This is a genomic window from Rivihabitans pingtungensis (assembly GCF_003201855.1).
Classification (GTDB): Bacteria; Pseudomonadota; Gammaproteobacteria; order Burkholderiales; family Aquaspirillaceae; genus Rivihabitans; species Rivihabitans pingtungensis.
Genome location: NZ_QJKI01000006.1, coordinates 1 through 55425, shown reverse-complemented (window position 1 = coordinate 55425; position 55425 = coordinate 1). Strand labels below are relative to the sequence as shown.

The window sequence follows — 55425 nt, the reverse complement described above, 5'->3', positions numbered from 1 at the left end:
ATGGGCTTTGGCCTGCCGGCCGCCATGGGCGCGCAGTTGGCCAACCCGGACGCCACCGTGGCCTGCATCACCGGCGAAGCGTCGATCCAGATGAATATTCAGGAACTCTCCACCTGCAAGCAGTACCATGTGCCGGTGAAGATCGTGAACCTGAACAACCGTTATCTGGGCATGGTGCGCCAGTGGCAGGAATTCTTCTACGGCAATCGTTATTCCGAATCCTACATGGACGCGCTGCCTGACTTCGTCAAGCTGGCCGAGGCCTATGGCCATGTCGGCATGCGCATCGAGCGCCCGGCCGACGTCGAGCCGGCGCTGCGCGAAGCCATGAAGCTGAAAGAACGCCTGGTGTTCCTCGACTTCCTCACCGACCAGAAGGCCAACGTCTTCCCGATGGTGGGCAATGGCAAGGGCCTGAACCAGATGGATCTGCCCCCGCACATGCGCGATCTGCAGCTGGGCGTTCCGCCCTACGACCGCGACTACGGCAACCTGAGCTAAAAAGAACACGGCACCATGCGACACATTCTTTCCATCCTGATTGAAAACGAAGCCGGGGCGCTGTCCCGCGTGGTCGGGCTGTTTTCCGCGCGCGCCTACAACATTGACTCGCTGACCGTCTCCACCACCGAAGACCCGACCCTGTCGCGGATGACCATCGTCACCCACGGCTCGGACGAGGTGATCGAGCAGATCACCAAGCAGCTGAACAAGCTGATCGAAGTGGTGAAGGTGATCGACCTGAACGAATCCGAGCACGTCGAGCGCGAAATGATGCTGATCAAGGTCCGCGCCGCCGGCAAGGACCGCGAAGAAATGAAGCGGATGACGGATATTTTCCGTGGCCGCATTATCGACGTGACCGAAAAGACCTACACTGTCGAGTTAACCGGCACGAGCGACAAGCTCAACGCCTTTATCGACGCCCTGGACCGCACAGTGATCCTGGAAACGGTCCGCACCGGCGCATCCGGCATTGGTCGCGGCGAACGCATCCTCAAGGTGTGACGCCGCTTAACAATCGCACCCCGCCGGGCAATCTTGCCCGGCATTGAACTTTATTTACAGAAACAGCAGGGGACACCCAACATGCAAGTGTTTTACGACAAGGACGCCGATCTCTCCATCATCAAGGGCAAGAAGGTCGCCATCATCGGTTACGGCTCGCAAGGCCACGCCCACGCCCAGAACCTGAAGGATTCCGGCGTGGACGTCGTGGTGGGCCTGCGCAAGGACGGCGCCTCCTGGAAAAAAGCCGAGAACGCTGGCCACAAGGTCAAAGAAGTCGCCGACGCCGTGAAAAAGGCCGACGTGGTGATGATTCTGCTGCCGGACGAATCCCAACCGGACGTCTACCGCAACGACATCGCCCCGAACCTGAAAAAAGGTTCCGCCCTGGCGTTTGCCCACGGCTTCAACATCCATTACAACCAGATCGTGCCGCCGGCTGATGTGGACGTGATCATGGTGGCCCCGAAAGGCCCGGGCCACACCGTGCGCTCCGAATACGTCAAGGGCGGCGGCGTGCCGACCCTGATCGCTGTCTACCAGGACAACTCCGGCAAGGCCCGCGACATCGCCCTGTCCTACGCTGCAGCCAATGGCGGCACCAAGGGCGGCGTGATCGAAACCAACTTCCGCGAAGAAACCGAAACCGACCTGTTCGGCGAACAAGCCGTGCTGTGCGGCGGCGCCGTGGAACTGGTCAAGGCTGGTTTTGAAACCCTGGTTGAAGCCGGCTACGCCCCGGAAATGGCCTACTTCGAGTGCCTGCACGAACTGAAGCTGATCGTGGACCTCATGTACGAAGGCGGCATCGCCAACATGAACTACTCGATCTCCAACAACGCCGAATATGGCGAATACGTGACCGGCCCGGAAGTGGTGACCGCCGCCACCAAGGAAGCGATGAAGAAAGCCCTGTATCGCATCCAGTCCGGCGAATACGCCAAGATGTTCATCCTGGAAGGCAAGACCAACTACCCGAGCATGACCGCTCGCCGCCGCCTGACCGCCGATCACCAGATCGAAAAGGTCGGCGCTCAGCTGCGCGCCATGATGCCGTGGATCGCCAAGAACAAGCTGGTGGATCAGGCCAAGAACTGATCTGTCTGCTGTCTGGCATCTGCCACAACCCCGCCACCCGGCGGGGTTTTTCATATGTGAACAAAATGCTGTGCTCGAAATCCCCCGGCTGACACAGTACACTGTTCATGACAAATTTCTGACTTGCTCCGCACTCACCCCCAGCTGGCATCATGGCAATTTTTTCTTCCGACCTTGCTCACTCAACACGCCGCCGCTGGACGCTGTACGCCGGCACGCTGGTGTTTCTGGGCCTGTTCGGCAGCTGGCTGGCGCTGGATTTTCTGCACGAACGGGCACGCACGCTGGATGAAATGGGCCGGCTGGCGCTGCATAAAAGCCAGTTGCTCAGCAGTGTGTTTGGCGATGCTTTTTTGTCGGCAGATTATGTCTTGCGCGATATTGCCGGCCGGATCGACCCCACGCAGGATTTAAACCCGTCCGCAGATCACGCCAAGGCCCGCCAGCGCCAACTGCACAAGCTGTTGCACGAAAAACTGACCACCGTATCCGGCCTGGAAGATCTGGTGTTGTTTGACCACAACTGCATCTTTACCGCCGTGGCATCGCGGCCGCAATTACTGGGCTTTCGCAGCCAGCAGCGCTTTTGCGACAGTGGGCAGGTGAATTTCAGCGAACCGCTGCACATTCAGTACATGCCCGCCGAACGCTCGGCCAGCGGTCAGCCGGTGGTGCTGATGTCGCGCACCCTCAGCGACGATCAAGGCCGCCTGCTGGGCGGGGTGATGGCAGTGATGGATCTGGGCCATGCCCAGCGCTGGATTGAATCTTTCTCGCTGGAACCCAATGATTTAATGGCCATTGTTGACAACGATGGCATCGTACTGGCACGCAACCCGCCGCTGCCCGCCGCCATGGGTAAACCCACCTCGCCGCCGCCCGGCTATCCGCCTTTTGTCCAGATGGAACGCACCACCATGTTCTGGGCCACGTCACCCCTTGACCATCGCGAGCGCATCTTTGGCCTGAGCCGACTGGAACGCTTTCCGTTCATTGCCATGGTGGGTTTCGACAAAAGCCGCATTCTGACCGGCTGGTGGCACCGTGGCTGGCAGTTTTTGATTGGCTTTGCCGTGCTGGGCGTCTTGGCCGTGCTGGTTCTGCGCGCCCACCTCACCGTACTGCGCCACAGCGAAGCCATGCGCCGGCTGGCCATCACCGACGAGCTCACCGGCGTGGCCAATCGCCGGCAACTGATGGAAACCGGCGCCGCTGAAGTGGCGCGCGCGCGGCGCTACCAGCGGCCCTTGTCGGTGCTGATGGTGGATATTGATCACTTCAAGCACATCAACGACCGCTGGGGCCACGCCACGGGTGACCGGGTGATTCAGGTGATGGCGCGGCTGCTGTGCGACACCATTCGCCAGCAAGATCACGGCGGCCGCCTGGGTGGCGAAGAATTTGCCGCCATCCTGCCGGAAACCGACCTGGCCGGCGCCCAAACCCTGGCCGAGCGCGTGCGCGTCCTGGCCGCCAGCTGCGTGCGCGCGCTCAACGATGGCGATGCGCCGGTATCATTCACTGTCAGCATTGGCGTGGCCATGCTGGACGCGAATGACGAAGGACTGGAAAGTCTGCTGCAACGTGCCGACCGCGCGCTCTATCAGGCCAAGGCCGATGGCCGTAATCGGGTAGCGGTCATGGCGGCAGAAGCTTCGTCCACAGCGCACAGCGGCACACCCTAAGAGTCGCTCACCCAACCCAGCGCAGCGCTCCTGGCCCGGTGTGGCCGCAGACAGGACAGGAAACAGCAACGTCAGGCAGATGTTGTGAACGACAGGAACGAGCCACCCCTTCAGCCGGTACTGCCGTCATGCGCGGCTGACACCCAGCGCATGCCATAATGCGGCCATTCCTCTGCCTGGATTTTCATCATGACGCTTTACGAGGCCGATTTGCAGTTGGCCGTAGCCAGGCATCTGCGCTGGATGCCGGATCGCATCACGCTGGACGCTGACAGTCTGCTGATGGAAGGCTGGGCGCTCGGGGTGTGGGATGCGCAGACGCAGTGCCGCTTTTTGGTCAATGGCGTGGATTTTGACGTACTGGAATGGCCGTTGCCCTCGCCCGACCTGCTGACGGTGTTTCCCGACGTGCCACAGGCAGCCCATTCACGCTTTCGTTGCCGGCATTATCTGACGGACGGCGGACTGAGCTTTCCTGGCGGCTGGGCACGCTTCAATGTCACCGGCCCCGCTGGCGAACATGCCTGGTCTTACCGCACCGCCTGGTTTCTGGCGGATCCCGCCCAGGAATCCCCCTTACCGCCGGCAGAACTGATTGCCCAGGTGATCGGCACGCCAGACCCTCAGGCCTTTTGCCTGGGCGGCGCCACCATGGTGGCGCGCTTTGCCCATCTGCTGAGCGAACGCTTTAGCCGCCCCTTGTCATCGTTTACCGCGATTCTGGATTGGGGCTGTGGCGTGGGCCGGCTGACCCGCTATCTGGTAGGGCAAGGCCCGGCCGTGACCGGCATGGGCAGCCAGCCGGCGCATATGCAGTATTGCCGCACCGCCCTGCCAGCGGCCCACTTTGTCGCCATGGGAGACACGCTGGCCAGCGGACAATTCGATCTGGTATTGGGCCTGTCGATGCTGCCGCACCTGAGCGAAGCCGAGCAGGATGCCTGGCTGGCCGAGCTGCAACGCCTCACCCGCCCCGGCGCACTGCTGTTGCTGTCAGTGCAGGGGCTGACCCATATGGCGCTCTATCGCACGCCCATGGTGCACAAGCTGGAAGCCCACCGCACCGGCTGGCATGATATGGCCGGCCATGCCGGACTGGACAGCCCCACGCCCAGCGGCCCGGATGTGCTGCATGCCCCGGATTACATCCTGGCGCACTGGGGGCGGTATTTTGACGTGCTGGACATCATCGAGGCGATGGCCGGCCATCAGGATGTGGTGGTGCTGCGCCGCCGCGCCTGAGCGCACCGCCAGAAGAGCATGGCGAGCACGGCTTACCAGGAGGTGTCGTAGTCGATATAGCGGGTGATGTACTCGGCAAAGGTCCAGCGCTGGTCAAACCAGCGAAAGCGCATGTCCGGCTGGTAGAATTTCAACCCCAGCTCTTGGGCGACCAGCGGGTCGATCGGCTCTTCCATGGTATCCATATCAGGCATGGCGTCGATGGCGGCGTTCAAGCGCCGCCAGGCAGCGTCGGCATCACCGCCCAGCAGCGGCTGCACGGCGCGCCACAGCCGCTGCGCCAACTCACCAATCGCTTCGGCGCGGACATGGGCGTACGCCAGAAACAGATGGCGCTCACGGAAATTGCTCCACACATAGTCGCCAATTTTGACGTCGCACTGCGCGTCACGGTGCCACAGCTTGCGCTCGGCCCGCGCCAGCAGGGCGGTCAAATCCGGCATCTGCGCCGCCGACTGTTGCTGATAGGCGGCCAGCCCCTGCGCGCCGCGCAAGCCGCTGGCCGCCACTTCCAGCGCCACCCGGTTGCCATAGGGATAACGCCCCCAGACATGCTTGGGCTCGGGCACATTGCGCGGGTCGCTGGTGACGGCAAACGGCCACATGCAGGTCATCACAAAACTGGGATAGATCAGAATGGGGCACGCGGGCGGACAATGCTCGCGCAGGTAGCGGCGCAAAGGCAGGCCATAGCGCTCAATCTCTGGCGGCACACCCCAGGCGGCCAGATCAAACTGGCTGTCGTATTGTTCCAGATACAGGCAGCAGCGCTGCATCTGCTCGGGGGTGGGGCGGTCGGCTTCTTCGCCGGGCAGTGCGTGGTTGAGCACACAAAGAAAGCCTTTGTCGCCATGGGCGGCGGCCAGCAAACTGGCCAAAAACGGGATTTGGCAGTTGCCATACATCACCACCAGCTCGGCGTCGGGCGCCGGATTGCCGTAAAACAACATGGGTGCAGCGTGCTCCAGAAAACGCCAGACGCCGCTTGCCGCCCCCTCGCGGCGGCAGCTCAGCAGCGCCAGTGGCAAGACAGATTTGAGGAATCATCATGCATGTCAGCGCATTGAAACACGGACAGCTGTTTTTTGACACCTATCTTGGCCGCGAGGCCGACGTCACCATCGTTGATATCGGCGCGCAAGACATCAATGGCAGCCTGCGCCATGGCGCGCCGGCCGGCTGCCGCTATATCGGCGTGGATTTTGTGCCTGGCCCCGGCGTGGATGTGGTGCTGGACGATCCGTATCGCCTGCCGTTTGCCGACGCCAGCGTGGATGTGGTGGTCAGCAGCTCGTGTTTTGAGCACATCGAATTTTTCTGGCTGATGTTCAACGAAGCGCTGCGCGTGCTGGCGCCGGGCGGATTGCTGTATCTGAATGCCCCGGCCAATGGCGATTTTCACCGCTACCCGGTGGACTGCTGGCGGTTTTACCCGGATGCCGGTATGGCCCTGGCGCGCTGGGGCGAGCGCAGTGGATTTGCCTGCGTGCTGCTGGAGTCATTCACCGCCTATCAGGACCAGGACATCTGGAACGACCAGGTGGCGGTGTTCCTCAAGGATCGCGCCGAGCTGGCCCGCCACCCTCAGCGCATGCTGGAGCGTGTCGGGCGCTATATGAATGGCCGGCTGCATGGCAGCGAGGCGGTGCTGGCCTGGCAGGCGGCCAGCGAAGACCGGATGAAACACCGCTGACCCCAGGTCACTTGCGACAAAACGCCGCAGCCAAGCCCCTTGGCATTACGCTATGCTGCGCACTTCCCACCCGCTTTCACCGCTGATTTTACGGATCCTGAATCATGCCGTTGCCTTTTGCCCGCCTGCTCACCCACGTTTGCATCGCAGCCGCGCTGGCCTGCCCCCTGCCTGCCTGCTCACCCACGCCGCCCAGCCCGCCGGCCGTGGCGTTTCAGGGGCGGGATATCAGCGGCTCGCTTACCCTTCAGGATTTCACCCTCACCGACCACAACGGCCAGCCACGCAAGCTGTCCGAGTTTCGCGGCAAACCGGTGGCGGTGTACTTTGGCTATACCCACTGCCCGGACGTGTGCCCGACCACGCTGGCCGAGTTGGCGCAAAGCATGCGTGAACTCGGCCCGCAAGCCGACCAGGTGCAGGTGCTGTTCATCACCATCGACCCGGCGCGCGACACCCAGGCGCTGCTGAAAAGTTATGCCCCGGCATTTGACCCCCGCTTTATCGGCCTGACCGGCTCGCCCGCGCAAATTGCCAGTGTAGCCGGGCAATTCCGCGCCTTGTATCGCCGTCAGGATGGCGCCAACGGCGACTACACCATGGACCACAGCGCCGGGGCTTACCTGCTGGACCGGGATGGAAAATTGCGTGTGGAAGTGCCTTATGGCAGTGGTGCAGCGACCTTCACCCACGATCTGCGTGCCTTGCTGCAATAGCCTGATAAAGCGCGCACCGGGTTTTGTGGGCGGCTTAAAAGCGTGTAAAATTTAGTCAGAGGCCGTAAGTAAAACCACGGTATGACCCATGTCGTCTGGCGGCCTTTTCGCCCTTTTCGTCCGCCCGGCATCGCTTGCGATCCGGGCCTGTCGTCACAGGGCACTCGTTTTGTTCACCGTCCAAGGCCATCACCGTGACTGCATCCACCCGTGGCGAAGCGCCCGCCGAAGGCGCCGAAGAGCTCACCCGGTTCACCACCATCTCGGCCACTGACATCATTCATCATTTGCGTGCGCTGGCCAGCAACGGCGAGCCGGTGACCATTTTTTCCAACCACGGCCGCAGCTTCATCATCTCGCGCGTGCTGGGCGTGGACCAAAAAAGCTTCTGTCTGTATTTCAGCCAGAGCGGCAACTCGGAAGCCAATCGCCAGTTGCTCAAGAGCGAGCGCACGGTGTTCACCTGCTCGCCCGGCGGAGTGAAAACCCAGTTCCTGCTGGAAGACGTCAGCACGGTGGATTACGACGGCCAGATGGCCTTCATGGCGCCGCTGCCCAATGAAGTGACCAAACTGCAACGGCGCGAATTCTTCCGCATCCAGTTGCCCAGCACGGCGCCAGTCAGCTGCACGCTGTACAACTACCAGGGCGGCGCAGCCATTACCTTGCAAGTGTACGACATCAGCCTGGGCGGGCTGTCGTTGGTGCTCAATGCCCGCATCCCCGGTTTTGACATCGGCACCATCTACAATAATTGCGAACTGGACCTGCGCGAATACGGCGTGATTCCACTGGTGCTGAAAGTGCGTAATCAGCTGGTGGCGCGCAGCACCAGCGGCGCCGAGCAACGTCGAGTGGGGGTGGAATTTGTCGAGCTGGATTCGCGTGCGCAGACCCTGGTGCAACGCTATATCGCCCAGCAAGAGCGCGAACGCCGCGCCATGGGCCGCGACGACTGAACACACCGTCTCTGCGCCTTGCCGGCCGCCATACCGGCAAAGCAGTCTGCCGCCCGTGGTGGAATGCTGGTCACCCATGTGCCCCATGGCTGTCATCCGTCATTGGTGATAAAGTGTCCGCCACCGCAACCATTCTGGCCGAGCCGGCGCACTGATCGTGTGCCGGGCAGCGCGCCGCGCCGCCCTGTGCTGGCCTGACGAGCCATTCATGCCGCAAGCCGATTCCCGCAATAAACTCACCCTCCGGCAGCAAAGCATTTACCTGCTGCCCAATCTGTTTACCCTGGCCGCCTTGTTTGCCGGCTTTTTTGCCGTGGTGCAAGCCATGAACCAGCGCTTTGAAACCGCCGCCGTGGCGGTGTTCATCGCCATGGTGCTGGACGGCATGGATGGCCGCGTGGCGCGCATGACCCACAGCCAAAGCGCCTTTGGCGCCGAATTCGACAGCCTCTCCGACATGGTCAGCTTTGGCGTGGCGCCGGCGCTGATCGCTTACGAATGGATGCTGCGCGGCCTGGGCAAGCTGGGCTGGATGGTGGCCTTTATCTACTGCGCTGGCGCCGCGCTGCGGCTGGCGCGCTTTAACACCATGATCGGCGTCACCGACAAGCGCTGGTTTATCGGCCTGCCCAGCCCGGCGGCAGCGGCGCTGGTGGCCGGCCTGGTGTGGATTTGCCACGCCTACCGCTACACCGACCTGCCCTACCTGAACTGGATCACCCTGGGCTTTACCGCCTTTGCCGGCTGCTCGATGGTGGTCAACACCCGCTTCTGGAGCTTTAAAGAGCTGCACATCCGCCGCAAAGTGCCGTTTGTGGCCTTGCTGCTGGTGGTGCTGGCCATTTTGCTGATTGTGTCCGAGCCGCCGCTGGTGCTGTTTGGCTTTTTCGTGCTGTATAGCCTGTCTGGCTATGTGATGGCTGCCCTGCGCTACCTGCGCCCCGGGCCGTCGCCCACGCAAACGCCCTGAGCGTGATAGGGATGGTAAAAAAGGTGGCTACGGCCACCTTTTTTACATTTCAGATGGGGGGCCATGTCCAGCCACCAGACAAAATCAAAAAACTTAGACATAATGTCCAAGAAAATTAGACTAAATCCGTCGAAAGGCGCATTTTCTGGCCGCAATCGACAGAAATTATTTGACTCCGTGTCCAATGATTCGCTATCCTGTGACACAGCAAGACAAGGAAACCGCCATGCAATTGGACATTGACCGCTTGATTGCCGATTTCGGAGGCCCGTCCGCCCTGGCTGACGCACTCACCCAGGCTTTTCCGCAAGAGCCGGTTTCCCGGGCGGCGATTTACAAGTGGCGCGAACGCGGCAGCCTGCCGCTGGCGCAACTGAACAAACTGGCCCAACTGGCCGCCCTGCGCGGCCAGACTTTCAGCTTCAACGATTATTTGACCGGCCTGAAGCCGCCGGCGACGACGGAGAATCGCATCATGACTGACCGCCTCATCATTTTCGACACCACCTTGCGCGATGGCGAACAAAGCCCCGGCGCGGCGATGACCAAGGAAGAAAAAATCCGCATCGCCCGCCAGCTGGAAAAGCTGGGTGTCGACGTGATCGAGGCCGGTTTTGCTGCTGCCAGCCCCGGCGACGCCGACGCCATCCGCGCCATTGCCGAAGTGGTCAAGCACTCCACCGTCTGTAGCCTGGCGCGCGCCAACGAGCGCGACGTGCGCACCGCTGGCGAGGCCATCCGCCCGGCTGCCAAGGGCCGCATCCACACCTTCATCGCCACCAGCCCGATCCACATGGAGAAAAAGCTGCGCATGACGCCGGACCAAGTGGTGGAAGCCGCCGTGGCCGCCGTGCGCATCGCCAAGGAATACACCGACGACGTGGAATTCTCCGCTGAAGACGCCGTGCGCTCGGACATGGATTTTCTGGTGCGCATCTTTGAAGCGGTGATCGACGCCGGCGCCAAGACCATCAATGTGCCGGACACCGTGGGCTACAGCATTCCGTCGGCCTGGCGCGAGCGCTTTGAAACGCTGATCAGCCGGGTGAAAAACAGCGACCAGGTGATCTGGTCCACCCACTGCCACAACGACCTGGGCATGGCGGTGGCCAACTCGCTGGCCGCCGTGCAGGGCGGCGCTCGTCAGGTGGAATGCACCATCAACGGCCTGGGCGAGCGCGCCGGCAATGCCTCGCTGGAAGAAGTGGTGATGGCGGTCAAAACCCGCCGTGATCTGTTCAATGTCGATACCGGCATCGAACCCACCCAGATTGTGCCGACCTCCAAGCTGGTGTCCACCATCACCGGCTACCCGGTGCAGCCGAACAAGGCGATTGTTGGCGCCAACGCCTTCTCGCACGAATCCGGCATCCACCAGGATGGCGTGCTCAAGCACCGCGAAACCTACGAAATCATGAGCGCCGAGTCGGTGGGCTGGAGCGCCAACCGCCTGACCCTGGGCAAATTGTCTGGCCGCAACGCCTTCAAGACCAAGCTGGCTGAACTGGGCATTGAATTGTCTGGCGAAGAAGCCATCAACGCCGCCTTTGCCCGCTTCAAGGACCTGGCCGACCGCAAGCGCGAAATCTTCGACGAAGACCTGCACGCCCTGCTGTCCGACGGCGACGCCGGCCACAGCAGTGACAGCTACAAGTTCATCTCGTTGAAGGTGGCGACCGAAACCGGGGAAACCCCGCTGGCCAATATCGTGTTTGCCGAACACGGCGTGGAAAAACGCGCCGAATCCGGCGGCTCGGGCCCGGTGGACGCAGCGTTCAAGGCCATTGAATCGCTGGTGAACAGCGGCGCCGAACTGGAGCTGTACTCGGTGAACGCCATCACCAAGGGCACCGAATCGCAAGGCGAAGTCACCGTGCGCCTGGCGCGCGACGGCCGCATCGCCAACGGCCAGGGTGCCGACACCGACATCATTGTCGCCAGCGCCAAGGCGTATCTGTCCGCGCTCAATCGCCTGAGCCAACGTGGCGAGCGCATGAATCCGCAAACCGAAGTCTGAGGCGCGATCCGCCCCTGACTCACGAAACCGCTTCGCCGGGTGATCCCCGGCCACGGCCCGGCGGGCAGGTGTGATCCACCTGCCCGCCTCAGCGCGTTTGAACCGCGCTAAGCAACGCACTTGGCAAGGCGTGCACAGACAGGTCAGCAGTACGGCGAGACCGTGCAACCACGCCATGAGGGTTATGTGAGCGGCGCTTAGCGGCCCAGTGCGTAAAACTCGGCATTTGGCCGCATGCTGGTCACATTGGCCAGCCGGTTGGACATGCCAAAAAACGCCGAAATTGCGGCGATGTCCCAGATGTCTTCTTCGTCAAAATCATGCGCCTTCAGCGCGGCAAAATCCGCCTCGCCCACCAGATGCGCGCTGGCCGACACCTTGACGGCAAAGTCCAGCATGGCTTTTTGCCGTTCGCTGATGTCCGCCTTGCGGTAGTTGATCGCCACTTGGTCGGCAATCAGCGGGTCTTTGGCGCGAATGCGCAAAATCGCCCCATGCGCCACCACGCAATACTGGCATTGGTTCAGATTGCTGGTGGCCACCACAATCATCTCGCGCTCGGCCTTGCTCAGCTTGCCGGGCTTGTCCATCAGCGCGTCGTGGTAGGCAAAAAAGGCGCGAAACTCATCCGGCCGGTGTGCCAGGGTGAGAAACACATTGGGGATAAAACCGGATTTTTCCTGCACGGCCAGGATGCGCGCGCGCAGGTCTTCGGGCAGGGCGTCCAGTTCCGGCACGGGAAAACGGCTGATGGCCGGGGTGAGGTCAGCACTCATGACAAACTCCTGAAAAATAAAAAATCTCTGCCCCCGCTGCGTGATGCGGAGACAGTGTGCGCCACACCACATGGCCAGAGGGGCATGTGGTGAGCGCGTGTTAGCCGCGCTTAACGGTTGACGTCCACCACCACGCGGCCGCGCACCTCACCCTTCAGCAGGCGCGCCGCCAGGCCAATCGCCTCGTCCAGGCCCACTTCCTGGCTGCCGATCAGCGCCAACTTGTCCAATGACAATTCCTGCGTCAGCCGCTGCCAGGCCACCAGCCGGTCGGCGCGCGGGCGCATCACGCTGTCCACCCCGGCCAGGGTGACGCCGCGCAAAATAAACGGCGCCACGGTGGCCGGCAGCGCCATGCCGGCAGCCAGGCCGCACGCCGTCACCACGCCCTGGTATTGCATGCTGGCGCAGACATTGGCCAGCACATGGCCGCCCGCCACGTCCACCGCGCCCGCCCAGCGCTCTTTGCCCAGCGGCTTGCCAGGCTCGACGTATGGTCCGCGCTCGATCACCTCCGCCGCGCCCAGCGCGCGCAGATAGTCGGCGTCTTGCAAGCGGCCGGTCATCGCCGTCACCCGATAGCCCAACTGGCTGAGCAAGGCCACCGCCACACTGCCCACGCCGCCCGCCGCGCCGGTCACCAGCACCTCACCATCTTTGGGCTGCACGCCATAGCGCTCCAGCGTCATCACACACAGCATGGCGGTGTAGCCGGCGGTGCCAATCGCCATCGCCTGCTGGGCGGTCAAGCCTGTCGGCAGCGGAATCAGCCAATCGCCATTCAAACGCGCTTGTTGCGCCAGACCGCCCCAATGGCTTTCGCCCACGCCCCAGCCATTCAGCAACACCGCATCACCCGGCTGATAATCCGGGTGCTGGCTGGTCTCCACCATGCCGACCAGATCAATACCGGGAACCATGGGAAATTTGCGCACCACCGGGCCTTGGCCGGTGATGGCCAGCGCGTCTTTGTAGTTGAGCGTGGAATGGCTGACGCGCACGCTGACATTGCCCTCAGGCAAGGCGTCGTCGTCCAGCGTCTGCACGCTGGCGCGGTAGCCAGCGTCGTCTTTTTCAATCAGCACTGCCTTGAACATGGTTTCTCCCTCTTATTTAGACTGACTGTCTACTTATTGGCAAAAAAAATTCAGCGCGGCAATCCTGCCAGAAAAAACCGGGCAAACACCGTCAGCGGCTCGGCGCTTTGCGCCAGCTTGGCGCGCAACACCGCGCCTTCCCAACCGATCCAGAAAAACGCTGCCAGTTGCTCGGCGTCCGCCGTGACCGACATTTCGTCCGCCTGCTGCGCCAGGCGCAGGCAGGCGGCCAGCCGCGCCTGCCAGTCGGCGAACACCGCCTGCAGCTGGGCGCGAAAGCTTTCTGGCAGCGCGCCCATCTCCTGGCCCAGATTGCCAATCAAACAGCCGCGCCGGTAGTCATACCGCGCCATGCCGGCCTGGGCGTCATCGACAAAGGCCTGCACCCGCGCCAGTGGCGTCAGCTCGGCGCACAGCAAGTGACGGTCAAGCTTGCGGGCAAAAAAGTGGGCGTAGCGCTCGATCAGCGCCAGGCCAAACGCCTCTTTGCTGGCAAAGTAGTGATAAAACGAGCCCTTGGGCACGCCGACACGGCCCAGGATTTCATCCAGCCCGGCGGTGGCGAAGCCTTTTTCGGTGAGGGTTTCCAGCCCGGCGCGCAGCAAGAGCTCGCGCGTGTCGGTCAGCGCGTCGCGCGACTTGGGCGGGCGGCCTCGGCGGCGGGGGGGCATCAGGGTAGGTGTGTGCATATACCAATATTAGACTGAGCGTCTCGAAAAAAGCAAGCGGGCCGCCCCACCGGGCAATGCATGTCACAGGCCATCCCACGCACTCACCCGCATGCGAAGAGCAGCTCACAAAGCCCCTGGTGGTGGTATATCACCTTGCCGTACCCCCTTGTCTGCGGTCATGTTCCAGGCCAGAGCCGCTGCGCTGAGTTTTGTGCGCAGCGCAAATTGGCCAGACCACCAAGCCAGCGCTTGCCGAGTTGGGCAATCCTTGGCACTCTAGGCTGATGACGACTTCTGCCCCCTCCCATCGCCTGGCCTATGTGCTACTGGTGCTCACCGCGCTGTTTTGGTCGGGTAATTTTGTCCTGGCCCGCGCCATGCACGCCGCTGTGCCGCCGATGACGCTTTCTTTCATGCGCTGGCTGATCGCCTTTGCCCTGCTGGCGCCGTTTTCGCTGCGCCACGCCTGGCGCGAACGCGCGCTGCTGTGGCAGTGTCGCGGCCGGATTCTGGCGCTGTCGCTCTTGGGCATCACTGCGTTTAATTCGCTGGTGTACACCGGCGTGCAAACCACCACCGCCACCAACGCCGTGCTGCTGAACTCGTTTATCCCCATTCTCACCGTGCTGTTTGGCGCGCTGTGGTTTGGCCAGCGTCTGGGCGGGCGACAAATGCTGGGCTTGGCGGTGTCGTTTGTTGGCGTGCTGGCGATTGTGTCGCACGGCGAATGGGCGCGGCTGGTCGGGCTGAATCTCAACCAGGGCGATTTGATCGTGTTTCTGGCCATGGTCAGCTGGGCGCTGTACACCCTGGCGCTGCGCGGCCTGCCCACCGGGCTTAACCGCTTTGGCCTGCTGATCACCATGGTAATGGTCGGCCTGCTGGCCATCCTGCCGTTTTTTGTCTGGGAAGTAACCAGCGGCCGCGTGGTCGAGCTGAACACCGCCACCCTGGCCACCTTTGCCTATGTGGGCGTGTTTCCGTCGGTGGTGGCTTATTTGTTCTTCAACTATGGCGTGGCTCGCCTGGGCCCAGCGCGCGCGGCGATGTTCATCCACCTGATGCCGGCGTTTGGCGCGCTATTGTCCACGGTGTTTCTGGGCGAAACCCTGGCTTGGTATCACCTGGCCGGCATCAGCGCGATTTTTCTGGGGCTGTCGCTATCCACGCGCGGGCAGTAAACAGTCGGAAGGGTTTTGTTAACCCCACTTCGCCGTTTTGAGTTAAAAAGCCCCAGCATGGCCATCGATCATGACAGCAGCTACAAGTTTCTTTTTTCCACGCCCGAACTGGTGCGTGACCTGATCATCGGTTTCGTCCCGGATGAATGGCTGCACAGCCTGGATTATTCCACGCTGGAAAAAGTCCCCGGCAGCTACGTCACCGAGGACTTTCGTCACCGCGCCGACGACATCGTCTGGCGGGTCAAAGTCGGGGGCGAGTGGGTATATCTGTATTTGCTGATTGAGTTTCAGAGCAGCGTCGATAAGTATATGGCGCTGCGCATGATGGTGTATCAAGGCCTGCTATATCAGGACTTGATCAAGCGCGGCGAAGTGCTGACCGATGGGCGTCTGCCGCCCATACTGCCCATCGTGCTCTACAACGGCAGCCAACGCTGGACATCGCCTACCGATGTCTTTGACTTGATTCCCCCCACGCCAGGCCTGGTAGAGCAGTTCAAACCCAAGGCCAAATACCTGCTGATCGACGAAAACGCCTACAGCGACAGCGAGTTGGCGTCCGTCAAAAACCTGGTGGCCGCCGTCTTCCGGATTGAGCACCCGGCTACGCCAGAAAAAATCAGCGGCCTGCTCAGCTTGCTGAACGATTGGCTCACCGACCGGCCTGATCTGCGCAGAATGTTTGCACTGTGGATACGCGCTACATTGATGCGTAAAGTGGAGTATCGTATTGTATTGCCTGAGATAGATGATTTGCAGGAGCTGAACATCATGCTGGCGGAACGACTGGAAGAATGGGCGCTGGGCTATGAGGCGCAGGGCGTGCAAAAAGGCATCTTGCAGGGAATACAGCAAGGGATGCAGCAAGGTGAGGCCTTGTTGTTGCAACGACAGCTGACCCGCCGTTTCGGCACGCTGCCGGCCGCGCAGCTGACCCGTATTGCCGCCGCCACCCCCGCCCAGCTGGAAACCTGGGGTGACCGAGTGCTGGATGCGAGCTCGCTGGATGAGGTGTTTGGCGACACTCGGCATTGAGCGATACACCGCTTCACCGTGCTGCTTGACTCATCCTGGCGCAGCGCCCAGCGCTCGGGATAACATCAAAACGCCCCACGTCGGCAAACCGGCGCGGGGCGTTTTTTATATGGCAAGACAACGATCAGCCAGGCTGACGGTTCAATGCCCGTGCGCCAATATCGCGGCGCAGCTGGCGGCCGTCAAACTGGATGGCGTCGGCCACGGCGTAGGCGGTTTCCCGCGCGCGTTGCACCGTGTCGCCCAGGCCCACTGCGCACAGCACCCGCCCGCCGCTGGTGACCAGTTGACCGTCAGCGTTGAAGGCGGTGCCGGCGTGGAAGGTGACGCTGTCGGCGGTGGCGGCCGGGATGCCGGTAATCACGTCGCCCTTGCGCGGGGCATCTGGGTAGCCGGCGGCGGCCAGCACCACGCCCATGGCCACGCGCGGATCCCAGTCGGCGCTGACCGTGTCCAGCTTGCCGTCGATGCCGGCTTCCAGCAGCACGGTGAAGTCGCTGGCCAGACGAGCCATGATCGGCTGGGTTTCCGGGTCGCCAAAGCGGCAGTTAAACTCGATGGTGTACGGGTCGCCGTGGGCGTCGATCATCAGGCCGGCGTACAAGAAGCCGGTGTAGGTGTGGCCATCGGCCTGCATGCCGCGCACGGTCGGCAGAATGATGCGCTCCATCACCTTCTGGTGCACGGCGTCGGTGACCACCGGGGCCGGGCTGTAGGCGCCCATGCCGCCGGTGTTCGGGCCTTGGTCGTCGTCCAGCAGGCGCTTGTGGTCCTGGCTGGTGGCCATGGCCAGCACATGCTCGCCATCCACCATGACGATGAAGCTGGCTTCTTCGCCTTGCAGGAAGTCTTCAATCACCACGCGCGCGCCGGCGGCGCCCATCTTGTTGCCCAGCAGCATGTCGTCGATGGCGGCGTGCGCTTCTGCCAGCGTCATCGCCACCACCACGCCCTTGCCGGCAGCCAGGCCGTCGGCCTTGATGACGATCGGCGCACCCTTGCCGTCCACATAAGCGCGGGCGGCGGCGGCGTCAGTGAAAGTCTGGTAGCCAGCGGTGGGGATGCCGTGGCGCTGCATAAAGGCCTTGGCGAAGTCTTTCGAGCTTTCCAGCTGGGCGGCGTACTGGGTAGGGCCAAAGATGCGCAGGCCGGCGGCGCGGAAAGCGTCCACCACGCCAGCGGCCAGCGGCGCTTCCGGGCCGACCACGGTAAAGGCGATGTTCTGTTCGCGGGCAAACACCACCAGTTCGGGGATGCTGTTGAGCGCGACATTGCTCAGGCGCGGGTCCTGGGCGGTGCCGGCGTTGCCGGGGGCGACAAACACCTGGCCGGCGCGCGGCGACTGGGCGATGCGCCAGGCCAGCGCGTGCTCGCGGCCGCCGGAGCCGATGACGAGAATATTCATGGTCTATCCTTGCGGTCGGGTCGAATCAATGGCGGAAGTGGCGCACGCCGGTCAGCACCATGGCGATGCCGTGCTCGTTGGCGGCGGCGAACACTTCTTCGTCGCGCATCGAGCCGCCCGGATGGATGATGGCCTTGATGCCTTGTTCGGCGATCACGTCGATGCCGTCGCGGAACGGGAAGAAGGCATCCGAAGCGGCCACGGCGCCCACCAGCGGCAGGCCGGCGTCAGCCGCCTTGCGCGCGGCGATGCGGGTGGAATCCACCCGGCTCATCTGACCGGCGCCAATGCCGGCGGTCTGGCCATCCTTGCAGAACACAATGGCGTTGGACTTGACGAACTTGGCCACGCGCCAGGCAAACAGCAGGTCGGACATTTCTTGTTCGCTGGGCGCGCGCTCGGTGACCACGCGCAGTTCCGGCAGGGTAACGTTGCGCACGTCCGGGGTTTGCACCAGCACGCCGCCGCCGACGCGCTTGAGCTCGAACGGGTTGGCGCCCGGCGCCAGCGGGATTTCCAGCACGCGCACGTTTTTCTTGGCGGCGATCAGCGCCTTGGCTTCGTCGGTGAACGACGGGGCGAGCAGCACTTCCAGGAACTGGGCACTGACCACTTCCACGGTGGCGGCGTCCACTTCACGGTTAAAGGCGATGATGCCGCCAAAGGCGCTGGTGGTGTCGGTGGCGAAGGCCAGTTTGTAGGCGCTGAGCGGATCGGCGGCCACCGCCACGCCACACGGGTTGGCGTGCTTGACGATGACGCAGGCCGGAGCGTCGAAGGTCTTGACGGCTTCCCAGGCGGCGTCGGCGTCGGCGATATTGTTGTACGACAGTTCCTTGCCTTGCAGCTGGCGGTAGTTGGCGATGCTGCCGGCGGCCGGGTCGAGGTCGCGGTAGAAAGCAGCGGCCTGATGCGGGTTTTCGCCGTAGCGCATGTCCTGCACCTTGACCAGTTGCAGGTTCAGGCGGTTGGGGAAGGCCACGCGCTGCGGCGCGCCGGTGACTTCGCCTTCGGCCAGGCTGGTCAGGTAGTTGGAAATCGCGCCATCATAGGCGGCGGTGTGGGTGAAGGCTTTCTTGGCCAGGGCAAAGCGGGTGGCCTTGGACAGCTTGCCGGCGTTGGCGCGCAGCTCTTCGCTCAGCGCGGCGTAGTCGGCGCTGTCGGTGACGATGGCCACGTGCGCCCAGTTTTTGGCCGCCGAGCGCACCATGGTCGGGCCGCCGATGTCGATGTTTTCGATGGCGTCTTCCAGCGTGCAGTCCGGGTTGGCGATGGTGGCTTCAAACGGGTACAGGTTGACGCACACCAGATCAATATTGCCGATGCCGTGCTCGGCCATCTTGGCCACATGCTCGGGCAGGTCGCGGCGACCCAGAATGCCGCCGTGCACCTTGGGGTGCAGGGTTTTCACCCGGCCATCGAGCATTTCCGGAAAGCCGGTGTAGTCGGCCACTTCGATCACCGGCAGGCCTTTTTCCGCCAGCAGTTTGGCGGTGCCGCCAGTGGAGAGGATTTCAACGCCGGCCTCGACCAGGGTCTGGGCAAATTCGACGATGCCGGTTTTGTCGGAAACGCTGATCAGCGCGCGGGTGATGGGAGTCATGGTCACGATTCGCCTTGGCAAAAGTATCGGAGTGTTCAACAGTCAACGGGGGAGCGCATCGGCCGCCGGAGGGCGGTCAGATGAGGTCGTATTGCTTCATTTTCTTGCGCAGGGTGTTGCGGTTCAGCCCGAGCAGTTCGGCGGCGCGGGTCTGGTTGCCCTGCGCGTGCGCCAGCACCACCTCGATCAGCGGTTTTTCCACCTGCGCCAGCACCATTTCGTAGATGGGCTGCGGGGCTTCGCCGTCCAGATCAAGGAAGTATTGATGCATTGCCTGGCGCACCGAGGCGGCAATGTCGTCTTGGCTGTTCATGTTATGGTCGTTTCTGCGAGTGTTTGGTGTTCTGGCCAGATTCAGTCCTGGCAAACCGCGCTTTCCGTGAGGTAGCGCAGGCGGTCGCCGCCTTCGGCCAGCCGGTCAAAGAACGCGGCCACGGCGGCGCGCTGGCTGGCGGTGTCTTCCAGTTGGTACATGGCCTGGCGAAAGGCGTTGCCGCCCTCCAGCCCGCGCGTGTACCAGGCAATATGCTTGCGGGCGATGCGGCAGCCGGAGTATTCCCCGTAAAACTGGTAGAGGTCGTCCAGGTGGGCCAGCAGCACCTCGCGGATTTCGGCGACTTCTGGCGGCGGCAGGCATTCGCCCGTGTCCAGATAGTGCTGGATTTCGCGAAAAATCCACGGCCGGCCCTGGGCGGCGCGGCCGATCATCACGCCGTCGGCGCCGGTGTAATCAAGCACATAGCGGGCTTTTTGCGGGCTGTCGATGTCGCCATTGGCCAGCACCGGAATGCCCACCGCCGCCTTGACCGCGCGGATGGTGTCGTATTCGGCCTGGCCGTGGTACATGTCTTCGCGGCTGCGGCCGTGCAGCGCCAGCGCGGCGATGCCGCAGTCTTCGGCCAGCTTGGCCACGCGCAGCGCGGTGTTGTGCGCCCGGCTCCAGCCGGTGCGGGTTTTCAGCGTCACCGGCACGTCCACCGCCGCCACCACCGCTTGCAGGATGCGCGCCACCAGCGCTTCGTCGCGCAATAGCGCCGAGCCAGCGGCGACATTGCACACCTTTTTGGCCGGGCAGCCCATATTGATGTCGATGATCTGCGCGCCCTGCTGCACCGACAGCCGCGCGGCCTCGGCCATTTGCGCCGGGTCGCCGCCGGCGATCTGCACGATGATCGGATCAGGCTCGCCGCGATGGTCGGCGCGGCGCAGGCTTTTTTTGGTGGACCACAGCGCGGTGTTGGAGGCCAGCATCTCGCCCACCGCCATGCCGGCGCCCATGCGTTTGCACAGCACGCGAAACGGCCGGTCGGTCACCCCGGCCATCGGGGCCACGACCAAGCGGTTCTTGAGGGTGTACGGGCCAATCTGCATGCTGAAAATTCAATGAGGTGCGCGAGAAAAGGGAGGGCATTTTAATGCGAATTCACCTGGCGGTAAAAAAAATTTGCTTATTTTTTGACCAATCCCACCACAGGCGCCGCATCATTCAGCCAGCCGCCGCCGCGCCGGGCGGATGACGCAGCGCATACCAGGCGCCAGCGGCCTCGCCCAGGTGGGCCAGAAAGGCGCTGGCCACTGGCGAGAGCCGCTTGCCGCGCGGGTATAAGGTCCACCAGTTGGACATCAGCGGAAAGCCGGCCACGTCCAGCACCGCCACGCCGTCTTCCGCCGGCTGGGCGGCCAGCGCGTGCTCGGACATCACCGCCAGCCCCATGCCGGCCGCCACCGAGCGTTTGATCGCCTCGTTGCTGCCCAGCTCCAGCCGCAGCTGCGGCACAAAACCCGCTTGGGCAAAGTGGGCGTCGCAGGCCAGCCGGGTGCCGGAGCCTTGTTCGCGCAGGATAAAACGCTCGCCGGCCAAGTCCGCCAGTTGCAGGCCGCGCCGCTGCGCCAGCGGGTGGGTGGCGGCGGCAATCACCACCAGCGGATTGGGCAAAAAGCGCTGGGTTTCCAGCGCGCGGCCAGCCGGCGGCATGGACATGATGTACAAATCATCCAGATTGGCGTGCAGCCGGGCCAGCACGCCGTCACGGTTGAGCACTTCCAGGGCGATTTCGATATCCGGGTGGCGCTGGCAAAAATCACCCAGCAGGCTGGGGACAAAATACTTGGCGGTGCTCACCACCGCCAGCCGCAGCCGGCCGCGCGTCAGCCCTTTCAGGCCGTCCATATGCTGCTCAAACGCCGACCATTCCTGCACCATGGCTCGCGCCGTGCGCGCCAGCGCCTCGCCGGCGGCGGTCAGGTAAATCCGCTTGCCAATCTGCTCGTACAGCGGCTGGCCGATTTCGGCGGTCAGCTCGCGCAGCTGCATCGACACGGTGGGCTGGGTCACGCAGCAGACGCGCGCGGCGGCGGTGATATTGAGCTGCTCGGCCACGGCCAGAAACACCTTGAGCTGGCGAAAGGTGACATTCATCAGTATTTACCTATGGATACAATCTGAATTATTGATTTTTTATTATCCATCAGCCGCCCTAGCATACGGGGAATTCCTGCCCCGATTGCTGATAAGAGGTGATGATGCACACCCTACTGGACCCGGCCATTCTGTTTTTTGTGTTTGGCGTGCTGGCCGGCATGCTGCGCTCCAATTTGCAAATCCCCGCGCCGATTTCGCGGTTTTTGTCTTTATACCTGCTGATGGCGCTGGGCCTGAAAGGCGGCTTTGCCCTGGCTCACTCCGGGCTGACGCTGGAAGTGGCCGGCACACTGGGCATTGCCGTGTTGCTGGCAATGGTTGTGCCGCTGCTGGGCTATCCGCTCTTGCGCCGGCTGCTGAATGGCTACGACGCCACCGCGCTGGCGGCGACGTATGGCTCGGTCAGCGCAGTGACCTTCATCACCACCATCCAGTTTCTGGAAAACCAACAGATCGCCTATGGCGGCCATATGGCGGCGGCGATGGCGCTGATGGAATCACCCGCCATCATCATGGCGGTGCTCATGGCCAACCGGCTGCGCCAGCAAGCCGGCCAGACCAGCGGCGGCCACACGCCGACGCCGCTGGGCAAAATCCTGCACGAATCCTTCACCGACGGCGCGCAGTTGCTGCTGCTGGGCGCCATGCTGATCGGGCTGTTGACCGGCGAGGCCGGCAAGGCGGCGATGGCGCCGTTCTCGGTGGATTTGTTCAAGGGGATGCTGGCTTTCTTCCTGCTGGACATGGGCCTGATGACCGCGCGCAATCTGGGCGGGCTGAAGGGCAAATCGCCCTGGCTGCTGGCCTACGCCATCCTCGCCCCGCTGGCGCACGCGGCGCTGGCGCTGGGCCTGGCCAGCCTGGCCGGCGCCAGCGCGGGCAATGCCGCACTGCTGATGGCGCTGGCCGCCAGCGCCTCGTATATCGCCGTGCCGGCAGTGCTGCGCGAAGCCATCCCGGAAGCCAGCCCCTCGCTGTACTTTGGCATGTCGCTGGGGCTGACGTTTCCGTTCAACATCCTGCTGGGGATTCCGCTGTATGTAGGGGTGGCGCAAGCGGTGCTGGGCAGATAAAGAAAACGTGCGTTTGCACGTCAGCGCCGCGCAACGCGCGGAGTTTAATTAGGGCGGGGTTTCACCCCGCACCCGACCCTATTTCTTTGTCTCGCCAAAGAAATAGGGGAAAGAAAGGCGACCCGGGCGCGTGGTCAGCGCCTACGGCGCTGACTGCCCTGCGCTTCTCGAAAGTCAGGGCCGCCACGGAATGGCGCGTCGGCTACGCCGCCGCTTAGCCGTGGCGGGCCCCCCCTGACTTCCTGCGATGCTCGGCACGCTTTACGGGAGAAAAAGCGGCTAAGCACAACCGGCACCCCACAGCATCACACACAGATAAATATTTCTCTGCCCACCAACCCAACGACTTTCCAACACATCCACAAGTCTCTGGGCACACCGCCGATAAAAAGTCCACGCCCAGGCGGATGTCAAAATGCCGCCGCGCGCCCTGCGCACACGCTACGCATGCCATGATAGTATGTCCGGCGTTCCGCCAATCCCGAATTGCCGATGTGAGCCGCCCACGATGAAACCCGCCCTTATGCGCCCGGCCCTGCCCGGTCTTGCCCTGTGCGCCAGCCTGCTGCTGAGCGCCTGCACCACGCCTTACAGCGAAGCCCCGGTGGCCAGCAATTTCCCGACCAGCAAACAGCATAAACTGCAAGCCGGCGCGCACTGGGACGCCATCGCCAAAGACGCCGCCACCACCTTGGTGACCTCGCTGCGCCTGGGCAAGGGCTGCATCGCCGCCTATCCGGATTGCAACCAGTTGGTGCTGCGCCCGCCGCGTGAAGTCACCCCGTTTTCGCGCGCCTTCCACACCTTGCTGACCACTTCGCTGGTGAATCAGGGCGTGCAAATGATTCCATACGGCAGCGCACCGCAGCCGTCGATGGCCTACACCCCGCCGCCGATGCCGGCGCCACTGGTCAGTGCCCCGACGCCGCGCGTGGTCAAGCGCCAAAAATATGGCAAAAAAACCTATCTGGCCACCACTCCCAAACCAGTCGTCCAAATGGCCCCCGTGGATGCCATGCCGGTGATCCCGCCAGCCCCGGCGCCACGTCAGGAGCTGGAAGTGGACATCCAGGTGGTGAAATTCTCGCCAGATCGCCTGGACGGCCGGTACTTCATCAGCGGCACGGCGCTGGGGGGTGGGGTCTGGGCATTGCAAGGCCTGTGGACGCAAACCTCGCCGCAGGGCATCGCCACTGGCGCGGCCCTGGGCGCAGCATTTGATGCCCATCGCTGGTTCAGTTCGGAATTCGCCCGTGGCGGCGTGCCACAGCTGGAAATGATCATCACCGTATCGGCATTGACCAATGGCCAGTACGTTGGCCGGGTCAGCAATATTTATTACCTGACCGACAGTGATTTGGCGCTGTACATGCAAATGCCGCCGCCACCGCCCAAGCCGGCGCTGCCGGTGATGCCACTCAAGGGAGGCCTGTGATGAAGCGTTTGCTTGCCCTGACCGCCAGCGCCCTGTGTCTGGGCCTGAGCGCCTGCGCCACCGACGGCAGCCGCAGCGAGCCCACCTATGAGGCCGCCGCACGCAATGAGCTGGTGAGCACCAATTACCGCGCAGCGGATGTGCTGCTTGGCCAACTGCGCAATCTGGACAATGAAGGCCCGATGCTGGTGGCCACGCTGGTGAATATCGACGCGCTGGAGCGCTCGTCCACCCTGGGCCGGCTGGTGTCGGAACAGGTGGCGGCGCGCTTTGCCCAGCAAGGCCGCGCCATGGTCGAGCTGAAGCTGCGCCACACCATGTATATGCGTCGCACCGAAGGCGAACTGGCGCTGACCCGCGAAATCGCCGAGGTGGCCCGTCAGCACAATGCCCGCGCCATCCTGCTGGGCAGTTATGGCCTGAGCGGCGACATGGTGTTCGTCAACCTGAAAGTGGTGCAGCCGGGTAACAATCTGGTGCTGGCCGCCTATGATTACGCGCTGCCGCTGAACCGCGAAGTGCGCAGCCTGCTCGGCCTGCCGGGCTGACCCGTGTTGCGAGGACACCTCATGAAATATCTGGCAGCAGCCTGCCTGGCCGCCGTGGTGAGCGGCTGTTCCGCCGTGGGCTACCACGGCGGTGTGATGACCGCCAGCGATGGCTATGTGCTGGAGCGCAAGATCACCGCGCTCAGCGGCCGCGATGTCGAGCTGACCGTCTGGGCCCACGCCAATAGCGAAGGCGTGCTGGAGCAAACCCTGCGCGCCGAGGCCCGCGCCTATGGCGTGCGCCAGGGCTGCCCGAACCCCGGCATTGAAAAACTGGTGTTTGGCCTGGAAAACGCCATGCTGGACGCCCGCCGCTATGCCCGCGCCACGGTGCGCTGCACACCCAGCGCCAATCTGGCCGGCTATAACCAGCCGGGCCTGGTGAATCTGTCGCCGGCCGGCGCCTTGCCCGAGCCGACCATTGATCCGGGCATGAGCGTCAAGAAAAAAACCAGCAGCAAAAGTAAAAAACGCCAGAACCCGTAATCACCGCCTGGCAATAAAAACGGGACACGCCCAAGAGGGGGGTGTCCCGTTTTTGTGTACATTGCGCCAAGCCAGCCTGTAAGCCGGGTTCTGTGCCGGCGTTGCCGCCGGTGACAGTCATTCCTCTAGGCCGACGATTACTCGCCGGCTCAAGCAACCTACCCGGGAACCATGCGGGCCGCATGAACGTTCCCCTATTTGGTCTTGCTCCGGATGGGGTTTAGCCTGCCGTCCGTGTCGCCACGTCCGCGGTGCGCTCTTACCGGAACAGCCGTTGCCGGCCATTCACCCCGAGGGGCCACCTTTTCACCCTTGCCTGTGCCGGTTGCCCGGCCATCGGCGGTTCTGCTCTCTGTTCCACTTTCCGTCGCCTTGCAACGCCCGGTCGTTAACCGGCATCCTGCCCTGTGGAGCCCGGACTTTCCTCTCCCTGCAAGCAGGCAGCGACTGTCCGGCTGACTCGACGCGGGGGGATTGTAGCACTCCCCGCCCGATCAGGCGGGTAAAAGTGCGGCAAACTCACTCCACCGTCACGCTCTTGGCCAGATTGCGCGGTTTGTCCACATCGGTCCCCTTGCGAATGGCGGTGTGATAGGCCAGCAATTGCAGCGGGATGGTATACAGCAGCGGGTTGAGGTCGCGCATGCCGGCGGGCAGGGCAAGCACATGCTGGCCGGGGCCGGCTTCAACGGCGGCGTCGGACAGCACAAACAGTTCACCATTGCGCGCGCGCACTTCCTGCATATTGGACGCCAGCTTGTCGAACAGCGCGTCATTCGGTGCGCAGACGATAATCGGCATGTCGCGGTCCACCAACGCCAGCGGGCCGTGTTTGAGCTCGCCGGCCGGGTAGGCTTCGGCGTGGATGTAAGAGATTTCCTTGAGCTTGAGCGCGCCTTCCAGGGCAATCGGGAACAGGGTGTGACGGCCCAGGAACAGCGCGTGCTGGCGGGTGGCCAACGCTTCGGCCCATTGCTCCAGCCCGCTTTCCAGCGCCAGCAGCGCGTTCACCGCGCCGGGCAGGCGCTTGAGGTCGGCCAGCGCGTCGGCTTCGCGTTCGGCGCTCAGGCGGCCGCGCACCTTGGCCAGCGCCAGGGTCAACAGATACAGCGCCACCAGCTGGGTGGTGAAGGCCTTGGTCGAGGCCACGCCGATTTCCGGGCCGGCGTGGGTCAGAAAACGCAGCGCCGACAGGCGGATCAGCGAGCTTTCCGGCACATTGCAGATGCTCAGCGTTTTGTCGTGGCCAAGCGCCTTGGCGTGCTTGAGCGCGGCCAGGGTATCGGCGGTTTCGCCGGATTGCGAGATGGTGACCACCAGCGCCGAGGGGTTGGCCACGCTGTCGCGGTAGCGGTATTCGCTGGCCACCTCCACGCTGGTGGGCAGCCCGGCCAGGCTTTCCAGCCAGTATTTGGCCACCAGGCCGGCGTGATAGCTGGTGCCGCAGGCGATGATGGTCACGGCATTGATGTCGGCGAACAAGGCCGGCGCTTCGGCGCCAAACAGGCTGGGCTCGATGGTGTTGCCCACCCGCTCCAGGGTGTCGGCCAGCGCGCGCGGCTGTTCGTGGATTTCTTTTTGCATGTAGTGGCGGTATTCGCCCAGCTCGGTGACATCGGCCGATTGTTCGGACACATGCACCACCGGCTCGACACGCTCGCCAGCCTGATTGAACACTTGCACCTCGGTCAGCGTCAGCCGGGCGATTTCGCCTTCTTCCAGGTAAATCACTTTTTGCGTGACCGGCAGCAAGGCGGAGACATCAGAAGCAAAGAAGTTTTCTTCAATGCCCAGGCCCAGCAGCAGTGGGCTGCCGTGGCGGGCGCAGACCATCACATCCGGATTGTCGGCGGCAATCACGCCGATGGCGTAAGCGCCGTGCAGCTCGGCCAGGGTTTGCTGGACGGCGCGCAGCAGGTCGTGGTGGGTGACGTAGTAAGAATGGATCAGATGCACCATGACTTCGGTGTCGGTGTCTGATTCAAACGCATAGCCCTGCGCCGCCAGGCGTTCGCGCAGCGGCTGGTGGTTTTCGATGATGCCGTTGTGCACCAGCGACAGCAGACCATGAGAAAAATGCGGGTGGGCGTTGCGCTCGCACGGCGCGCCATGGGTGGCCCAGCGGGTGTGGCCAATGCCGGTCAAGCCTTTCAGGCCCACGCGGCGGGTTTGTTCGGCCAGCTCAGCCACGCGTTCGGTGCTGCGCTCGCGCGCCAGGCCCTGCTCGCCCACCACGGCGACGCCCACCGAGTCATAGCCGCGATATTCCAGCCGCCGCAGCCCTTCCAGCAGGATGGGCACGACATTACGTTGCGCGATGGCGCCGACGACTCCACACATGGGAAAACCTTTGCAAGGGAAAATAATTGGGAATACCAGCATTTTACGCGGCTGGCGCGGCTGCGCCTATGTGGGCAGCCGCGCGGCGCACGCCAGCCAGAATCAGGTTTTTTTCAGCGGGCGCTGCCAGCCGCTGAGGCTGAGCTGCTTGGCGCGCGCCACGGTCAGCTGCTCGGCCGGGGCATCCTTGCTGATCACCGAACCGGCGCCAATGGTGGCGCCCGCGCCCACGGTAACCGGGGCCACCAGCATGGTGCCCGAGCCAATAAACGCCCCGGCTTCGATGGTGGTGCGGAATTTGTTCACGCCGTCGTAGTTGCAGGTAATCGTGCCGGCGCCGACGTTGACCTTGGCACCCACGTCGGCGTCGCCGACATAGCTCAGATGATTGACCTTGGCGCCGGCCGACAGCGCGCTGTTCTTGATTTCGACAAAATTGCCGATGTGCACGTCCTCAGCCAGCCGCGCGCCGGGGCGCAGGCGGGCAAACGGGCCGATGCGGGCGTCGGCGCCGACTTGCGCGCCATCCAGGTGCGAAAACGCCGCCACCTGCACGCCAGCGGCCAGGCTGACGTTTTTCAGCACGCAGTTGGGGCCGATGCTGACGCCATCGCCGAGGGTGACGTCGCCTTCAAACACGCAATTGACGTCGATGCTGACATCCCGACCGCAGCGCAACTCGCCTCGAATGTCGATGCGCGCCGGGTCGGCCAGCGTCACGCCAGCGTCCAGCAGCACGCGGGCCTGGTTGGCCTGAAAAATCCGCTCCAATTCGGCCAGTTGCGCCTTGTTGTTGACCCCTGCCACCTGCCAGGAGGCCGGCGCGCCAACGCCATGCACGGTGACGCCATCGCGCACCGCCAAACCGATGACGTCGGTCAGATAATATTCGCCTTGGGCGTTGCCGTTCTTCAGCTCGGCCAACCAGCCGGCCAGACGGGCATTGGGCAGGGCGACAATGCCGGTGTTGATTTCGCACAGGGCTTTTTGCTCGGCGCTGGCGTCTTTTTCTTCGACGATGCACTGAATGCGCCCGGCGGCGTCGCGCACGATGCGGCCATAGCCGGTCGGATTGACCAGGGTGTCGGTGAGCAGGGCGACGTCATCGGCCGGGGTGTCCAGCAGGCGGCGCAGGGTGGCGGGCTCGGTCAGCGGCACATCGCCGTACAGCACCAGGGTGCGCCCTTCGCTGGGCAGGTGCGGCAGCGCCATCTTGACGGCGTGGCCGGTGCCCAATTGCTCGCTTTGCAGCGCAAACGCCAGCGGGCCGGCATGGCCCGCAAAAGCAGCGCTGACTTGTTCGGCGCCGTGGCCAATCACCACCACGCACTGACTGGGCAACAGCGACAGGGCCAGATCAATGACGCGGGCCAGCATGGGCTTGCCGGCAATCGGGTGCAGCACTTTGGGCAGGTCGGAATACATGCGCTTGCCGCGACCGGCGGCAAGAATGACAACAGAAACAGGGTTCATACGGCCTCGACAAACGCGCCGCACGACGGCGACGCATGCTGGAATTCAGTCACAACATTCTCGCCGATAGCATAACAAACAAAAAGGCCACCGTCTGTGACGGTGGCCTGCAAACCCGGTTCTGCCCGCCAGATGGCGCACAGAACAGTGTTTTAGTGCACCCGCTTGCGCAGGTACTCGAGTGCGTGCAGCTCGGCAATTGCCGCCTTGAGCGCCGCGCGAGCTTGCGCGGTCTCTTGGTCGTCGGTGGCCTTGGACAGCGCCGCCTCGGCATCGCGTTTGGCCGCTTGTGCGCGTTGCTCGTCGAGCTCCTCGCCGCGAATGGCCGTATCGGCAAGCACGGTGATGAGGCTGGGTTGCACTTCCATCATGCCACCCGACACCACCACCAGCACTTCTTTGGCCTGGCCCGGTACGCGGATGCGCAGCGAGCCGGGCTTGATACGGGTCAGTAGCGGCACGTGACGGGGATACACGCCAATCTCGCCCATTTCAGCGGGAGCCACGAGGAACTCGGCTTCGCCGGAATAGATCTGCGCTTCGGCGCTGACCACGTCAACATGCATCGTACTAGCCATAACAAGCCCCTTCCATTAGACGGTTTTGGCCTTCTCGATGACTTCGTCGATGCCACCCACCATGTAGAACGCTTGTTCCGGCAGGTGATCGTACTCGCCACTGAGAATTGCCTTGAAGCCAGCAATGGTGTCCTTCAGCGACACGTACTTGCCCGGCGAGCCGGTGAACACTTCCGCCACGAAGAACGGCTGCGACAGGAAACGCTGGATCTTACGCGCACGGGCCACGGTCAGTTTGTCTTCTTCAGACAGTTCGTCCATACCCAGAATCGCGATGATGTCACGCAGTTCCTTGTACTTTTGCAGAGTCATCTGCACGCCGCGCGCCACGTTGTAGTGTTCTTCACCCACCACCAGCGGATCGAGCTGACGGGAGGTGGAGTCCAGCGGATCCACGGCCGGGTAGATACCCAGGGCGGCGATGTCACGCGACAGCACCACGGTGGCGTCCAAGTGGGCGAAGGTGGTGGCCGGGGACGGGTCAGTCAAGTCATCGGCAGGCACGTACACGGCCTGGATGGAGGTGATCGAACCCGCCTTGGTCGAAGCCACGCGCTCCTGGAATTTACCCATTTCTTCGGCCAGGGTCGGTTGGTAACCCACAGCAGAAGGCATACGACCCAGCAGTGCGGACACTTCGGTACCGGCCAGGGTGTAACGGTAAATATTGTCCACGAACAGCAGAACGTCGCGACCTTCGTCACGGAAGTTCTCGGCCATGGTCAGGCCAGACAGCGCCACGCGCAGGCGGTTGCCCGGCGGTTCGTTCATCTGACCGTACACCAGCGACACTTTGTCCAGCACGTTGGAGTCGTTCATTTCGTGGTAGAAGTCGTTACCCTCACGAGTACGCTCACCCACGCCGGTAAACACCGAGTAGCCGCTGTGTTCGATGGCGATGTTACGGATCAGCTCCATCATGTTCACAGTCTTGCCCACACCGGCGCCGCCGAACAGACCCACTTTACCGCCCTTGGCGAACGGGCACAGCAGGTCGATCACCTTGATGCCGGTTTCCAACAGTTCGGTGGCGGCGGACAGCTCGTCGAATGCCGGGGCCTTGCGGTGGATCGGCATGCGCTTTTCTTCGCCGATCGGGCCCTTTTCGTCAATCGGGTCACCCAGCACGTCCATGATGCGGCCCAGAGTGGCCTTACCCACCGGGACAGACACCGGCGCACCGCTGTTGGCTACTGCCAAGCCGCGACGCAGACCGTCGGAGCTACCCATGGCGATCGCACGGACCACGCCGTCACCCAGCTGTTGCTGAACTTCGAGCGTCAGACCCGTTTCGAGCACCTTCAATGCGTCATAGACCTTAGGCATGGCATCGCGCGGGAACTCCACGTCAATAACCGCGCCAATGATCTGAACGATTTTGCCTTGGCTCATTATCGGTTCCTAAAAAATATATCGGTTGCCCGCGCCTTACACCGCAGCGGCGCCCGCGACGATTTCGGAAAGTTCCGTGGTAATCGCTGCCTGACGGGCCTTGTTGTAAGTGAGCTTGAGGCTCTCGATCAGATTGGCTGCATTGTCCGTGGCGGCCTTCATGGCCACCATCCGGGCGGCCTGTTCCGAGGCCATGTTCTCGGCCACACCCTGGTAAATCACCGATTCCAGATAGCGGCGGACCAGGAAGTCAAGGACCGACTTCACGTCCGGCTCGAACAGGTAATCCCACGGGTGGGAATGCTCAACAGCCATGTGTTTGGTCGAGAGCGGCAGCAGTTGCTCCAGCGTCGGCTCCTGCTTCATGGTGTTCACGAAGCGGGTGTAAACGATGTGCAGTTCGTCGATGGTGCCTTCCGCGTAGGCATTGATCATCACCGAAATCGGGCCGATCAATTTATCCATTTGCGGGGTGTCACCCAGTTGGGTGGCGCTGGCCACGACGTTCAGCTTCAGGCGCTGCGCAGCAGCCAGGCCTTTTTGGCCCAGCGCACATACGTCAACCTGCACGCCCTGCCCCATCAGTTCGTCCACTCTCTGGCAGAACCGACGCAGCAGGTTGGCGTTCAGGCCGCCCGCCAAACCCTTGTCCGAAGTGATCAGGATCACACCGGCGCGCTTGACGCTGCTGCGCTTGGCCAGCAGCGGATTGTTCGCGTCAGGGTTGGTCTGGGCAAGGTGCGCCATGACCTGGCGCACCTTTTCGGCGTAAGGACGAGCTGCGCGCATGCGATCCTGCGTTTTCCGCATTTTCGACGTTGCAACCATCTGCATGGCGCGGGTGATCTTTTGCGTGTTCTGCACGCTCTTGATCTTGGTGCGAATCTCTTTGCCGACTGCCATTCCCTGTTCCTTTCAGTCTGTTATCCGAAAGGATCAGTTGAAGTTGAAGCCGGCTTTGAACGACTCGAGTTCCTTGGCCAGGATTTTCTCGTTGTCGCCCGACAATTCACCGGAAGCTTCAATGGCAGACAGCACAGCGGCTTGATTGGCCTTCATGTGCGACAGGAAAGCCGCTTCGAACGCCAGCGCCTTTTTGACCGGCACGCCTTCGTAGAAACCCTTGGTCACCGCGAACAGCGTCAGCGCCATCTCCGACACCTTCAGGGTGGAGAATTGCTTTTGCTTCATCAGCTCGGTCACGATTTCACCGTGTTGCAGCTGCTTGCGGGTGGCTTCGTCCAGGTCAGAGGCAAACTGGGCAAACGAGGCAAGTTCGCGATACTGAGCCAGGGCCAGACGGATACCGCCGCCCAGCTTCTTGATGACCTTGGTCTGTGCAGCGCCACCCACGCGGGACACCGAGATACCGGCGTTGATAGCCGGACGGATGCCCGAGTTGAACAGGTCGCTTTCCAGGAAGATCTGGCCGTCGGTAATCGAGATCACGTTGGTCGGCACGAAGGCGGACACGTCACCAGCCTGGGTTTCGATGATCGGCAGGGCGGTCAGCGAACCGGTCTGGCCTTTCACTTCACCGTTGGTGAACTTTTCAACGTAATCGGCGTTCACGCGAGCAGCGCGCTCCAGCAGGCGGCTGTGCAGATAGAACACGTCACCCGGGTAGGCTTCACGGCCCGGCGGACGGCGCAGCAGCAGGGAGATCTGACGGTAGGCCACGGCTTGCTTGGACAGATCGTCATACACGATCAGGGCGTCTTCGCCGCGATCGCGGAAGTATTCGCCCATGGTGCAACCGGAGTACGGTGCGATGTATTGCAGCGCGGCGGCTTCGGAAGCGGAAGCGGCGACGATGATGGTGTGACCCAGGGCATCGTGTTCTTCCAGCTTGCGCACCACGTTGGCGATGGAGGAGGCTTTTTGGCCCACTGCCACGTAGATACACACAACGCCAGTGCCCTTCTGGTTGATGATGGCATCCAGGGCAACAGCGGTTTTACCGGTTTGACGGTCACCAATGATCAGCTCACGCTGACCACGGCCAATCGGCACCATCGAATCGATGGCCTTCAGGCCGGTTTGCATCGGTTGGTCAACCGATTTACGGGCAATCACGCCCGGCGCGATTTTTTCAATCGGCGAGGACAGCTTGGTGTTCAGCGGACCTTTGCCGTCGATCGGTTGGCCCAGCGCGTTCACCACGCGGCCCACCAGTTCGCGGCCGACCGGCACTTCCAGAATGCGGCCGGTGGTCTTGACTTCGTCACCTTCACTGATGTGCTCGTATTCGCCCAGCACCACGGCGCCCACCGAGTCACGCTCGAGGTTCATGGCGAGACCGAAGGTGTTGCCCGGGAATTCGAGCATTTCGCCCTGCATCACATCGGCGAGGCCGTGGACGCGGACGATGCCGTCAGTCACCGACACCACGGTGCCCGTGGTGCGCACTTCGGTGCTCGACGGCAAGTTCTGAATCTTCGCGCGAATCAGCTCGCTGATTTCAGAAGGGTTTAACTGCATGATCTCTCCTAACTTTTGAGGCTTACCGCCATTGCTTGCAGTTTGCCGCGCACCGAGGCGTCAATGACATCGTCGCCCACCTTGATCCGCACCCCACCAATCAGGTCGGGGTCGACGCTCGTTGACAGGCGGACATCCTTGCCGAACTTCGCTTTGAGCGTGCCGGCAAGCTCCTGGGCCTGTTGGTCGTTGAGCGGAAAGGCGGATTCGACTGTGGCTTCCACCACACTCTCTTCACGCGATTTCAGGAGTTCAAACTGTCTGGCAATTTCCGGTAGCAACGTCAGACGGTGGTTTTCCTGCAGCGCGTCGATGAAGTTTTTCACTTCAACGTCGGCGCGGTCACCCAGCACATCGACGATCAGCTTTCCGACCTCTTGAGCGGTGCTCTTGGGGTTGGTGACCAGGGTCACCACCTCCGAGTGCTCCATCATGGCAGCAAGGACGGCGAGGGCCTCGCCCCAAGGGGCGAGTCGATTTGCGTCTTTGGCCAACCGGAATACCGCTTCGGCGTAAGGCCTCGCTACGGTAATGATTTCTGCCATGAGTTAATTACAACTCCGCTTTGATGGAGGCTAGCAGATCAGCGTGTTTGCTTGCGTCAACTTCCTTGCGCAGGATTTTCTCTGCGCCAGCGACAGCAAGACCAGCCACTTGGCTGCGCAGGGATTCCTTGGCGCGCAGCACTTCTTGATCGATTTCGGCCTTGGCGTCAGCAATGATGCGTTCGCCTTCGGTCCGAGCAGCCTGTTTCGCTTCTTCGACGATCTGGTTGGCGCGCTTCTCGGCGTTGATGAGCATTTCGGTCGCCTTTTGTTGGGCAGCACGAATTTCAGCTTCGACGCGACGAGATGCTTCTTCCAGATCCTGTTTACCGCGTTCCGCAGCGGCCAAGCCATCAGCAATGCGCTTGGCGCGCTCGTCCATCATGTTGGTCAGCGGAGGCCAAACAAATTTCATGGTGAACCACACCAGGACGGCGAATGTGAGCGCCTGTCCCAGCAGTGTTGCGTTGATATCCACGCTTGTTTTCCCCCAGAGTGTTTACAACAACCGGACTTGCGGCGGATTAGTGACCAGCAGCAGCCTTCAGAGCGGCAACACCAGCGGTCAGGAACGGGTTGTTGAAGGTGTACAGCAGACCCACACCCACACCGATCATCGAGATGGCGTCAAGCAGACCGGCGATAATGAACAGCTTGGTTTGCAGAACCGGGATCATTTCCGGTTGGCGGGCCGAGCTTTCCAGGAACTTGCCGCCCAGAATGCCGAAACCCAGTGCGGTGCCGATGGCGCCCAAGCCGATCATGATGGCGGCGGCCAGTGCGGTCATGCCCTGAATCTGCGAAACGAATGCTTCCATTTATATCTCCTAAGGATTTACAGAAGGATGGTTGAGAAACCGTTAATTGCGAAAATCGCGTTTTAAATCAGTGGTCTTCCACCGCCAGGCTCAGGTACACGATGGTCAACATCATGAACACGAACGCTTGCAGCGTGATCACCAGGATGTGGAAGATGGCCCACGGACCGCCCAGCAGCCACTGCACATACCACGGCAGCAGAGCAATCAGGATGAAAATCAGTTCACCGGCATACATATTGCCGAACAACCGCAGGGCCAGCGAAATCGGCTTGGCGATCAGCTCGATCAGCTGAAAGATGAAGTTGATCGGGCCAACTTTCGGGCCAAACGGCGCGGAGAACAGCTCGTGCATGTAGCCGCCAAAACCCTTGGCCTTGATCGAGAAGCCAATGATCAGGAACATCACCGACAGCGACATGGCGAAGGTGGCGTTGACGTCAGCGGAAGGCACCACACGCAGATAAACGTGATGCGGATCAGCACCCATGGCGCCGCCGATCAGTTGGGCAATGTAGGGCAGGAGGTCAACCGGCAGCATGTCCATGGCGTTCATCAGGAACACCCAGCAGAACACGGTCAGGGCCAGCGGGGCCACCATATCGCTCTTGGCGTGGAAAATATCGCGAACCTGATTGCCGACCATCTCGACGATGGATTCCACCAGACATTGCAGACGACCCGGATTTTCGACGCTGAAATTGCGCACGACACGGGCGAATACAAACAGGAAGATGAAACCCAGAATCAGCGACACGCTGAAGGTGTCGACGTTGAGCGACCAAAAACCGCCGTCATGCGGCGCCTTGGCGTGGGTCAGGTGGTGCTTGATGTAGTCAGTAGCGGAGCCTGCCATAACACGTTCTCGATTTATTTAGATAGAAGGGCGATCCAATAGGCCACCAGCGTTGCAAAAAAACTTGAAAACAGCGCTAATGGCACAACATCCTTATAGAGCGCGAGCACCAGGGCAAACATCAGGCCGGTCACGGCCAGTTTGGCGGCTTCGGCGGCAAAGTGCGCGGACAGCAGTTTTCCGGGTGCACCCCGCGGCTTGCGGTAGGCAATGCGCACATACACCAGCGCCGGCACAATTCCGACAAGCGCGCCAAGGAGGGCAGACACGGGCGCGTGCCACGAGGGCATGCCGAGAATCCCGCTCACAATCACCACCGGCAGCGACAGGCGAATTTGCCAGCGCAACAATTTGCTTACAGCGTCAGCCAGTTGCTTGGGCAGTCCAAGCACGAACTCAGAGATTATACTCACAGGGCATCCGTCACGTCAATGAATTGCGCGGTCTTATACAAGACCGCGCCGATTTTAAACATCTGAAAGGCTTGGCAATTTCACTGACGACCGCTCAGCGCGGCGATCAAGTTGTCAAGCTGGTCTAAAGTCGCATATTCGACCACCAGCTTGCCGCTGCCCTTGCGCCCAGGCCGGATGCTGACCTTGGCGCCCACCTTTTCTGACACCTCTTCCGCCAGGCGCAACACGTCCGGATCGGCCCGCGCCTCACTGCGCGGCGCCGGCGGATGCAAGAGCTGCTGGGCGCGCTGCTCGGCGTCGCGCACCGACAAGCCTCGTTCCGCAATGTCCTGCGCCAGGCTGACTTGCTGCAACACCGGCAGGGTGAGCAAGGCGCGCGCGTGGCCCATATCCAGCTTGCCGTCGTTCACCAAGGCCTGCACCGGCTCGGCCAGCGACAGCAAGCGCAACAGATTGCTCACCGCGCTGCGCGAGCGGCCCACCGCGGCGGCCACCGCCTCGTGCGTCATGCCAAACTCGTCGGCCAGCCGCTTCAAACCCAGCGCTTCTTCCAGCGGATTCAGATCTTCGCGCTGAATATTTTCGATCAGCGCCATCGCCAGCGCGGCTTCGTCCGGCACGGTGCGCACCACGGCCGGCACTTCGGCCAGCCCGGCCAGCTGGCTGGCGCGCCAGCGCCGTTCGCCGGCAATCAGCTCGTAGCGCTCGTAGCCCACCGGGCGCACCACCAGCGGCTGAATCACCCCCTGGGCGCGAATCGACTCGGCCAGCGCTTCCAGCGCGGCGGCGTCCATATGCGTGCGCGGCTGATACTTGCCCGGCTCGATGGCGTGAATCGGCAGGGTTTGCAGCTGATCGTCGCTATGATTGACCGCGAGCAGGGCATCCAGCCCGCGGCCCAGTCCTTTGGGTTTGGCCATGGTTTATCCCACCTGCTTGGGAAGGGTGAGATGCAGGCGCTGGGCGATTTCTTCCACCAGCGCCAGATACGCCTTGGCCCCGCGCGAGGCGCGATCATACGCCAGCGCCGGCATGCCGTGGCTGGGCGCTTCCGCCAGCCGCACATTGCGCGGAATCGCCGTCTCGAACAGTTTGCCAGGGAAATATTGCTGCAATTGGGCGCTGACCTGCTGCGACAAGGTAAAACGCGGGTCGTACATGGTGCGCAGCAAGCCAAGCATCTCGATGCCCGGATTCAGCGAGGCGCGGGCTTTCTTCAGGGTGTTGACCAGGTCGGACAAGCCTTCCAGCGCGTAATACTCGCACTGCATCGGGATAATCACTCGGCTGGCGGCGGCCAGGCCGTTGAGCGTCAGCAGATTCAGCGCCGGCGGGCAATCCAGCAGAATCAAGTCGTAGTCGGCGCGCACTTCGGCCAGGGCGTCTTTCAGCCGCTGTTCGCGGCGCGGGGCCGACACCAGTTCGACCTCGGCGCCGCCCAGCTCGCGGTTGGCCGGCAGCACGTCAAAACCGCCGCTTTCCGAGCGGCAGCGCACCGCCTCCAGCGTCGCTTCGCCCAGCAGCAGGCGATACAGCCCGCCGGCCGGCAGTTTGGCCTTGTCGATGCCGCAGCCCATGGTGGCGTTGGCCTGCGGGTCGAGATCGACCAGCAGCACGCGCAGCCCTTTGGCGGCAAAACCCGCGGCCAGATTGACCACGGTGGTGGTCTTGCCGACGCCGCCTTTCTGGTTGGTGATTGCAATAACCGTGGCCATGCCGAACATCCTTCCTGATTAAACGCGGGCCAGGGTGACCAGATGCCGCTCGGCATCCAGCCCCGGCACATGCAGCGCCTGCACCGACACCACGCGGATGTCATCGGGCAGCTGGGCGATTTCCTCGTAAGGATACACGCCTTTGAGCGCCGCCCACACGCCGCCGTCGGCCAGCACATGACGGGTCAGGCGCACAAACTCGGCCAGATCGGCAAAGGCGCGCGAGGTGATCACGTCAAACGCCGACGCCGCCAGCGCCTCGACGCGTTCGCAATGCACCTCAACATTGTTCAGCCCCAGCTCAATCGCCGCCTGACGCAGGAAGGTGGTTTTTTTGTGGTTGGCGTCGATCAGGGTCAGCTGCCAGTCCGGGCGGGCGATGGCGAACAGCATGCCGGGCATGCCGCCGCCGGAGCCGACGTCCAGCACGCGCACGCCCTGGATGTGCGGCAGCGCGCTCAGGCTGTCCAGCACGTGGTAGGCCACCATGCGCTCGGTTTCGCGCACGGCGGTGAGGTTATAGGTTTTGTTCCATTTATTGAGCAGCGCCAGATATTGGTTCAGGCGATCGATTTGCTCGGCGGACAATTCCAGGCCCAGTTGCGCCAGGCCGGCTTCCAGTTCTTGTTCAAGCGTCATGCGAAGTCTTTCGGGCATCGTTGCCGGCGCGTTTCAGATAGACCAGCAACAGCGACACCGCTGCCGGCGTCATGCCGGACAGGCGCGATGCCTGGCCCAGGGTTTCCGGGCGATGCTGGCCAAGTTTTTGTTGTACTTCCTTGGAGAGCCCAGGCACGCTGGCGTAGTCCAGATCGGCCGGCAAGGCAATGTGTTCGATCTGGTCGCGGCGGGCGTTTTCTTCGGCCTGGCGCTCAATATACCCTTGGTATTTGACCTGAATTTCCACCTGCTCGGCAACCTCGTCCGGCGCCGGCTCGGCGCCAAAGCCGGGCAGGGTGGCCAGGCTGGCGTAGCTGACCTGCGGACGGCGCAGCAGGTCTTGCAGGTTGTATTCGCGCTCAATGGCCTTGCCCAGCACGCGCTCGGCGTCGGCGGCGGCCAGCACGCGCGGATTCACCCAGGTGCTGCGCAGCCGCTCCAACTCGGCGGCCACCGCGTCGCGCTTGCGGCAGAACATCGCCCACTGCGCATCGCCCACCACGCCCAGCGCGCGGCCGGCCTCGGTCAGGCGCAGGTCAGCGTTGTCCTCGCGCAATTGCAGGCGGAACTCGGCGCGGCTGGTGAACATGCGGTACGGCTCGGTCACCCCACGGGTGATCAAATCATCCACCAGCACGCCCAGATAGGCCTGGTCGCGGCGCGGACTCCAGCCATCGCGCTCTTGCACATACAGCCCGGCGTTGATGCCAGCCAGACAGCCTTGTGCGGCGGCCTCTTCGTAGCCGGTGGTGCCGTTGATCTGGCCGGCGAAGAACAAACCAGCGATGTGTTTGCTTTCCAGCGTGGATTTCAGCGCGCGCGGATCAAAATAATCGTATTCGATGGCGTAGCCCGGACGCAGGATGGTGGCGTTCTCCAGCCCGCGCATGCTGCGCACCGCCGCCAGCTGGATATCAAACGGCAGGCTGGTGGAAATCCCGTTCGGGTAGATTTCGTGGGTGTCCAGCCCTTCCGGCTCGAGAAAGATCTGGTGACTGTCACGGTCGGCAAAGCGGTTGATCTTGTCTTCAATCGACGGGCAGTAGCGCGGCCCCACGCCTTCGATCACCCCGGTGAACATCGGCGAGCGATCAAAGCCCGAGCGGATGATGTCGTGGGTCTGGGTATTGGTGTGGGTGATCCAGCAGGGCAGCTGGCGCGGGTGCATGTCGCGCGATCCGCGCACGGAAAACACCGGGCGCGGATCGTCGCCGGGTTGTTCTTCCAGCAGGTCAAAGCGGATGGTGCGCCCATCCAGGCGCGGCGGCGTGCCGGTTTTCAGCCGCCCCACCGGCAGGGCCAGCTCACGCAGGCGCGCGCCGAGGGTCAACGCCGCCGGGTCGCCAGCGCGCCCGCCAGTGTAGTTTTCCAGGCCGATATGAATCTTGCCGGACAAAAACGTGCCGGCGGTCAACACCACCGAGCGGGCGCGAAAGGTGATGCCGGCCTGGGTGATCACCCCGGCCACGCGGTCGCCGTCCAGCAGCAAATCGTCCACCGGCTGCTGGAACAGCATCAGATTATCCTGGTTTTCCAGCATATGGCGGATGGCCGCCTTGTAGCGCACGCGGTCGGCCTGGGCGCGGGTGGCGCGCACCGCCGGGCCTTTTGAGCTGTTCAGCGTACGAAACTGAATCCCGCCCATATCGGTGGCCAGCGCCATCGCCCCGCCCAGCGCGTCCACTTCGCGCACCAGATGGCCTTTGCCGATGCCGCCAATCGACGGGTTGCACGACATCTGCCCCAAGGTCTCGATATTGTGGCTGAGCAAAAGCGTGGCGCGGCCCATGCGGGCGGCAGCCAGGGCGGCTTCGGTGCCGGCGTGGCCGCCGCCGACAACAATCACGTCAAACTGGGTGGGGTAGATCATGGCGCGCTCACCAGCGGGAAAGTGCTTGAACAGGGGGCAGTATTGTATGCGAAAACCGTTCTCGGCGTAAGTTGTTGATTTGCCAGCCGCCGGCCGGGTTTTTACCCGATCATGATTCCGTCACCTCGGCGTCAAACGCTTGTCATCGCCGGCTCGCACACTGGCGGACAACCATGATCGGGAGAAAACCATGCTGCAAGAAAGACTTGCCCGCGCCCCGCGCGCGGCCCGCCTGAGCGTGCGCCTGGCCGCCAACGCCGACGAGCTGCGCCAGGCGCAAAAACTGCGCTACCGCATTTTTGGCGAAGAAATGGGCGCGCAACTGGCCTCGGCCCAGCTGGGCATCGACTGCGACGAGTACGACGAGCTGTGCGATCACCTGGTGGTGGTCAGCCCGGATGGCGAAGTGGTCGGCACCTATCGCATGCTCAGCCCGGACAACGCCCGCCGGGCGCCCAAGCTGTATTCCGAACATGAGTTCGATCTTTCCCGCCTCACCCATGTGCGCGACAGCCTGGTGGAGGTCGGCCGTTCCTGCGTGCATGCGGACTACCGCACCGGCGGCACCATCGCCCTGCTGTGGTCGGGCCTGGCTCAGTATGTGCGCGAGCACAACGCTGAATACCTGGCCGGCTGCGCCAGCGTCAGCCTGAAAGATGGCGGCCATCAGGCGGCCAGCCTGTACCGCAAACTGGAAGCCAGCCACCTGGCGCCGGCGGAATGGCGGGTGTTCCCGCATCTGCCGCTGCCGCTGGCCCAGCTGACCGACACCGTGGACGTGGCGATTCCGGCGCTGATCAAGGGTTATCTGCGCGCCGGGGCCTTTGTCTGCGGCGAACCGGCCTGGGACCCGGATTTCAACTGCGCGGATTTCTTTATGCTGCTGCCGATGGGGCGGGTGACTGAGCGTTACAACCGCCACTTTGTCGGCGAATAAGAGTCGCTAACAAAACCCTCCTGGCGTTGTTGCGTGACCTTGCCGTACTGCTTGTACTGTCTGCGGTCACACGCCTAGCCAGGAGCGCTGCGCTGGATTTTGTGAGCGACTCTTAAGCCTTGCTCACCAAACCCGGCTGACCGCCCCGCCCCACCTTGCCGGCCGCCTTGCCGCATCCGACAATACAGGCATGGCAGATCTCTACACTTTCGAACCGGTGGGCGTGCTGCACAGCCCCTACCGGGAAAAATTCGGCATCCCGCGCCAGCCCGGCCTGGCGCGCCACGCCCACGCCGAATTGCGGCTGAGCCCGCCCTATAACCACCCGGACAGCGTGCGCGGACTGGAAAGTTTTTCTCACGTCTGGCTGCTGTTTGCGTTCCATCACACCGCCGAACAAGGCTGGAAGCCCACCGTGCGCCCGCCCCGGCTGGGCGGCAATGCCCGGGTGGGCGTGTTCGCCAGCCGCTCCACTTTTCGTCCCAACCCGGTCGGCCTGAGCGTGGCGGAACTGCTGGGCGTGGACACCGACCACGGCGTCACCCTGCGCCTGGGCGGCGTAGACCTGCTGGACGGCACGCCGATTTTCGACATCAAACCGTATATCCCGTTTGTCGACAGCCAACCGCAGGCGATTGGCGGCTTTGTCGATGGCCCGCCGGCGCTGCTGCCGGTGCGCTGGTCCGCCAAGGCGCGCGCGTCGGTCAACGCCCGGCTGGCGCGCTGGCCGACGCTGGATGCGCTGATTGAAGAAGTGCTGGCGCAAGACCCGCGCCCGGCGTACCAGGACGACCCGGCGCGCGAATACGGCGTGCGCCTGTACGACTGCAATGTGCGCTTTATCATCGCCGACGGCGTGGCCAGCGTGCTTGATGTCTGCGACGATGTCCCCATGTAGTCACCGAGGAACTTGCCCGGCCCTGGCCGCGTCCAATTCCACAGCCCGCCGCCTTTGGCGGACATTATTAGTTGCGCCTTCCCCAAGAGAAGGCCTCAAGGAGACCTTGCACCATGGCCCACACCGCCAAACATCTTGTCCTGACACTGGCCACGGCGGCCTTGCTCTCAGCGCCGTTCGCCGATGCCGCCAAGTTCGGCGGTGGCAAATCCAGCGGCATGCAGCGCTCGGCGCCGTCCAAGAGCCAATCGTATAGCAGCACCCCGGCGCAGCAAGCGCCGGCGCCCAGCTACGGCAAGGCCGCCCCGGCTGGCGCGCAACCGCGTTCGTCTGGCGTGGGCGTAGGCACCGCCGTAGCCGCCGGCGTGGCCGGCGCCGCCGCCGGTTATATGCTGGGCTCGGCCATGAGCGACAACAATCACAGCGCCCCGCAGCAAGCGCAGCAGGCGCCGGCGCAAGCCAGCGGCTCGCCGATGCCAGCACAGCAGGCGCAAGCCATGACCGGCGCTGCGCCGGCAGCTCCGGCGCCAGCAGGTGGCGGCATGCCGTGGGGCACGCTGCTGTTGCTGGCGGCTTTGCTGGGCGGCGGCGCCTGGTGGATGATGCGCCGCAAATCAGCGCCGGCGCTGGGAGGATCGGGCGCACGGCAGAACAGCGCGCGTGACAACCTGAGCCAATACAGCGGCGGCCCGCGTGATAGCCTGGCCGGCAATCAGCCGGTGCCGGGCACCGGTGGCGGCCTGTTCAATCAGTACAACACCGCGCCGTCTCCGCTGGCTAGCGGCCGTCTGCCGGATGGCACCGAAGCCCCGCACTTCCTGCGTCAGGCCAAGGCGACTTTCATGCACCTGCAAAGCATGAATAACCCGGCCAATGTGCAAGAAGTGGCCAAGTACCTGACCCCGGAGATGTTTGCCGCAGTCAAGGCGGAAGTCAGCGCCAACAGCGAAACCGCCGACTTCCCGACGCTGAATTGCGACTTGCTGGACGCCGTGGAAGAACACGGCCGTTATATCGCCAGCGTGCGCTTCCATGGTATGGTCAGCGAATCGGTCAACGCCCCGCTGGCGCCGTTCTCGGAAGTCTGGCATTACGTCAAGGGGACGGATACCGACAACAAATGGCTGGTGGCGGGCATTCAGCAGGAAGGCTGATCCGCGCTCGGCACAGCAGACAAAAAGCCCGCCAATGTGCGGGCTTTTTTTGGTGCACCGGCGTACAAAACCATGCACAATGACGCCGCCCATTGGCATGGCGTGCCTACAATGAGCCAGATGGCGCATCATGCTTGCCGGCTTGGCCTGGCATTACACTTGCTTTACAACTGCGTTCAGCGCCATCATGCCGGAAATCGCAACATCGTCACCATGGCATAGCTGACTGCAAGCCCCGACGCCGCCAGCCGGCCAACCCGAGATCGCCACACCCCGAACACCATGAGCGCACACCTTGCCCCTCCCTGCCTGCCTTTGTCGGCCCCCGCGCCGGCCGGGCTGGTGTGCAGCTCACACTTTCAGCCCATTTACAGTCTGGCCCACCGTCGCCTGATCGGTGTGGAGGGCTTGTTACGCGCGCAGGACATCCAGGGCCGACCCGTGCCACCGCTGGAGCTGTTCAGCCCGCATGTGCCACTGGGGCAACGCGCCGCCCTCGACCGCCACGCCCGCGCCCTGCATGTGGCGCACTATGCCCGCCTGGGCCTGGCCAACAGCTGGCTATTCCTGAACGCCGATGCCGAAGGCTTTTTGCTGGATGGCGAGGCCGTCGAAAATTTTCCCGGCTGGCTGGCCGCCCACGGCTTGCGCCCCGATCAGGTGGTGCTGGAAGTGTTGGAGCATCGCATTGACGATCTGGATGCTCTAGTGGCGGCCTTGCGCCAGCTCAAGCGCCAGGGCTGCGTGATTGCCGTGGATGATTTCGGCGCCGGCCACGCCAATATCGACCGGCTGTGGCGGCTGGAGCCCGACATCGTCAAGCTGGATCGCTCACTGCTGCGCGACGCCAGCCAGACCCGCCAGGCGCGCGCACTGTATCCACGGCTGGTGGCGATGTTGCAGGAAATCGGCGCGCTGGTGGTGGCGGAAGGGGTGGAAAACGAACGTGAAGGGGTGATTGCCCTGGAATCCCAGGCAGACTTTGTGCAGGGCTATTACTTTGCCCACCCGGCCGCGCAACTGCCGGACAGCCAGTTGGTACTGCCAGTGCTGGACACCCTGTGGCACGATTATGAAGTGCGCGAGCACGCCCGCCGTCAGGGCGCGGCGGCGGTGTACCGCAGCGTGCACGCGGCGTTCCGTCAGTGCGCCAACGCGCTGACCGCCGGCACACCACTGGCCGACGCCAGCATGATGCTGCGCCAGCACCCGGACGTGTTGCGCTGCTTTGTGCTGAATCAATTTGGCGAACAAGTGGGCGACAATGTCGGCGCGCGCGGCCAGGCCAATGCCCGCCGCTTTGCCCCACTGGCCGACGCCCGAGGGGCGCGCTGGTCGCGGCGGCCGTATTTTCGCAGCGCCATGGAACAACCCGGCCGGGTGCAGCTGACCCAGCCGTATCTGTCGGTCACAGAGCCGGTATCCTGCGTGACCATGTCGCTGGCGCTGGAAATCCAGGAGCGCATTCACGTCTTGTGCGCCGACTTGCTGTGGCACGAGCGGGTGACGCTGCCGCCAGCCAGCTGAACCCAGGCGCCGGACTCAGCGCAGCGATGCTGGCGACGGAGGTGGCCGCCGGCCGTGAAAGCAAGATGGCAAGGCCACACCACCACACCAGAGATTTTTAGCGTCGCTCACCAAACCCAGCGAAGCGGCCCTGGCCAGGCGTGTGACCGCAGACAGTCAAGCAGTACGGCAAGGTCACAAACAACGCCAGGAGGGTTTTGTGAGCGGCGCTTAGCGCGCCTGATCAAGATACTCGTACAGCGTGACCACTTTCAGGACGCCCGAGGTTTCACTGGCCAACTGCGCCGCCTCCTGCCCTTCTGCCTCCGACACCAGCCCCAGCAAATAGACTTCGCCGCGCTCGGTCACCACCTTGATGTGGTTGGACGAGAAATTCTTGCCTTGCAGCAGACGGGTGCGCACCTTGGCGCTCAGTCCGCTGTCGTTCAGCCGGTTGCCCAGGGTGGAGTTGGGGGCAATCACCACATAGTTATACAGCTTGCGCACACCAGGCTGCGCCCGCGCCAGAAAATCCACCTGCGCACGGGCATTGTCGTCCGGTACTTCGCCGGTCAGCAGTACGGCGCGGTTGAACGAGGTGACGTTGACATGCACACCGGGCACCTTGTCGGCAATTTGCCCGGCCAGTTTGACTTCAAACGTCTGATCGTCAGTATAAGACCCGGTGGTGCGCCGATCCGTGCCCACCATGGCAGCAGCACCCGCTCCGGCCACGACCACCGGCACGCAGGCCGACAAGGAAGACATCAGCACCAGCGCGCCCACGGCCACACCCAATCCGCGTCGCATCATTCACCCCCCAGCAGCATGTAATCAATGGCATCACACAGCGCATGAATCATCAGGATATGCACTTCCTGGATGCGTGCGGTACGGAAGGCCGGCACATTGAGCAGAATGTCCTCACTGGTCAGCAACTCGCCAATCTTGCCGCCATCCTTGCCGGTAAAGGCAATCACGGTCATCTGCCGCTCGTGGGCGGAGTGAATCGCCTCAATCACATTGGCGGAATTGCCCGAGGTGGAAATCGCCAAGAGGATGTCGCCGGTCTGCCCCAGCGCGCGCACCTGCTTGGAGAACACCATATCAAAGTCGTAGTCGTTGCCAATAGCCGTCAAGGCCGAGGTGTCAGTGGCCAGCGACAGCGCTGCCAAGCCAGGGCGCTCTTTTTCGAAACGCCCGACCATTTCGGCGGCAAAGTGCTGGGCGTCCGCCGCCGAGCCGCCATTGCCGCAGGCCAGAATCTTGCCTTCATTCATCAGGCAAGCGACCATTTTTTCGGCGGCCACGGCGATGCCGGGCGACAGCACTTCCATGGCTTGCTGCTTGGCGGCAATGCTTTCGATAAAGTGCTCGTTGACGCGCTGGATCAAATCCATCGGGCTTCCTTCTTCCTTCAGATAATGTTCTGCACCCAGTGTGGCGGCTGCGCGCCGTCAAACAGCACGGCGTCAAAGCGGCACGGCGGCACGCTGGACAGGGTTTGCAGGTAGTGTTCGGCAGCCAGCGTCAAACGCGCCTGCTTGGCCGGGGTGATGCTGGCGGCAGCGCCGCCAAAGCGGGCGCTGCGGCGCTGCCGCACCTCGACAAACACCACGGTGTCGCCATCCTGCATGATCAAATCAATTTCGCCCAGCCGGCAACGGTAGTTGCGCGCCAGGCAACGCAAGCCGCGCGCTTGCAGCCAGACCAGCGCGCGCGCCTCGGCGGCGTCGCCGCGCTCATTCATCGACGGCCCGCAGGCTGCGCTGCACTTCGCGGCCGCGCAAACTCAGCCAGCCGGTCACCCCATCCAGCGTCAGCCCCGGCGTATCACGCCCCGCCAGCCGGCGCGCCAGCCGGAAGGCGTCAATGCCCTGGGCATACAGCCGCTCGGTAGCCAGCGTCAGCGGCTCGGCCGGACGCGGATAGCGCGCCGCCGGCGCCGCTTGCGGCGACAGCAGCCACGGCATATCCAATTGGACCACCCCCGGCCAGGCCAGTTGCGGGCGGGCAAAATCACTCAGACTGGCCGCCGCGTACGCAGGCAGCGCGCTCAGCAAAGGACGCAAAGCAGGCCAGTCCCGCCCCGGTACGGCCAGCACCACGGCATCCGCCTGGGCGGCCAGCTCGTTCAGGCGCGCGCGCTCGGCTGGCCACTGCACCACCCAGCGCGGCGAGCGGCCATGAATATCCGTCCAGGCGGCGCGCCACCCCTGCGCCAGCCGCTGCGACAGCGGGTCAGCGCCCACCACCAGCAGCGGAAACAAATGCCCGGCACGGTGCATGGCCAGCGCCATTTGCGCGCCCTCGCTCTCCACCGCCAGATGAAACGCATACAAGGTCGGTGCGGCGCTGCCAGACACGGTATTCAGCGCCAGGGTGGGCACACTGGCGATTGACGCCAGCTCAGCCACCGCCTCGCGTGCCAGCGGGCCAATCACCACGCTCGCGCCATCGTCCAGCGCGCGCTGATATTGCGCGCGCACATTGTCCGTCTCGGTGTCGTACCACGCCAGTTCAGCGTCGGCGTCCACTTTCCAGGCCGCTTCAATGCCCTGGCGCAGCACTTGGCCAGCATCCGCCAGCGGGCCGCTGGCCGGCAACAACACCGCCACGCGCGGCGCCGGGCCGGCTGGCGCGCTAAGCTGGCCCGGCTGGGCCACGGCCTGCGCCACAGGCGCAGGCAGAATGGCCGTCAGCGGCGAGTGCAGCGCCGCCACATCATTCAGATCGGTGCTATAGTTCGGGCCGGCGGCCGGCGCGGCCGCCATCCATGCTGTCAGCAGCCATCCGCACAGTATTCGCAGCCAAGGAGCCCGTCGTTGCATACCCCACTCTTTCCGATTGTCGAAGACGCCCAAGCGTCTCTGGTGAACGGCACATTATATGTGGTGGCCACACCGATTGGGAACGTAGCAGACATCAGCCTGCGCGCACTGGCCGTGCTGGCCCGCGCCGACCTGATCTGCGCCGAGGATACTCGTGTCACCGGCCAGTTGCTGACGCGCTATGGCATCCAGAGCAAACTGGTCAGCGTGCGCGAGCACAATGAACGCACGATGGCCGACAAAGTCTGCAACTGGCTGGCCGAAGGCCAGCTGGTGGCCCAGGTATCGGACGCCGGCACGCCAGCAGTGTCCGACCCTGGCGCGCGGCTGGTGGCGGCGGTGCGCGCCGCCGGTCATCCGGTGTGCGCCATTCCCGGCGCCTGCGCAGCGGTGACCGCCCTGGCCGCCAGCGGCGTCACCACCGCCGAGTGGCTGTTTCATGGTTTTTTGCCACCCAAGCGCGGCGCGCGCTGCAAGCAGCTGGAAAGCTGGCGCGATGCACATTATGCCGTGGTGCTATACGAAGCGCCGCACCGGGTGGCCGAATGCGCCGCCGACATCGCAGTCACGTTGGGCGAATCCCGCCTGGTGACACTGGCGCGCGAGCTGACCAAAACCTTTGAAACTGTGCGCACCCTGCCGGCTGGCGAACTGGCGCAGTGGATTGCCAGCGACAGCAATCAGCAACGCGGCGAGTGCGTGCTGATCATCGACGCCGCGCCCCCCAGTGCCGCCGAAACCGCCATCGACGCCCAGGCCGAACATACCTTGCGTGTGCTGCTGGCCGAGCTGCCGCCCAAACAAGCCGCCAAGCTGGCTGCCACACTGACCGGCGCGCCGCGCGATGCCTTGTATCAGCTGGCCGTCAGCCTGCGCCACAGCGAATAATTCAGCCTTGGTTTACAGTCCGAGCGCAGCAAGGTATGATTTGCACCTTACCGGAAAGCAACACCTGCCCAGGTGGCGAAATCGGTAGACGCAGGGGACTCAAAATCCCCCGCCGCAAGGCGTGTCGGTTCGAGTCCGACCCTGGGCACCAACAAAGCAACACACTCCTGCAAGACATTCTCGGAACCCCCGTGGCACGCCACGGGGGTTTTTTATTGCCGCCAGAAATACAAAAACACGCGCCGCCGGCCACCCAAACTCGCTTGGGCAAACGGCGGCGCGTGACTCAGCCCATTGCTGAGAATCAGGCCACGCCAATCACCCCGCCATCATCACGACGAATCACCACCGTGGCCGAACGCGGACGCCCACCCGCCGCGCCATCCGGCCAGGCGGAGACAGCCTTGGGCGCCGCCGGGTCGGAACGCTCGGACGAGGTTTCGCCCGGGTGCTGGATGTTGATGAACATGGTGCGGTTATCCGGGGTAAAGGCAATGCCGGTGATTTCGCAGCCGCGCGGGCCAGTCAGGAAGCGGCGGAACTCGCCACGCTCGGGGATCACCGCCAGCATCTGGTTATTGCCCATGCCGGCATAGTCTTTTTCGTTGAGCGTGCTGGTGGAGACATCGGTCTGCACCCACAGCAGGCCATTGCTGGCGAATTTCAGGCCATCCGGGCTGCCAAAGGTGTCGCCCTGCACGCTGGCCTTCTTGTCGCCCTTGCCGGTCGGGCTGCCGCCCAGTGCGAACAGATCCCAGACAAATTCCGTGGTAGCCGGGTTGTTATCGCCTTCAAACCAGCGAATGATCTGACCAAAGCTGTTGTCCACACGCGGGTTGGCAGCGTCCACACCCGGCTTGCCCTCCTTGCCGCGCTCGCTGTTATTGGTCAGCGTGCAGTAAATTTCGTAGGGCTTGTGCGGGTGGGCGGCGATCCACTCCGGGCGGTCCATCTTGGTGGCGCCCACCAGGTCAGCGGCGCGGCGGGTGTGGATGCAGATGTCGGCCTGGCTGGCAAAGCCATTGGCGGCGGTCAGACCGTTCTTGCCGTGCGTCAGCTCCAGCCAGCGGCCGGTGTTGTCTTGATCAAAGCGCGCCACATACAGTGTGCCATGATCCAGCAAGTCGAAGTTGGCTTTACGGTTTTTCGGGTTGTACGGCTTGCTGGACACAAATTTATAGATGTATTCAAAGCGCTGGTCGTCGCCCATATACACCACCACGCGATTGTCCGGCGCCAGCACCAGCATGGCGCCTTCGTGCTTGACGCGGCCCAGCGCGGTGCGCTTGACCGGGGTGGACTTGGCGTCGAACGGGTCGATTTCCACCACCCAGCCAAAGCGGTGCGCTTCGTTCGGGGTGATCTGGCGGTCAAAGCGGAAGTCGGTTTCCGACCATTTGTAGCCGGCGTCGGTGGCCTTGATGCCGTAGCGCTTGTCGTCAGCGCTCAGTTCGCCGTTGTTGGCGAAGTAATCGCTCCAGTTTTCTTCACAGGTCAGGTAGGTGCCCCACGGCGTCTGGCCATTGGCGCAGTTGTTCAGCGTGCCCAGCACGCGCACGCCCTTGGGGTCGTCCTGGGTTTTCATCAGTGCGTGGCCCTTGGCCGGGCCGCTGATGGCGCACGGGGTGGTGGCGGTGATGCGACGGGCCAGCGCCGACGGGCGCACCACGCGCCAGCCCTTGCCGGTGTCTTCCACTTCAATCACCGACACGCCCACGGCGGCTTGCGCCTTGGCGGTTTTCTTGTCGTTCCAGTGGGCCATGCCGTCCGGGTGCAGCAGACCATCATCGGTGTATTCGTGGTTGATGGCCAGCAAACCGCGCTTGCTGTGCGCCGAGCCAAACGGCAGCGGGAAGTAGGCCATGCCGTCGTGGTGCATGCCGGCTTGCAGCGCCTGCTCTTCGGCGCTGTTGCTGGCATCCTGCTTGAAGGTCGGCTGCTTGCCCGGCACACCCACCGGATCGCCCCAGGCGTACAGCACTTGGGTGGAATAGCCAGCCGGCACATGCACCACGTCATCCGTCGAGAACGGCAGGCCGGTAAAGCCCAGGCTCAGCGGCGCTGTCGGGGTCGCGTTGGCGGCCTGCGCCAGCTGGCTGACCGTGCCGCCAGCCAGGCCCAGCGCCAGCGAGGCGCCCAGGCCCTTGAGCAGACCGCGACGGTCGAGCGAGGCTTCAAGAATGGCGGAAAACGCCGGGTTGGACGAGGCGTTGACGACGCTGTCGTCGGTTTTGATCAGGCGGCTCATGGGTGACGCTCCGGAAGTCAGCAACAGTTGAGAACCTGTCGAAAATACGTCACGCCGATGACACAATCGTGGCGAAAAGATGACTTCCAGATGACAAAGCCCGGCACAAGGCCGGGCTTTGTCATTACAACAGGCAGAATTAAGACTCGCGGGCCACCTGCCGCCAAGGCGCATTCAGGCGCGACGCCCCGCCTGCACGGTCAGACGAGGTCAGGGTTTGCAGCTCACCGGCTTCATGCTGACGCCGGCTTTGCTGAGCGCGGCGCTGCCCGCTTCGTCCAGGCTATCCAGCCGTACGCTGGCGCTGGTCACCGCTGTGCCGCCGCGCGGCGCCAGCTTGGCCGGATAACCGCTGTCGTTCAGGCGCTTGACCATGGCCTTGGCGCTGTCTTCTTGCGAGAACAAGCCCATGGACAGGCCGTTTTTGTTTTCGCCTTCGGTGTTGACGATGTAGTTGTCAAAACCCTTGTCTTTCAGCGCCGCCGATTGCTTCACCGCCTCGTCGCGGTTGGCGTAAGACGGCAGATATACCCAGAACTTGCCGCCGGTGCGGCCAGTTTCCTGCACGGTTTCGTGCATCTTGGCGGCCAGGCCGGCCTTGTTCAACGCAGCTTTGAGCTTGCTGGCGGCGGCAGAGTCCAGGTCCGTGGCCTGATAGCAGACCAACTTGGGCTTGGCGTCTGGTTTGGCGTCGGCTTTTTTGTCAGCCGCCTTGGCGTCGGTTTTGGCGACTTCCGGCTTGGCGGGCTCTGGCTTTTTCTCGGCAGATTTACTGTCTTTCACCTCGACCTTGGGTTCGGGCTTTTTCACCTCGGCCGGTTTACTTTCTGGCTTGGGCTCGGGTTTGCTTTCCGGTTTTTTCGGCTCAGCCGGCTTGGCTTCGGGCTTGGCAGCCGGCGGCGTGGGCATCGGCTTGCTGGCTTCTTTCAGTGGCTCAGGCTTGGGTGCGGCAGGTTTGTGCTCGGGGGCTTTGGCAGGCTCTGGCGCAGGTTTGGCCGGCTCAGGCGCCAGCGCCGCCGCCAGAGTGGTCACCGGCGGCGTGACTGGGGCGGCAGGCTCCGCAGCAGGCGGTGGGTTTTTCGCGGCTTCTTGCTGGGCGGCGGCCAAGGCCGAGCCCGGTTTGGGCGCGGTCAGCGCTTCCAGCGGCGAGGGTTCATTGCCCTGCCCAGCCAGTTTGATCTGATTGGCGTTGCTTTCCCGGCTCTTGATATCAGTCGGCGCGGGTTTACTCAAGGCGCCCAGCAGCGCCACCACCACATTGGCCGCCACCAACGCGGCTAAAAACCATTTCATCATGGTCTTGTTATCCTGGCTAATCCATCCAGCGCGAGATTATCCACAATCTGGCAGTCCAGCGGGAGATGACGCGCCACTAAATTGGCGTCGCCGCCGGTCAGATACACGGTGGGGGCTGGCCCCAAGGCCTGCATGCGCTGCACGCACAGCATGATCGGGGCCAACATGGCGTTCAGACAGCCGCTATAAATAGCGTCAGCCGTGGTGTGCGGAAAATCCTGATACTCCCCGTCCGGGCGACCCAGCCGTGCGGTGCCTTGCGCCAGGCTGTCGCGCATCAACTGCAGGCCCGGGGCAATCGTGCCGCCCAGAAACACGCCATCCGCCGACAAGGCATCGACGGTCAGCGCGGTGCCAGCCGCCGCCACCACCTTGGCGCCCGGCGCCCGTCCCCAGGCGCCCAGCAGCGCCATCCAGCGGTCAGCGCCCAGGCGTTGCGTGTCGTACTGACAGGTGACGCCCGCGCACTGCGCCTGCGGCCATTGCCAGGCCATGGCCACGCCGGGCGGCAGGCAGGCGGCAATGCGCGAGCCCAGCGCCTCGCTGGCCACCGTGCAGCCCAAGGCCTGCTCAGGCGCCCAGCGCGCACAATCGGCGGCCAGCGCCGACAAATCCTCATGCGCGGCGGCGCCTTCGGCGCAACGTTGGCCGGCGGCGTCCAGCAGTCGCCATTTCACGCGGGTGTTGCCAGCATCCAGCAGCAGCTTCATACCAACCTCCGCAGGCTGACTTCACCGGCGTGCACGCTGCGTTCGCCCTCGCTGGTCAGCAGGCGCAGCGCACCTTGCGCGTCGATGCCCAAAGCCAGGCCGGCCAGCGCCTCGCCCTGCATCGGCGCCACCACCACCGGCTCGTCCTGCCAGGCGTGCCAGTGTTGCCATTCGGCCTGGAACGGGGCAAAGCCTTCGTCGGCAAACTGGCCAAGCGCCGCCGCCAGCTCGGTCAGCAGCGCCGCCGCCAGCACATTGCGCGACACGGTAACACCCGCTTCACGCAAGGCGGCGGCCGGTTGGCCCACATCGCCCGCTGGCAGCAGATTCAGGCCGACGCCAATCACCACAGCGGATGGCCCCAAGGCGTCGCCGGCCAGCTCAATCAGAATGCCGGCCAGCTTGCGCTCGCCCAGCAAGAGGTCATTGGGCCATTTCAGCCGCACCGGCGCGCCCAGGCGGTTCAGCACGCGGGTCAAGGCCACGCCGACCACCAGGCTCAGCCCGGACAATTGGCCCACGCCGCATTCAAAACGCCACAATAAGGAAAAAGTCAGGCCGCCGCCCAAGGGGGCCAGCCAGCGCCGGCCAAAACGGCCGCGCCCGGCGGTCTGTGATTCCGCCAGCCGCGCCAGGCCGCTGGCCTCGCCTGCGGCAGCGCGGGCCAGTACGTCGCTATTGGTGGAGGCGGTTTCTTCCACCACTTCCACCCGCACGCCAGCCGGCGCGCCGGCCTGAATGGCGGCGGCGTCCAGCCAGTCGATCGGGGAGAGCAAACGGTAGCCTTGACCGCGCACGCGGTCGATGCGCAATTGATAGCCGTCGGCCAGCGCCTGAATGCGGGCGTTGACTGAGGCGCGCGAACAGCCCAGCTCTTCGGCCAGGCGCTCGCCAGAATGCACGCCGCCATCGGACAGGCGGCGCAATACCGCCCACACCGGAGCCTTCATGGCTCAGCCCTGCGCACGGATGCGGGTGAGCATGGCGGTGGTGGAGGTTTCGAACTCAAACGGAATCGAATGCACCTGCCCGCCGCGCGCCAAGGTTTCGGCGCTGCCGACAATGCGTTCGATCGGCCAATCACCGCCTTTCACCAGCACGTCCGGGCGCACCACGTCAATCAGCTTGGCCGGGGTATCTTCGTCAAACCAGGTCACCAAGGACACGCTTTCCAGCGCGGCCATCACTGCCGCGCGCTGGGCCAGCGGATTGATCGGGCGATCGTCGCCCTTGCCTTGCCGACGCACCGAGGCGTCGGTATTGAGCGCCACCACCAAGCTGGCGCCCAGCGCGCGCGCTTGAGCCAAATAGCTGACATGCCCCCGATGCAGGATGTCAAAACAGCCATTGGTCATCACCAGCGGGCGAGCCAGGGCGGACAGCCGCTCGGCCAGTTGTTCCGGCGGACACAGCTTGCGTTCAAATTCGGGGGCGGGGTAGTTCATGGCGTTCCATCACGCGGTGGCGGCAACCAGCTCCTTGCGGTAACGGTTGAGTTGCTGCACCGACTCAAAAGGGCGTTCAAACAAACTCGACAAGTTGCGAAGGATACCACCCACCACGCGCGATTCCCATTCGGCGGTGAAGCGAATCTTGTGGGTCAGCCAGTCTTCCAGCCATTCCGGGTCGGGCAAGCGGCTTTGTACGGTGTCGTTGGGGAACAGCGCCTGATTGACATGCAAATTGGTCGGATGCAGCGGCTTGCCAGAGCGGCCGCTGGCGGCCATCAGCATGCCGATTTTGGCAAACGCCAGCCGCGCCTGGTCGCCAAAGCGGTCGATGGCCTGTTTCATATACTTGAGGTAGGCGCCGCCATGGCGGGCTTCGTCGCGCGACAGGGTGCTGTAGATGTGCTGAATCACCGGCTCGGTATGCCATTCCGAGGCGCAGCGATACCACTGGGTGAGGCGCACTTCGCCGCAGAAGTGCAGCATCAGGGTTTCCAGCGGCGGGGCGGGGTCGAACTCAAAGCGCACGGCGTGCAGCTCTTCTTCGGTGGGGACCAGTTCCGGGCGGAAGCGGCGGAGGTATTCAATCAACACCAGCGAATGCTTTTGTTCTTCGTAAAACCAGATCGACATGAACGCAGAAAAATCGCTGTCGTGGCGATTGTCGCGCAGGAACATCTCGGTGGCCGGCAACGCCGACCATTCGGTGATGGCGTTCAGGCGGATGGTTTGCGCCTGTTCGTCAGTCAGCAGCTCGGGGTTGAACTGATCCCACGGAATGTCCGTGGCCATGTCCCAGCGGGCTTTTTCCAGCTGGGCGAACAACTCGGGGTAAAGCATCCAGAAAGTCCTTGTGGGCGTCTCGACAAGAACTGCATTGTAGAAGAACACCTGCGGCAGCGGAAATGTTTTCTATTCCCATTTTTGTAGTATGGTTTTGTTTTGTAAGGAGAATTTCAAACATCCGTCAGAATTTCGCCATCAGCAAAATCGACCGGATATAGACAGCCCAGCGCGCCGACAGCGCCAGATAGACAGCAAAATACCCCAGCAAAACCGGGGTTTAGCGCGGTTCACAAACCCCACCTGAAAATCAAAAACCCAAATACAAAACCCCCTGTAGCGTGAGCTACAGGGGGTTTGAATGGGAGCCTGGCGTTGACCTACTTTCACACGGGTAATCCGCACTATCATCGGCGCGAAGTGGTTTCACTGTCCTGTTCGGGATGGGAAGGAGTGGGG

At 63.2% G+C, this 55425-nt stretch carries 55 protein-coding genes, 1 tRNA gene, 1 rRNA gene and 1 other RNA gene (1 of these 58 only partly in view); 22 read left to right on the top strand and 36 right to left on the bottom strand.

Features of this window, described 5'->3' with window-relative positions:
* The 5 genes from ilvB to DFR34_RS06460 all read left to right on the top strand — a co-directional run.
* Positions 1–501, top strand: the 3' portion of a protein-coding gene (gene ilvB, locus DFR34_RS06480) for a biosynthetic-type acetolactate synthase large subunit (RefSeq protein ID WP_110390344.1). It extends 1260 nt beyond the left edge of the window; the window shows 501 of its 1761 coding nt (coding positions 1261–1761); its start codon lies off the left edge, out of view; the stop codon is at positions 499–501.
* A 15-nt stretch (positions 502–516) separates the two neighbouring features.
* On the top strand, positions 517–1008 hold the full coding sequence (gene ilvN / locus DFR34_RS06475) for an acetolactate synthase small subunit (RefSeq protein ID WP_110390343.1): 492 nt from the start codon (positions 517–519) through the stop codon (positions 1006–1008).
* A gap of 81 nt (positions 1009–1089) precedes the next feature.
* Positions 1090–2106: a ketol-acid reductoisomerase gene (ilvC, locus tag DFR34_RS06470; protein WP_110390342.1), complete on the top strand. Its 1017-nt coding sequence runs from the start codon at positions 1090–1092 to the stop codon at positions 2104–2106.
* A 152-nt stretch (positions 2107–2258) separates the two neighbouring features.
* Positions 2259–3791 carry a GGDEF domain-containing protein gene (locus DFR34_RS06465; protein WP_110390341.1) on the top strand — a complete coding sequence of 511 codons (1533 nt, stop codon included), beginning with the start codon at positions 2259–2261 and terminating at the stop codon, positions 3789–3791.
* A 189-nt stretch (positions 3792–3980) separates the two neighbouring features.
* The gene (locus DFR34_RS06460; RefSeq protein WP_110390340.1) at positions 3981–5033 is read left to right on the top strand and encodes a class I SAM-dependent methyltransferase; all 1053 of its coding nucleotides are present in this window, start codon (positions 3981–3983) and stop codon (positions 5031–5033) included.
* Positions 5034–5065: 32 nt separating this feature from the next.
* Here the strand turns inward: DFR34_RS06460 and DFR34_RS06455 are convergent, their stop codons facing one another.
* Positions 5066–5983: a WcbI family polysaccharide biosynthesis putative acetyltransferase gene (locus DFR34_RS06455; RefSeq protein WP_110390339.1), complete on the bottom strand. Its 918-nt coding sequence runs from the start codon at positions 5981–5983 to the stop codon at positions 5066–5068.
* Positions 5984–6081: 98 nt separating this feature from the next.
* Between DFR34_RS06455 and DFR34_RS06450 the strand changes: the two genes are divergently transcribed.
* The 5 genes from DFR34_RS06450 (at position 6082) to DFR34_RS06430 (ending at position 11388) form a co-directional block, all read left to right on the top strand.
* Entirely contained in the window at positions 6082–6726 is a 645-nt protein-coding gene (locus DFR34_RS06450; RefSeq protein WP_110390338.1) for a methyltransferase domain-containing protein, read from the top strand.
* A 104-nt stretch (positions 6727–6830) separates the two neighbouring features.
* Positions 6831–7442 carry an SCO family protein gene (locus tag DFR34_RS06445; RefSeq protein WP_110390337.1) on the top strand — a complete coding sequence of 204 codons (612 nt, stop codon included), beginning with the start codon at positions 6831–6833 and terminating at the stop codon, positions 7440–7442.
* Positions 7443–7636: 194 nt separating this feature from the next.
* Entirely contained in the window at positions 7637–8401 is a 765-nt protein-coding gene (locus DFR34_RS06440; RefSeq protein ID WP_146215069.1) for a flagellar brake protein, read from the top strand.
* A 208-nt stretch (positions 8402–8609) separates the two neighbouring features.
* On the top strand, positions 8610–9371 hold the full coding sequence (gene pssA / locus DFR34_RS06435; RefSeq protein WP_110390335.1) for a CDP-diacylglycerol--serine O-phosphatidyltransferase: 762 nt from the start codon (positions 8610–8612) through the stop codon (positions 9369–9371).
* 226 nt (positions 9372–9597) lie between these two features.
* The gene (locus DFR34_RS06430) at positions 9598–11388 is read left to right on the top strand and encodes a 2-isopropylmalate synthase (protein WP_110390445.1); all 1791 of its coding nucleotides are present in this window, start codon (positions 9598–9600) and stop codon (positions 11386–11388) included.
* Positions 11389–11585: 197 nt separating this feature from the next.
* Here the strand turns inward: DFR34_RS06430 and DFR34_RS06425 are convergent, their stop codons facing one another.
* The 3 genes from DFR34_RS06425 to acuR form a co-directional block, all read right to left on the bottom strand.
* Positions 11586–12164 carry a peroxidase-related enzyme gene (locus tag DFR34_RS06425; RefSeq protein WP_110390334.1) on the bottom strand — a complete coding sequence of 193 codons (579 nt, stop codon included), beginning with the start codon at positions 12162–12164 and terminating at the stop codon, positions 11586–11588.
* Positions 12165–12274: 110 nt separating this feature from the next.
* Complete coding sequence (acuI, locus tag DFR34_RS06420) at positions 12275–13261, bottom strand: acrylyl-CoA reductase (NADPH) (RefSeq protein ID WP_110390333.1); 987 nt, start codon at positions 13259–13261, stop codon at positions 12275–12277.
* 50 nt (positions 13262–13311) lie between these two features.
* On the bottom strand, positions 13312–13950 hold the full coding sequence (gene acuR / locus DFR34_RS06415; RefSeq protein ID WP_110390332.1) for an acrylate utilization transcriptional regulator AcuR: 639 nt from the start codon (positions 13948–13950) through the stop codon (positions 13312–13314).
* Positions 13951–14216: 266 nt separating this feature from the next.
* Between acuR and DFR34_RS06410 the strand changes: the two genes are divergently transcribed.
* Together DFR34_RS06410 and DFR34_RS06405 are read left to right on the top strand one after the other, a co-directional pair.
* Positions 14217–15113, top strand: coding sequence for a DMT family transporter (locus DFR34_RS06410; protein WP_245906824.1), 897 nt, complete (start codon positions 14217–14219; stop codon positions 15111–15113).
* Positions 15114–15170: 57 nt separating this feature from the next.
* Entirely contained in the window at positions 15171–16151 is a 981-nt protein-coding gene (locus tag DFR34_RS06405; protein WP_110390331.1) for an Rpn family recombination-promoting nuclease/putative transposase, read from the top strand.
* Between the two features lie 124 nt (positions 16152–16275).
* On the opposite strand, the gene purD is transcribed toward DFR34_RS06405, so the two are convergent.
* The 5 genes from purD to DFR34_RS06380 all read right to left on the bottom strand — a co-directional run bounded on the left by purD (position 16276) and on the right by DFR34_RS06380 (position 21578).
* The gene (gene purD / locus DFR34_RS06400; protein WP_110390330.1) at positions 16276–17556 is read right to left on the bottom strand and encodes a phosphoribosylamine--glycine ligase; all 1281 of its coding nucleotides are present in this window, start codon (positions 17554–17556) and stop codon (positions 16276–16278) included.
* A gap of 25 nt (positions 17557–17581) precedes the next feature.
* A complete protein-coding gene (gene purH, locus DFR34_RS06395) occupies positions 17582–19159 on the bottom strand; it encodes a bifunctional phosphoribosylaminoimidazolecarboxamide formyltransferase/IMP cyclohydrolase (protein WP_110390329.1) in 1578 nt (525 codons plus the stop codon).
* Positions 19160–19235: 76 nt separating this feature from the next.
* The gene (gene fis, locus DFR34_RS06390; protein ID WP_416339440.1) at positions 19236–19517 is read right to left on the bottom strand and encodes a DNA-binding transcriptional regulator Fis; all 282 of its coding nucleotides are present in this window, start codon (positions 19515–19517) and stop codon (positions 19236–19238) included.
* Complete coding sequence (gene dusB / locus DFR34_RS06385) at positions 19514–20530, bottom strand: tRNA dihydrouridine synthase DusB (protein ID WP_110390327.1); 1017 nt, start codon at positions 20528–20530, stop codon at positions 19514–19516. Before dusB ends, fis begins: the two co-directional genes overlap by 4 nt.
* 115 nt (positions 20531–20645) lie before the next feature.
* Positions 20646–21578, bottom strand: a complete 933-nt coding sequence (locus DFR34_RS06380; protein WP_110390326.1) for a LysR family transcriptional regulator — start codon at positions 21576–21578, stop codon at positions 20646–20648.
* A 101-nt stretch (positions 21579–21679) separates the two neighbouring features.
* On the opposite strand from DFR34_RS06380, the gene DFR34_RS06375 reads away from it, so the two are divergent.
* The 4 genes from DFR34_RS06375 to DFR34_RS06360 all read left to right on the top strand — a co-directional run bounded on the left by DFR34_RS06375 (position 21680) and on the right by DFR34_RS06360 (position 25123).
* Positions 21680–22654, top strand: coding sequence for a sodium-dependent bicarbonate transport family permease (locus DFR34_RS06375; protein ID WP_211309310.1), 975 nt, complete (start codon positions 21680–21682; stop codon positions 22652–22654).
* Between the two features lie 508 nt (positions 22655–23162).
* Positions 23163–24089, top strand: coding sequence for a hypothetical protein (locus tag DFR34_RS06370; protein WP_146215068.1), 927 nt, complete (start codon positions 23163–23165; stop codon positions 24087–24089).
* Positions 24089–24637, top strand: a complete 549-nt coding sequence (locus tag DFR34_RS06365) for a FlgO family outer membrane protein (RefSeq protein ID WP_110390324.1) — start codon at positions 24089–24091, stop codon at positions 24635–24637. The genes DFR34_RS06370 and DFR34_RS06365 overlap by 1 nt, the downstream gene beginning before the upstream one ends.
* Positions 24638–24658: 21 nt before the next feature.
* A complete protein-coding gene (locus DFR34_RS06360; RefSeq protein WP_110390323.1) occupies positions 24659–25123 on the top strand; it encodes a hypothetical protein in 465 nt (154 codons plus the stop codon).
* A 63-nt stretch (positions 25124–25186) separates the two neighbouring features.
* Here the strand turns inward: DFR34_RS06360 and rnpB are convergent.
* The 16 genes from rnpB to mnmG all read right to left on the bottom strand — a co-directional run bounded on the left by rnpB (position 25187) and on the right by mnmG (position 40267).
* Positions 25187–25586, bottom strand: an RNA gene (gene rnpB / locus DFR34_RS06355) — RNase P RNA component class A.
* Between the two features lie 56 nt (positions 25587–25642).
* A complete protein-coding gene (gene glmS, locus DFR34_RS06350) occupies positions 25643–27463 on the bottom strand; it encodes a glutamine--fructose-6-phosphate transaminase (isomerizing) (RefSeq protein WP_110390322.1) in 1821 nt (606 codons plus the stop codon).
* A gap of 102 nt (positions 27464–27565) precedes the next feature.
* Complete coding sequence (gene glmU, locus DFR34_RS06345) at positions 27566–28936, bottom strand: bifunctional UDP-N-acetylglucosamine diphosphorylase/glucosamine-1-phosphate N-acetyltransferase GlmU (RefSeq protein ID WP_110390321.1); 1371 nt, start codon at positions 28934–28936, stop codon at positions 27566–27568.
* 152 nt (positions 28937–29088) lie between these two features.
* Positions 29089–29502 carry a F0F1 ATP synthase subunit epsilon gene (locus DFR34_RS06340; protein ID WP_245906823.1) on the bottom strand — a complete coding sequence of 138 codons (414 nt, stop codon included), beginning with the start codon at positions 29500–29502 and terminating at the stop codon, positions 29089–29091.
* A 27-nt stretch (positions 29503–29529) separates the two neighbouring features.
* A complete protein-coding gene (gene atpD, locus DFR34_RS06335; protein WP_110390319.1) occupies positions 29530–30906 on the bottom strand; it encodes a F0F1 ATP synthase subunit beta in 1377 nt (458 codons plus the stop codon).
* Positions 30907–30942: 36 nt separating this feature from the next.
* Positions 30943–31809 carry a F0F1 ATP synthase subunit gamma gene (atpG, locus tag DFR34_RS06330; protein WP_110390318.1) on the bottom strand — a complete coding sequence of 289 codons (867 nt, stop codon included), beginning with the start codon at positions 31807–31809 and terminating at the stop codon, positions 30943–30945.
* A 33-nt stretch (positions 31810–31842) separates the two neighbouring features.
* Positions 31843–33387, bottom strand: a complete 1545-nt coding sequence (gene atpA, locus DFR34_RS06325) for a F0F1 ATP synthase subunit alpha (RefSeq protein WP_110390317.1) — start codon at positions 33385–33387, stop codon at positions 31843–31845.
* Between the two features lie 8 nt (positions 33388–33395).
* Entirely contained in the window at positions 33396–33932 is a 537-nt protein-coding gene (locus DFR34_RS06320) for a F0F1 ATP synthase subunit delta (protein WP_110390316.1), read from the bottom strand.
* Between the two features lie 7 nt (positions 33933–33939).
* Positions 33940–34410: a F0F1 ATP synthase subunit B gene (locus DFR34_RS06315; RefSeq protein WP_110390315.1), complete on the bottom strand. Its 471-nt coding sequence runs from the start codon at positions 34408–34410 to the stop codon at positions 33940–33942.
* 46 nt (positions 34411–34456) lie between these two features.
* Entirely contained in the window at positions 34457–34750 is a 294-nt protein-coding gene (gene atpE, locus DFR34_RS06310; protein WP_110390314.1) for a F0F1 ATP synthase subunit C, read from the bottom strand.
* 67 nt (positions 34751–34817) lie between these two features.
* Positions 34818–35606, bottom strand: a complete 789-nt coding sequence (gene atpB / locus DFR34_RS06305; protein ID WP_110390313.1) for a F0F1 ATP synthase subunit A — start codon at positions 35604–35606, stop codon at positions 34818–34820.
* A 14-nt stretch (positions 35607–35620) separates the two neighbouring features.
* A complete protein-coding gene (locus DFR34_RS06300) occupies positions 35621–35998 on the bottom strand; it encodes an ATP synthase subunit I (RefSeq protein ID WP_158281748.1) in 378 nt (125 codons plus the stop codon).
* 101 nt (positions 35999–36099) lie between these two features.
* On the bottom strand, positions 36100–36942 hold the full coding sequence (locus DFR34_RS06295; RefSeq protein WP_110390311.1) for a ParB/RepB/Spo0J family partition protein: 843 nt from the start codon (positions 36940–36942) through the stop codon (positions 36100–36102).
* Between the two features lie 3 nt (positions 36943–36945).
* On the bottom strand, positions 36946–37737 hold the full coding sequence (locus DFR34_RS06290) for a ParA family protein (protein ID WP_110390442.1): 792 nt from the start codon (positions 37735–37737) through the stop codon (positions 36946–36948).
* Positions 37738–37755: 18 nt separating this feature from the next.
* Positions 37756–38376, bottom strand: coding sequence for a 16S rRNA (guanine(527)-N(7))-methyltransferase RsmG (gene rsmG, locus DFR34_RS06285; RefSeq protein WP_110390310.1), 621 nt, complete (start codon positions 38374–38376; stop codon positions 37756–37758).
* Entirely contained in the window at positions 38366–40267 is a 1902-nt protein-coding gene (gene mnmG / locus DFR34_RS06280) for a tRNA uridine-5-carboxymethylaminomethyl(34) synthesis enzyme MnmG (protein WP_110390309.1), read from the bottom strand. The genes rsmG and mnmG overlap by 11 nt, the downstream gene beginning before the upstream one ends.
* Positions 40268–40457: 190 nt before the next feature.
* On the opposite strand from mnmG, the gene DFR34_RS06275 reads away from it, so the two are divergent.
* The 4 genes from DFR34_RS06275 (at position 40458) to DFR34_RS06260 (ending at position 44783) form a co-directional block, all read left to right on the top strand.
* On the top strand, positions 40458–41204 hold the full coding sequence (locus DFR34_RS06275; protein ID WP_110390308.1) for a GNAT family N-acetyltransferase: 747 nt from the start codon (positions 40458–40460) through the stop codon (positions 41202–41204).
* A gap of 190 nt (positions 41205–41394) precedes the next feature.
* Positions 41395–42102 carry a tRNA (N6-threonylcarbamoyladenosine(37)-N6)-methyltransferase TrmO gene (tsaA, locus tag DFR34_RS06270; protein WP_110390307.1) on the top strand — a complete coding sequence of 236 codons (708 nt, stop codon included), beginning with the start codon at positions 41395–41397 and terminating at the stop codon, positions 42100–42102.
* 113 nt (positions 42103–42215) lie between these two features.
* Complete coding sequence (locus tag DFR34_RS06265) at positions 42216–43256, top strand: Tim44 domain-containing protein (RefSeq protein WP_110390306.1); 1041 nt, start codon at positions 42216–42218, stop codon at positions 43254–43256.
* A gap of 282 nt (positions 43257–43538) precedes the next feature.
* Complete coding sequence (locus tag DFR34_RS06260; protein ID WP_110390305.1) at positions 43539–44783, top strand: EAL domain-containing protein; 1245 nt, start codon at positions 43539–43541, stop codon at positions 44781–44783.
* A gap of 210 nt (positions 44784–44993) precedes the next feature.
* Here the strand turns inward: DFR34_RS06260 and DFR34_RS06255 are convergent, their stop codons facing one another.
* From DFR34_RS06255 to DFR34_RS06240, 4 genes are read right to left on the bottom strand one after another with little or no spacing between them, the layout of a single operon-like run.
* Entirely contained in the window at positions 44994–45575 is a 582-nt protein-coding gene (locus DFR34_RS06255; RefSeq protein WP_245906822.1) for a BON domain-containing protein, read from the bottom strand.
* On the bottom strand, positions 45572–46162 hold the full coding sequence (locus tag DFR34_RS06250) for a phosphoheptose isomerase (protein ID WP_110390304.1): 591 nt from the start codon (positions 46160–46162) through the stop codon (positions 45572–45574). The genes DFR34_RS06255 and DFR34_RS06250 overlap by 4 nt, the downstream gene beginning before the upstream one ends.
* Positions 46163–46179: 17 nt before the next feature.
* The gene (locus tag DFR34_RS06245; RefSeq protein ID WP_110390303.1) at positions 46180–46512 is read right to left on the bottom strand and encodes a YraN family protein; all 333 of its coding nucleotides are present in this window, start codon (positions 46510–46512) and stop codon (positions 46180–46182) included.
* On the bottom strand, positions 46505–47536 hold the full coding sequence (locus DFR34_RS06240; protein WP_158281747.1) for a penicillin-binding protein activator: 1032 nt from the start codon (positions 47534–47536) through the stop codon (positions 46505–46507). The genes DFR34_RS06245 and DFR34_RS06240 overlap by 8 nt, the downstream gene beginning before the upstream one ends.
* Before the next feature lie 51 nt (positions 47537–47587).
* On the opposite strand from DFR34_RS06240, the gene rsmI reads away from it, so the two are divergent.
* Both rsmI and DFR34_RS06230 read left to right on the top strand, forming a co-directional pair.
* Positions 47588–48481, top strand: coding sequence for a 16S rRNA (cytidine(1402)-2'-O)-methyltransferase (gene rsmI / locus DFR34_RS06235; RefSeq protein ID WP_245906821.1), 894 nt, complete (start codon positions 47588–47590; stop codon positions 48479–48481).
* Between the two features lie 66 nt (positions 48482–48547).
* Positions 48548–48632: transfer RNA gene (locus DFR34_RS06230), tRNA-Leu, on the top strand.
* Positions 48633–48785: 153 nt separating this feature from the next.
* Here DFR34_RS06230 and DFR34_RS06225 read toward each other — a convergent pair.
* The 7 genes from DFR34_RS06225 to rrf form a co-directional block, all read right to left on the bottom strand.
* Positions 48786–50729, bottom strand: coding sequence for a PhoX family protein (locus DFR34_RS06225; RefSeq protein ID WP_110390301.1), 1944 nt, complete (start codon positions 50727–50729; stop codon positions 48786–48788).
* Between the two features lie 210 nt (positions 50730–50939).
* On the bottom strand, positions 50940–52025 hold the full coding sequence (locus DFR34_RS06220) for an SPOR domain-containing protein (RefSeq protein WP_146215067.1): 1086 nt from the start codon (positions 52023–52025) through the stop codon (positions 50940–50942).
* The gene (locus DFR34_RS06215; RefSeq protein WP_110390299.1) at positions 52022–52735 is read right to left on the bottom strand and encodes a type III pantothenate kinase; all 714 of its coding nucleotides are present in this window, start codon (positions 52733–52735) and stop codon (positions 52022–52024) included. The genes DFR34_RS06220 and DFR34_RS06215 overlap by 4 nt, the downstream gene beginning before the upstream one ends.
* Positions 52732–53685, bottom strand: a complete 954-nt coding sequence (locus DFR34_RS06210; RefSeq protein ID WP_110390298.1) for a biotin--[acetyl-CoA-carboxylase] ligase — start codon at positions 53683–53685, stop codon at positions 52732–52734. The genes DFR34_RS06215 and DFR34_RS06210 overlap by 4 nt, the downstream gene beginning before the upstream one ends.
* 3 nt (positions 53686–53688) lie before the next feature.
* The gene (rfaE2, locus tag DFR34_RS06205; protein WP_110390297.1) at positions 53689–54180 is read right to left on the bottom strand and encodes a D-glycero-beta-D-manno-heptose 1-phosphate adenylyltransferase; all 492 of its coding nucleotides are present in this window, start codon (positions 54178–54180) and stop codon (positions 53689–53691) included.
* A gap of 9 nt (positions 54181–54189) precedes the next feature.
* Positions 54190–55023, bottom strand: coding sequence for a ferritin family protein (locus DFR34_RS06200; protein ID WP_110390296.1), 834 nt, complete (start codon positions 55021–55023; stop codon positions 54190–54192).
* 310 nt (positions 55024–55333) lie between these two features.
* A 5S ribosomal RNA gene (gene rrf, locus DFR34_RS17940) occupies positions 55334–55425 on the bottom strand; the annotation flags it as partial.

Excerpts from the sequence above, each read along its gene's own strand:
- ilvN (WP_110390343.1), top strand. The coding sequence starts at position 517 with ATGCGACACATTCTTTCCATCCTGATTGAAAACGAAGCCGGGGCGCTG.
- ilvC (WP_110390342.1), top strand. The coding sequence starts at position 1,090 with ATGCAAGTGTTTTACGACAAGGACGCCGATCTCTCCATCATCAAGGGC.
- DFR34_RS06465 (WP_110390341.1), top strand. The coding sequence starts at position 2,259 with ATGGCAATTTTTTCTTCCGACCTTGCTCACTCAACACGCCGCCGCTGG.
- DFR34_RS06460 (WP_110390340.1), top strand. The coding sequence starts at position 3,981 with ATGACGCTTTACGAGGCCGATTTGCAGTTGGCCGTAGCCAGGCATCTG.
- DFR34_RS06455 (WP_110390339.1), bottom strand. The coding sequence starts at position 5,983 with ATGTTGTTTTACGGCAATCCGGCGCCCGACGCCGAGCTGGTGGTGATG.
- DFR34_RS06450 (WP_110390338.1), top strand. The coding sequence starts at position 6,082 with ATGCATGTCAGCGCATTGAAACACGGACAGCTGTTTTTTGACACCTAT.
- DFR34_RS06445 (WP_110390337.1), top strand. The coding sequence starts at position 6,831 with ATGCCGTTGCCTTTTGCCCGCCTGCTCACCCACGTTTGCATCGCAGCC.
- pssA (WP_110390335.1), top strand. The coding sequence starts at position 8,610 with ATGCCGCAAGCCGATTCCCGCAATAAACTCACCCTCCGGCAGCAAAGC.
- DFR34_RS06430 (WP_110390445.1), top strand. The coding sequence starts at position 9,598 with ATGCAATTGGACATTGACCGCTTGATTGCCGATTTCGGAGGCCCGTCC.
- DFR34_RS06425 (WP_110390334.1), bottom strand. The coding sequence starts at position 12,164 with ATGAGTGCTGACCTCACCCCGGCCATCAGCCGTTTTCCCGTGCCGGAA.
- acuI (WP_110390333.1), bottom strand. The coding sequence starts at position 13,261 with ATGTTCAAGGCAGTGCTGATTGAAAAAGACGACGCTGGCTACCGCGCC.
- acuR (WP_110390332.1), bottom strand. The coding sequence starts at position 13,950 with ATGCACACACCTACCCTGATGCCCCCCCGCCGCCGAGGCCGCCCGCCC.
- DFR34_RS06410 (WP_245906824.1), top strand. The coding sequence starts at position 14,217 with ATGACGACTTCTGCCCCCTCCCATCGCCTGGCCTATGTGCTACTGGTG.
- DFR34_RS06405 (WP_110390331.1), top strand. The coding sequence starts at position 15,171 with ATGGCCATCGATCATGACAGCAGCTACAAGTTTCTTTTTTCCACGCCC.
- purD (WP_110390330.1), bottom strand. The coding sequence starts at position 17,556 with ATGAATATTCTCGTCATCGGCTCCGGCGGCCGCGAGCACGCGCTGGCC.
- purH (WP_110390329.1), bottom strand. The coding sequence starts at position 19,159 with ATGACTCCCATCACCCGCGCGCTGATCAGCGTTTCCGACAAAACCGGC.
- dusB (WP_110390327.1), bottom strand. The coding sequence starts at position 20,530 with ATGCAGATTGGCCCGTACACCCTCAAGAACCGCTTGGTCGTGGCCCCG.
- DFR34_RS06380 (WP_110390326.1), bottom strand. The coding sequence starts at position 21,578 with ATGAATGTCACCTTTCGCCAGCTCAAGGTGTTTCTGGCCGTGGCCGAG.
- DFR34_RS06375 (WP_211309310.1), top strand. The coding sequence starts at position 21,680 with ATGATGCACACCCTACTGGACCCGGCCATTCTGTTTTTTGTGTTTGGC.
- DFR34_RS06370 (WP_146215068.1), top strand. The coding sequence starts at position 23,163 with ATGAAACCCGCCCTTATGCGCCCGGCCCTGCCCGGTCTTGCCCTGTGC.
- DFR34_RS06365 (WP_110390324.1), top strand. The coding sequence starts at position 24,089 with ATGAAGCGTTTGCTTGCCCTGACCGCCAGCGCCCTGTGTCTGGGCCTG.
- DFR34_RS06360 (WP_110390323.1), top strand. The coding sequence starts at position 24,659 with ATGAAATATCTGGCAGCAGCCTGCCTGGCCGCCGTGGTGAGCGGCTGT.
- glmS (WP_110390322.1), bottom strand. The coding sequence starts at position 27,463 with ATGTGTGGAGTCGTCGGCGCCATCGCGCAACGTAATGTCGTGCCCATC.
- glmU (WP_110390321.1), bottom strand. The coding sequence starts at position 28,936 with ATGAACCCTGTTTCTGTTGTCATTCTTGCCGCCGGTCGCGGCAAGCGC.
- DFR34_RS06340 (WP_245906823.1), bottom strand. The coding sequence starts at position 29,502 with ATGCATGTTGACGTGGTCAGCGCCGAAGCGCAGATCTATTCCGGCGAA.
- atpD (WP_110390319.1), bottom strand. The coding sequence starts at position 30,906 with ATGAGCCAAGGCAAAATCGTTCAGATCATTGGCGCGGTTATTGACGTG.
- atpG (WP_110390318.1), bottom strand. The coding sequence starts at position 31,809 with ATGGCAGTCGGCAAAGAGATTCGCACCAAGATCAAGAGCGTGCAGAAC.
- atpA (WP_110390317.1), bottom strand. The coding sequence starts at position 33,387 with ATGCAGTTAAACCCTTCTGAAATCAGCGAGCTGATTCGCGCGAAGATT.
- DFR34_RS06320 (WP_110390316.1), bottom strand. The coding sequence starts at position 33,932 with ATGGCAGAAATCATTACCGTAGCGAGGCCTTACGCCGAAGCGGTATTC.
- atpE (WP_110390314.1), bottom strand. The coding sequence starts at position 34,750 with ATGGAAGCATTCGTTTCGCAGATTCAGGGCATGACCGCACTGGCCGCC.
- atpB (WP_110390313.1), bottom strand. The coding sequence starts at position 35,606 with ATGGCAGGCTCCGCTACTGACTACATCAAGCACCACCTGACCCACGCC.
- DFR34_RS06295 (WP_110390311.1), bottom strand. The coding sequence starts at position 36,942 with ATGGCCAAACCCAAAGGACTGGGCCGCGGGCTGGATGCCCTGCTCGCG.
- DFR34_RS06290 (WP_110390442.1), bottom strand. The coding sequence starts at position 37,737 with ATGGCCACGGTTATTGCAATCACCAACCAGAAAGGCGGCGTCGGCAAG.
- rsmG (WP_110390310.1), bottom strand. The coding sequence starts at position 38,376 with ATGACGCTTGAACAAGAACTGGAAGCCGGCCTGGCGCAACTGGGCCTG.
- mnmG (WP_110390309.1), bottom strand. The coding sequence starts at position 40,267 with ATGATCTACCCCACCCAGTTTGACGTGATTGTTGTCGGCGGCGGCCAC.
- DFR34_RS06275 (WP_110390308.1), top strand. The coding sequence starts at position 40,458 with ATGCTGCAAGAAAGACTTGCCCGCGCCCCGCGCGCGGCCCGCCTGAGC.
- tsaA (WP_110390307.1), top strand. The coding sequence starts at position 41,395 with ATGGCAGATCTCTACACTTTCGAACCGGTGGGCGTGCTGCACAGCCCC.
- DFR34_RS06265 (WP_110390306.1), top strand. The coding sequence starts at position 42,216 with ATGGCCCACACCGCCAAACATCTTGTCCTGACACTGGCCACGGCGGCC.
- DFR34_RS06260 (WP_110390305.1), top strand. The coding sequence starts at position 43,539 with ATGAGCGCACACCTTGCCCCTCCCTGCCTGCCTTTGTCGGCCCCCGCG.
- DFR34_RS06255 (WP_245906822.1), bottom strand. The coding sequence starts at position 45,575 with ATGATGCGACGCGGATTGGGTGTGGCCGTGGGCGCGCTGGTGCTGATG.
- DFR34_RS06250 (WP_110390304.1), bottom strand. The coding sequence starts at position 46,162 with ATGGATTTGATCCAGCGCGTCAACGAGCACTTTATCGAAAGCATTGCC.
- DFR34_RS06245 (WP_110390303.1), bottom strand. The coding sequence starts at position 46,512 with ATGAATGAGCGCGGCGACGCCGCCGAGGCGCGCGCGCTGGTCTGGCTG.
- DFR34_RS06240 (WP_158281747.1), bottom strand. The coding sequence starts at position 47,536 with ATGGCGGCCGCGCCGGCCGCCGGCCCGAACTATAGCACCGATCTGAAT.
- DFR34_RS06225 (WP_110390301.1), bottom strand. The coding sequence starts at position 50,729 with ATGAGCCGCCTGATCAAAACCGACGACAGCGTCGTCAACGCCTCGTCC.
- DFR34_RS06220 (WP_146215067.1), bottom strand. The coding sequence starts at position 52,025 with ATGATGAAATGGTTTTTAGCCGCGTTGGTGGCGGCCAATGTGGTGGTG.
- DFR34_RS06215 (WP_110390299.1), bottom strand. The coding sequence starts at position 52,735 with ATGAAGCTGCTGCTGGATGCTGGCAACACCCGCGTGAAATGGCGACTG.
- DFR34_RS06210 (WP_110390298.1), bottom strand. The coding sequence starts at position 53,685 with ATGAAGGCTCCGGTGTGGGCGGTATTGCGCCGCCTGTCCGATGGCGGC.
- rfaE2 (WP_110390297.1), bottom strand. The coding sequence starts at position 54,180 with ATGAACTACCCCGCCCCCGAATTTGAACGCAAGCTGTGTCCGCCGGAA.
- DFR34_RS06200 (WP_110390296.1), bottom strand. The coding sequence starts at position 55,023 with ATGCTTTACCCCGAGTTGTTCGCCCAGCTGGAAAAAGCCCGCTGGGAC.